This window comes from Cytobacillus firmus, from assembly GCF_023715565.1.
GTDB lineage: Bacteria > Bacillota > Bacilli > Bacillales > Cytobacillaceae > Cytobacillus > Cytobacillus firmus_C.
This window is the reverse complement of sequence record NZ_JAMBOJ010000039.1, coordinates 1-44,396: the sequence shown is the minus strand read 5'-3', so window position 1 is coordinate 44,396 and position 44,396 is coordinate 1. Positions and strand designations below refer to the sequence as shown.

The window sequence follows — 44,396 nt, the reverse complement described above, 5'->3', positions numbered from 1 at the left end:
TTTAAGGAAATTCACTGCCAAAAAATAAGAATTTAAAGAATTAATACCCTGAAATAAGAGAAAGGTGAATTTGAGCGCACTCAAATTCACCTTTCTTACTATCTGAAGCTAGTTTTGTCCCAGCCCCATTTATTATTTATGAAAACTAGGTTTATAGAATGAACGGTTCTCCAGAGCAAACACCCGCTCCGAGAATTCTCCTGGTTTTACCCTCTCAAGAGCTCTATCCAGCATATTCATTTTTGCATCAATATTATCAATATAATGAAGAATTTCTGCTTCCTTGATTAATGGCGGCTTCGGACTGCCCCATTCTGCTTTGCCGTGATGGGACAAGACCAGGTGCTGAAGGACCATAATCTCTTCACCGCTGATTCCAAGTTCCTCAGCAGCTTTTCCTATTTCGGTGATCATAATGGTTATATGACCTAGCAGGTTCCCTTCTATTGTGTAGGATGTTGAAATCGGTCCGGACAGCTCTGTAATTTTCCCTAAATCGTGCAGGATGACTCCTGCATACAATAAGTCCTTATCGAGGCTTGGGTACAAACCGGAAATTGCTTTAGCCAAATCCAGCATGGAAACAACATGATAGGCAAGACCGGAAACGAACTCATGATGATTCTTGGTAGCAGCCGGGTATTCAAGAAAATCCGTTTGATGCTTCTTCAGTAAATGGCGGGTAATCCGCTGGATGTTCGGATTTTTCATTTCAAATATATATTGAGTAATTTTACTCATCATTTCATCAGTACTTAAGGGTGCTGTTTCGAGAAAGTCGGCCAGCTTCACCGGATCAGTTGGAGAGGCCGGCCGTATTTGGCGGATTCTTAACTGATTGCGTCCACGGTAATTTAAAATATCCCCCGCCACTTTTACAATGGTTTCTGGGCTGTAGTTTTTGGCATCATCATCAGACACATCCCAAAGCTTTGCTTCAATTTCCCCGCTTTGGTCCTGGAAAATAAGGGTCAAGAACGGCTTTCCATTGCTCGCAATTCCCTTAGTTGCATTTTTGATGAGCAGAAAAAGCTCGATTTGTTCTCCTACTTCGTAATAAACAATTCCTTTTGACATACGCGCGCCGACGCTCCCTTCACGAGGTTGTTTAAAAATGGCAAGCAGCAATAGACAAATCTTTTGCAGCCTCTTTAAACATGCAATTCTATTAACCTAGTATACCATACAGATACGGGACTCTCCTAAATATATCATGCCATTCGCCTGCCGCAAAAACCCATTCACGATTTCGTGAATGGGTTGGGTTCTATCAGATAAAGCATCAAGCTCTATTTTGAGATCATTAAGAATAGTAACCTGTAATAATTAGACTGACAGCTTTTCCTTTGTAACAGACTGTATCTGTTCTTCCTGAAAATACGGCAGAAGATGCTTATGACAAGTAAAAAATAAAACTTGCCGATTTGTCAGGCTCTTTAACAGGTTAATCATTCTTTCCGTGCGGACATGATCAAAATTCACGAAGCTGTCATCAATAATAATCGGAAATGGGTATTTACCATAAATCGTCATGGCGAGTGCAAGTCTAAACGATACGTATATCTGTTCCGCAGTCGCCTGGCTCAGCTCCTTTGCTTCAAAAACTGCTCCTGTCCTGCTTTCTATAAGAAAACCGCTCCCTTCCTCTTTAGGAAAAATCCGTACATAGCGCCCATTGGTTAAGTAAGAAAGATAATGCTCTGCTTTATCCAGCATTTTTGGCAAGCGCTCATTTTTAAAGCTTCTTATCGTCCGATCTAATATATCCTTGGCAGCAGCATATTTTGCCCACTCCCTTGCTTCTGCTTCAAACTCAGATTTCAGCATCGCGAATTTATGAAGAAGTTCCGCATATGTTCCGCCCTCTTCAAGAATTCCAATTTCATGCTTTACTTCCGCAAGCTTGCTCTGCAGACCGGGAATACTTTCCTTGAGCCGAGCAGCTTTTTCGCTAACGGCTTGGATCTCCGCTTCCGGTTTTGTCATATTGATATATTTGCCGATTTCCTCCTGTGAAAAAGAGTTAAGCCTCATTTGCTTGCGGACCTGTTTTATCTGTTCTTCAAGTTCTGCTAATCTCTGTGCTTCGGCTGCTTTTTCCCGGTATTCATCTGAATTATCAGTGCCTGCGCTTCGGAAAAGGTTCCTGCACTCATTTTGGAAGTGGCTAAGTTCGGCAAGCACTGTGCTGAGTTCCAGCTTTAACTCTTGAAGCTTGGCTTCTCTTTCACCCTGCTTGATCTGTTTTTCCGTTTCTTCCTTCAGCCTTTTTTTCAGTTGATAGCCGATTTCCTGAATACTTCCCGGCTCATTATTTAATAGAGTCTTTAGCTTTTGAAAAGTTTGGAGCTTCTCATTGATTCCCTTTTCTGCTGATGCCTTTCTTTCAAGGGTGTATTTTTTTTCTCTGGTAAGAACTTTAAGCTTCTCAATCAGACTAAAAGCCTCGCTTAAGTAGTTTTTTGCAATTTCAGAAGGAAGAAGCAGCTGTTTCCCTAGCTGCAGGAGTTCAGATTCAAGTTCCGCAGATTCCTTTTCCCATTTTTCAAAGGAGTTAATGACCTTTTCATATTTTTCATTTGATTGTTCAAGCTGAAATTGTAATTGGATAAGCTGGTTTTGCCTTTCGCTGTCTTTCTTCAGCTGCGCCTCCAGGCTCGCAGCTTGCTGAATGTCAGGATGCTGCGATTTCTTCAGCAGTGATTGTTCTTTTTCACTCAGGGCTTTTATCTCATCTTTAATAAAGCTATCCTCTTCCTTAGGCTCCTTTTTGTTTGCACTGGTAAAACAAAAGGCTGCGCCTAACAAACCTGCACCTGCAATCACCCATAATTGACTAAAGGTTCCCCAGCCTGCAAAAGCTGCAAACAGAACCCCCAAATACAAAAGCTGCCTTTTTTCCCGGTATGCTTTTTGCTGTCTTTTTTCCTGTTCTTTTTTTTCTGTTTTATGAAGGAACTGAAGCCTTTCCTGTGTATCCTGCAGCTCTTTTTCGATATTGTGCTTATTCGAGGTGAAGCTCAGCGTTTCTTTTATGGCAGCCCGTTCGTCCTCCGTAAGAAGCAGTCCTGTCAATTCGCCAAGTTTCTGTTCCGCATTCTCAAGCGCCGACCTTTCATCGTTAAACCGCCCGTCCAGCTCCAGTTTCATTGCTTGCAGATGATTCCGGCGGGAATTAACTGCATTAATCTTTTCCTTCATAAAAACACTCGTATCAGCCTGTTCAAGCTGCTGTTCGTCAATTTGAAGATGAAGTCTTTCCTGAAGATTTATAATTTCATCTGAGATATTTCCCAGTTTTATTGATAACTCTTTTTCCTCTTGAATTAATCTATCCAGCAACGGCAGCCCCTCAACTGCCGCATTGATTTGCGGCTCATGATTTAAGAGCAAAAGATCAGGCTGACTGCTTTCCAGCTCTTGTTCCAAAATGTTTATTCTGGATTCCAGACTGGCCCTTCGTCCTTCCAGCGGCTTTATCAAGCTTTCAAGCTTCTCCAATAAAGAAAGCCCATCTGCCGGAAAAGACACAGCTCCAAATCTTCCCCTTTCTTTAATCAGCTCCTGCTCCTTTGCTAATAAAGGATAGAATTCCTTCCACTCTTTTAGACGAGATAGCTTCTGCCTGTATTGCTCCAACTCATGCTGTTTTCTCTGTAAATCGTTTACGATATTATCTTTTTCCTGCAGCAATATCCAATAATGTTCATTATTCTGCTCTGCTTTTTTCAAATCCCGATGCAGCTGCTTCATCTCTTTCAGCTTTACATTAAGGGTTGGCTTTTTTCCGTTTGGCTTAAAGCGACTTTCCAATTCCTTTTGCAGTATATTTTCAGCAGTAACAAGATGATCCGTACCAAGTGAACCTGCTGAAAACAAATACCTGCCTAAATCCTCTCCCTTCATTTGGTTCACATTTTGCAGTCCATGAATATTAAAAGAGAAAATAGACTGATATAAGTTTTTATCAGTATGGTGAAGGAGTTCGCTTAAAAGGCCTTCTCCTCCACTGGTGCCATCCTCAAGAAGGACGCTGACATCACCTGACGCTTTGCCTTTAACCCGCTCTATGACCGCTTTGCCTCTATCAGGAAAAACAGCGGTAATTCTGCCGCCATATTTCGCTCCTTCCTTAGGCTCATACCTTAATTCCGATTGCGTCTTTGCCGGAAATCCAAAAAGTACGCTATGAATAAAAGACATGATGGTTGATTTGCCCGCCTCATTTTCTCCGTAAATAACCTGCAGGGATTGAATATCGTCAAGTATAAAGTCATTAAGCTTTCCATATCCGTAAATATGGATGTATGTAATTATCAAGGGGCCACCTCCATTCATTGTCCTCAATCTTTGTATAATAGGCCCAACAGAAGTGTTTCGGCTTCCTCCGCGAGTCTCTGTTTTTCATCCTTAGTGAGTTCGTTCAAAAATCTTCTTGCCAGGGGATGTGAATACAAGGGCAAAGAATTTTCACTACACTCGCCAAATTGATCAGCAGTTTTAAAAAGCTCACTGAAAAAATCTGATTCAAGTGCAAGCTTTTCTTTATTCCACATTCTTTTTTCAATTACTTTGATACCGGAAATCCATACAAATGATTCCTCATCCGCCTCTTCCTCCTGCAGTGTTTCGAGGAGCTCGCCATTGATAATGCTCCTTAATTCGTGATAAGGCATGCTTGCATCCGCAAGAGTCAGGTTCAGGACTGTCCCCTTCCTGTTTGTCCGTTTTTCTTCCATCAAATTTAAGCAAGTTTCATAAACAGCCTGATAGTTCTCTAATCCAGAAGCATCTATTTCTGCATTTTCCCAGATAACAGAAGCGGCTTCCAGAAACTCCGTCTTCGCACCAGAGTTATCAAGCTCAACTAAATAACACCCTTTCGGACCGGTTTCTTTGCGATTTCTTCCCTGTATATTACCAGGATAAATGACTGGCGGCTGGGAATTGATGATTTCCCGTTTATGTATATGCCCAAGAGCCCAATAATCAAAGCTCTTTCCCAGCAAATCATTTATTCGAAACGGTGCATATGGATCATGATCATTGTTGCCTTCAGAAGAGCCATGGAGTATTCCAATATGCAGATCAGCTCCATCTACCCTGCTGTATTGATCGATCATTCTTTCCAGCACATGTCTCTTAGGGTAGCTGAAACCGTAGAGATGAACAGATGTACCATTTTCAGCCGTATACTTTACCACTTCAACCTTATGGGAGAAAATATGGACATTTTCCGGCATTGGCAAATGGGTCCATCGGCCATCCATATGGTCATGATTACCATGGACTGCATAAACAGCAATCCCACATTCCTCCAGCCTCTCCATTTCCTTGCGAAAACGGGTTTGTGCCTTTATGCTCCTGTCTTCACCGTCAAATAAATCACCTGCTAAGATGACAAAGTCAACAGCATGGAAAATGGCTAAGTCAATTATTTTAGTAAATGCATCGAAGGTACTTTCCTGAAGTTTTTTAAATATGGCTCCGGGCAAATGCTTCAAACCGGACATTGGACTATCCAAGTGCAAATCAGCAGCGTGAATAAACGTAACCCTTTTCATGGAAACTTCCTTTCATTCCTTTTCTTTCATTTTACCTTATCCAAAAAACGAATGCACGTTCCTATTCCAAATGATTTATATCTTTCCTAATTTTATTTGTTTGTTTTAGACAGGGAAGCTTGTGCATAAAAATGTACAAGACTCATTCTTGAGGACTTTATAAAACTTCAAGGAGAACTTTAGGGGCGGAGTGGTATATTGGGAATTGGAATTTATATAAGTTATGTACTTCTCGGACTGTCTCTGGCAGCTCCAATTGGGCCGGTTAATGCCGTCAGGCTTGAAAAAGGGATCAAAAATGGATTTTGGCATGCTTGGATTGTTGGACTGGGTTCGATGTTTGCTGATGGGTTTTATATGCTGGTTGTATACCTTGGACTCGTCCACTTTTTGGACACCCCTGTTGTGCAAATCTTCCTGTGGCTTTTCGGAGGATTTATTCTTTTATATACGGGGATCGAGAGTATTGTAAATGCCAATAAGATTTCCATAAGCTATGTGCGCAGCCAGGATTCATTATTTAAGTGCTTTTTCTCCGGATTTATTATGTCCATTTCCAGTCCACTTTCCATTCTGTTTTGGCTGGGCATTTACGGATCCGTCCTTGCAAAAACAGCTGCATCCTATGGAAAAACAGAGCTCTTTTTATACAGTACCATGATTTTTCTTGGACTTATGCTATGGGATATATTTGTCGCAGGATTGACCACTGGATTTCGCCGATTCCTGACCAGCAAAGGAATAATCATTATATCGATTCTATCATGTTTATCATTAATCGGATTTGGAGCATATTTTGCATTTGAAGGATTGAAGGCATTGTTTGCATAGACTTTTTTCGTATATTGTTTATCGCTAATAAGGTTGTCCGTTGATTTCAGCGAAGGGACGCTCCCTTTCCGCAGGGCTGGCGCCTTAGCCACCTATTCTTTCAGAATCAGCCTCCGCTATTGGTATTTATCTTAATTTGGCGGACACTGGATATAAAAAAAAGCCTGCGGGCTGCTAAAAGCTCTCACAGGCGATGATGTTTATTTATTTATCTGGCCAGATTTTAGCGTCTGATTCGAGCAGCCATTTGTGTTCTTCTTCCATGATGCGATCAGTCCATGGGTTGTTATTTAGGTGGCGAATCATCCAGCAGAAATACATGGCATAGCCAGGCGCGGTAGCTTGAGGATGGTCAAGGTCCCCGGGAATAGTAATAAAGCTATTGTGCTCAACCCGGTAGGAATCTGGTCCAACCATTGCGCATCCGAAACCTTGAGGTTTATCAAAGCGGTAATAGTATACCTCAGGCTGATCATGATAGTGCGGGGGATAGCTCGACCAGCGGCCAGGATATGAAATGACTTCACCAATAACCAAGTTTGAATAAGGAGCATTGTTATAATCAAAAATGGTCCTGATTACACGTTCCGCTGTGCCGTTCCACACGCCTTCTCCCGCAACAGTACTGCTGCAATCTTCCGGTGTGTATAATTTTGCATCGAAGCTTTTATCATTATCGGTTTTTTGCACAAGCACTTCACAGTCTGTAAGGGCAGTAATCCTTACTTCAATTCCCCTTGGCACATGCAAACACCAAGGGTCCTCATCAAATACGCTATCCCTCCTAATTTCCCGGGAAGTTCCATCCCATTCCAGGCGCACCACACCTTCAAGCAGAAGAATAGCACTCTCCTGAGCACTGTCCTTTAAGTTTTCCTCCATACCCGCCTGAAGCTTGTAAATACCGATATCCTGCTTCATATCACTATGTTTATTGTCTACATTCGTTATTTCTGTATATCCATTCGTTAATTCACCCAATTTTTCATACATATGTAATTCCCCCTTTGACCCGGCTATTGCTTTGGAACATGAGCATATGTCGCTTCACATTTTCCGCAGCTGCTTCAATTACATTCTCATGATAAGAAAAATAATCCTGAAAAGGAGCACGTTCATTCACTTTAGAGACAACAGAGTTAAAGGTCGAAGTGGCAACATTTATTTTCCGAATCCCATGCCTGATGCAAGTCCGGAAATCTTCCTGCGAAATCCCTGAGCCACCGTGAAGGACGAGCGGGATATCGACTTCCTTATTGATTTCTTGTAATCGGTCGATTCGCAGGCTGGGTTCTCCCTTATACATGCCATGTGCATTCCCGATTGCGATGGCCAAAGCATCAACACCTGTTTCATGTTCAAAGCGTCTCGCCTCCTCCGTTGACGTTATTAATATCTCTAAATCCACTGAACCGTCTTCACTTCCGCCTACCTGTCCAATCTCAGCCTCAACCGACGCCCCATATCCGCGTGCAATGGCAGCCATTTTTTTCGTATTAAATATATTCTCTTTTAAAGAATGATGAGAGCCATCATACATAATAGAAGTAAAACCGATTTCAAGAGCTTCACGAATTGTGTTCTCCGTCAGCCCATGATCAAGGTGGACAGCCACAGGCACTTCAGCTTTTTCTGCCGCTGCCACCATCGCAGGACCGATGATATGAAGGAGGGAGTGTTTAAGACGGACTTCCGCTATCTGCAAAATCAACGGGGAACACAATTTTTCAGCAGCTTTTATTGCCGCCATTACCATTTCCATATTGGCTACACTAAAAGCTCCGACACCGTACTGGTTCTTTTCAGCATCGCCAAGTATTTCTTTCATCTTTACTAGAGTCATAATGTCCACCTCTTTTTGCAAATTTTTTCAGCTTGCATACTTGAGAGTATAAAGAAAGCACTGCCTTGTGAGATTCTAATTACAGTCCACTCGTTTCTCTTATATAATTCCGCGCCTTCAATGCACATTCCAATGGATTGGCTTTCTCAGGATCCTGTTCAGCTTCAACTACTAACCATCCCTTGTAGCCAGCTTCACTCAATGCTTTAAAAACCGGTTTAAAGTCAATGTGACCATCACCCGGCACTGTAAAAACCCCATCCTTAACAGCCTGCAAAAAGCTGACTTTCTCTTCCCGGACTTTCGCCGCTACATTTGCCCTGACATCCTTTAAATGAACATGATGGATACGATCCATATATTTATTTAATACTTTAAGATGGTCCTCTCCGGAAAACACTAGATGTCCTGTATCATACAGAAGGGATACTTTCTCAGGATCTGTTTCATCCATCAATCGGGCAATCTCTTCTGTTGTTTGTACGCCAGTACCCATATGATGGTGATAAACGATTTTCATGCCTTTTTCAGCCGCAAGCTCTCCCAGCCTCTGGATTCCTTCTAAGAATAGAACCCATTCTTCCTCTGAAAAGACTGGCTTATTTTCAAATAAGGGAGTCTCCATCTGTCCTTGTATACTATTGCCTTGTTCAGACACTACAATGACCTTCGCACCAATTTCATGCAGGAAATCTCTATGTTTTTTAAAGGCTTCAGCTGTTTCATCAAATTGCTTAGATGTTAAAAATGCACTAAACCAGGCGCTGGCTATTTCTAACCCGCGCAGAGATAATGCCTTTTTTAATACATCTATATCCCTAGGGTATTTATTCCCTATCTCACTTCCAGAAAATCCTGCAAGTGCCATTTCGCTTATACACTGTTCAAACGTCACTTCCGCGCCAAGCTCCGGCATATCATCATTTGTCCAGCCAATCGGTGCGATTGCTAATTTAACTTGAGTGCTATCAAACATGGTTGTTCCCTCCATCAATACGCGCGCGCTTTTTCCAAGTTTGTTTCTTTATCTTCATATGCCTTCTTAATGCTTTCCTTTTCAGATACTTCCGCTACTCCAACATGCCACCAGGAATCATAACCATGTGTCATAGTTTTTGGAAGCACTTTTATATCAATCAGGGTTGAGACTGTTTGCTGTTTCGCATCAGTGACAGCTGCAATTAATTCCTCTTTCGTTCTGACAGAATAGGTCTTTGCACCATAGCCTTCTGCCGCTTTTGCAAAATCTATTGCCATTAGATCTCCATCCAACTTGCCGGTATGCGGGTTTCGCTTACGGAATTCAGTACCAAAGCTTCCCATTCCATTTTCCATTTGAAGATTATTAATGCATCCAAATCCTGAATTATCAAAGAGCACCACATTAATCTTCCTGCCTTCCTGCAGAGAAGTAATCAGCTCGGAATGCAGCATTAAGTAACTTCCATCACCTGTCATGGCATAAACTTCCCGATTTGGCTCAGCCATTTTCACACCTAGGGCACCGGCTATTTCATACCCCATGCAAGAATATCCATATTCCATATGGTAGGAATTTCGTGATTTGCTTTTCCACATTCTCTGCAGGTCACCTGGCAGGCTTCCAGCTGCTCCGACAATGACGGATTCATGGTCAACAATCTCATTCAATATCCCAATTACACTTGTCTGGGTTAACTCTGTTCCGAGCGTTTCTTTATATTCAATTAATTGATCATCCAGGTGGCCAGCTATCTCAGGTGTGAAGTTTCCTCCAAAGGCAACATTGCTTAAACGATCTAATTCCATTTTCCAGCCTTCCTGAGCCTTCTCAATTTCGTCTTCATAACTTGATCGGTAGCTCTCTAGACCGTCAGCAATTGCTTCAAGTCCTAATTTTGCATCAGATACTACCTTTACCGCATCCAGCTTGGAGGCATGGAACTCTGAAATATTGATGGTCAGAATATCAGCACTTCCAAATAGCTGTTTGGATGCCGTTGTAAAATCTGTAAACCGTGTACCTACACCAATAACCAGGTCTGATTCTTTAGCAATGGAGTTTGCTGCAGAGTTCCCCGTAACCCCCAGTCCGCCCAAATTTAGAGGATGATTGCTTTCCAAACCGCTCTTTCCAGCCTGAGTTTCTCCAATTGGAATATAAAACTTTTCAGCAAATTTAATAAATGTGTCTGCTGCTTCTGAATATCGGACACCGCCTCCAAAGATGAGAAGCGGCTTTTTCTTTGACTGAATCAGCCTTACCGCATCCATGATACTTTCAGGAGAAGGAGGTCGGCGTTCAATGCGATGAATCCTTTTTTCAAAAAAGCTTTCAGGATAATCCCATGCTTCCCCTTGCACATCCTGCGGCAGAGCAATTGTAACTGCACCTGTATCAGCAGGATTGGTCAAAACTCTCATTGCATTTAGCATGGCAGACATTAACTGCTCAGGACGGCTGACTCGGTCCCAATATTTACTCACCGGGCGAAAGGCATCATTTGTTGAAATGGATAAATCATGCGTCTGTTCAATTTGCTGAAGAACCGGATCAGGCTGGCGTGTTGCAAACACATCCCCCGGCAGTAAAAGTAATGGAATGTTATTTGCTGTTGCAGTTGCTGCAGAAGTAACCATGTTTGCTGACCCAGGCCCTACTGAAGAGGTACATGCCATAATCTGCTTCCTGTGCTTCTGCTTGGCAAAGGCCATAGCAGCATTGGCCATCCCCTGTTCATTCCGGCTCTGATAAACTTCCAATTCTCCCGCATTATCTTCCAGTGCCTGACCAAGACCTAAAACATTCCCATGGCCAAATATAGTGAAGATGCCTTTAATGAACCGCTGTTGTTGTCCATCGAATTCTACATATTGGGCATTTAAAAACTTAACAAGCGCCTGTGCCATAGTTAATCGAATTAAACTCAATGTTCAATCTCCTCTCCGATAAAAAACGCGATAGTGTGTAAACAAGACAAAAAATCCTCACTGCTTTGCATTTATTTAAGAATCGTCATTTTCCCTGTACTCAGACAAGCTTTATACCAATCTATCAAATAGAAAAGGGAAGCGGCACAGACCTTCTCCGTCCCGCCACTTCCCCTTTTATAATTTATAGCAGGAAACGAGCTGTAACCATTTTCTTTCTTGTATAGAACTCCACTCCATCCGTGCCGTTTGCATGCAGATCACCATAGAAAGAATCTTTATATCCTGAGAATGGGAAGAAGGCCATAGGAGCCGGAACCCCCACATTAATGCCAAGCATGCCTGCATCAATCGTTTCACGGAACTGGCGAATCGCATATGCACTGTCAGTATATAAGCAAGCGCCATTTGCAAATGGTGATGAATTTGCTACTTCAATGGCTTCAGTTAAATCTTTTACACACACGATGGATAAAACAGGTGCAAAGACTTCATCCTGCCAGATTTTCATCTCCTGAGTAACATGATCGAAGATAGTAGGTCCGAGAAAGTATCCTTTTCCGTTTACTGCTGCATCCGAGCGGCCATCACGAATAAGTGCTGCACCCTGCTCCACCCCAGATTCAATGTATCCCAGTGTACGCTCTTTATGAGACTCACGGATAACTGGGCCTAAAAACACACCGTCTTCAAGTCCATTTCCAATTGTGACTTCATCTGCTGCTTTTTTAAGCTTGGCAATTAATTTATCAGCAACTGATTCTTCTACTGTTACAACAGCAGCTGCCATACAGCGTTCCCCTGCAGATCCGAAAGCAGCACTTGTAATTTGTGCAGCCGCTGCTTCAAGGTTTGCATCCTTTAATACAATAGAATGGTTTTTCGCGCCAGCCAGTGCCTGAACACGCTTTAAATTAGCAGTACCAGTCTTGTAAACGTATTCTGCTACGGGCTGAGAGCCTACAAAGGAAATGGCCTTAACCAATTTATGTTCAAGAATGCCATTTACAACATCGTGTGCACCATTAACAATATTTAAAACACCTTTCGGAAGCCCTGCTTCTTCAAACAGTTCCGCAAGTCGGGCTGCAAGAAGCGGAGTACGTTCTGATGGTTTTAAAACAAATGTATTGCCGCAGGCAATTGCTAGAGGGAACATCCAGCATGGAACCATCATCGGAAAGTTAAAAGGGGTAATTCCTCCAACGACGCCAATCGGATATCTGTACATGCCGGATTCAATATTTGTCGCAATGTCAGGAAGCTGTTTACCCATCATTAATGTGGGTGCGCCTGCAGCAAACTCAACGCACTCAATCCCGCGAAGCACTTCGCCGTGAGCTTCTGTGTAGCTTTTTCCATTTTCAATTGTCACAAGCCTTGCAAGTTCCTCCCATTTTTCTACAAGCAGCTGCTGATACTTGAAAAGTATTCGTGCACGCTTTGGAACTGAAGTCTTGGACCATGTTTGAAACGCTTTATGTGCAGCCTGGACAGCATGATCTACTTCTTCTTTTGTAGATAATGGAACAACAGCCAGCTCCTCCCCTGTAGCCGGATTATACACAACCTCTGATTTTTCTGACGCAGATTCAATCCATTGGCCGCCAATATAATTTCTCAATGTTTTTACTGTTGTTTGTGTCATTTTGCATTCTCCCTTTCCCTATTAAACTGGTTCGTAAATGGCTGTTTCCAAGTGATTATTGAGTTCTGCAGCTGTTGGCATTGCATCAGAACAGCTATGACGCGAAATGACTATTGAAGCCGATGCACTGCCCATCTTCATAGCTTCTGAAATATCCTTGCCATTCATTAATCCGTAAATGAACGCGGATGCATATGAATCACCGGCTCCGAAAGTTTTTAGTACATTTGTCCTGAAAATACCGCTTCTATGAGACTCTCCATCTTTTGTATAAGCAATCGAGCCTGCACCGCCATGTTTAATAACTACTAGTTCCGAACGGTAAGAGAACCAGCGTGAAGCGGTATAATGATCATCAGAGTTATCAATATTTAATAGCTTTTCCATCATATCGAATTCTTCACGGGTACCTATTATGACATCGCATTTTTCCGCTGCCAGATTATAATAAACAGCCGTCTCAGCTTCATCCGTCCATGTATATGGACGGTAATCAAGGTCAAAGAAAACCGTTACCTTATGCTTTACTGCATATTCAAGGGCCAGAAATACTGCTTCTCTCGATGGGCTCTTGGCGAGGGATGTGCCAGAAATTAATAAAGATTTTGATTGTTTAATATATTCTTCATCTATTTCTGAAGGATGCAGCTTTAAATCTGCAGCATTATCCCTATACATAAGGATGCTGCATTCTGCCGGACTCTTAATCTCTGTAAAAGCAAGACCGGTCACGGCACCTGTCTGATCTATTCTCACACCCTGGGTATTAATATTGTTCTTTTCTAAGTAACTGGTGATAAAGCGTCCCATTTGGTCATCAGAAACTTTGCCGATAAAACCCGTTTTTTGACCAAGACGGGCGGACCCGATAGCGATATTTGCTGGTGAACCTCCAACGTATTTTGTAAATGTGCTGGTTTCCTCCATTGGGCGATTTGTTTCATTTGCATTTAAGTCTATACACAGCCTGCCAACAGCAATAATGTCCAGCGGCCGGTCTTTTTCAAAGTGAAGCGGATTCATATTAAACTTCCTTTCGTTCAGTTTAATTTGCAGCAGCCGGGGAAGCTTGGTTTAATTTAACAGGCAAACCCGTTTCCAATGATTGTTTGGCTGCTCGTGCAATACGCTCAGCTTGCAAACCATCAAATCCCGTACAGCTTACATCCTGGTTATTCATGATAAAGCTCACAAATTCAGTAACTTCGTCAATATATGCCTGCGTGTAGCGTTCAAGGAAGAAATAGAGGGGCTTTTCCTTTGCTACATGATTCACTGTAGAAACTTCTACATTCGTCGCACGGTTGTTATCTACGTTTGCCGCTCCCCTATCACCGAAAACTTCAAGGCGCTGATCATATCCGTATGCAGCCCGGCGGCTATTTTCAATAACTCCCAATGCTCCATTGGCAAACTTTAGTGAAATGACTGCCGTATCAATGTCACCCGCTTCTCCTATAACAGGGTCTACCAGTACAGTGCCGTAAGCAGAAACCTCAGTAACCTCACTTCCCATCACGTATCTTGCCATATCAAAGTCATGTATGGTCATATCCATGAATAGGCCGCCTGATGACTTTATATATTCAACACCTGGGGGCTGTGGATCACGTGATGTAATGCGCAGCATGTGAGGAGTTCCTATTTCCCCGTCCTGGACCAGTTGGCGCACTTTCCGAAAGTTAGGGTCAAAACGGCGGTTAAATCCAACCTGTAGCTTTACGCCGGCTTTTTCGACTGCTGCCAGCGCTTCTTCCGTCTCTTCGACTGTAAAGCTGACCGGCTTTTCACAAAAGATATGTTTTTTTGCAGCTGCTGCCTCTTTAATAATTGCTGCGTGAGTATTGGTTGGCGAACAAATAAAAACAGCTTCAATTTCAGGATCGTTTAGTATTTCTTGATACTCCGTGGTTAATACTTCTATTTGCTTCTCAATTGCCCATGCTTTAAGGTGATCTGTTGCAATATCTGACACACTTTTTATGCGGATTTGGGGTATTAATCGTAAATTATCTGCATGTAATTTCCCAATTCGGCCCGCTCCAATAATTCCAATAGTCAATGCCATTTTTCTTTACCTCCTGATTCCCTATTCAGGTTAAGCGCTTTCTTAATCTCATTATACAGACACCATAAACATCTTCAAGTTATTTTTTGAACATTTATAATTATTTTTATTTTAAATTGATTAAGCGCTTAACTTAATGTTTGAAAAAACACCGGCTAGCTGCCGGCATATAAATGATTAGATTTTTAAGCTCAGTTTAAATTTTTAACTGAATCACGTTCAATTAATTCGGGTGCAAGCATAATTCTGTGTCCAGGAAGACTGTTTGGTTTTTCTATTGATTCAAGTAATTGATGAATGGCATAGCGAGCTAATTCATCTGTAGGCTGTGCGATTGTAGTTAATCCCGGATCTGCTATTTCAGCATGAATCGTATTATCAAACCCAATAACCGAAATATCCTCTGGTATAGAAATATTTGCCTTTCTTGCCTCATTCATAAAAACAGCTGCGATAAGATCTGTCGCAGCAAAGACAGAAGTAGGGCGGTTGTTTAATGCCAAGATCTGCTTGGCAGCTTTTTTTGCTTCCTCGACTCTTGATTTCGAAAAGACAACAAAACTATCACTAAGTTCTATGCCTGCATCCATAAGAGACTGTTTAAACCCCTCTAAGCGCAATCGACCACTTTCACGGTTCTCTTCAACGATCACAGCAAAATTTCGATGGCCATTATCTAATAAATATCGGCCTGCCAGATACCCTCCTCTAATGTCATCAGTGGTAACAACATGCGAGGAGAAAGATGGATGATCAATTGAAAACATTAATAGAGGAATGTTCTTATCCAGCAGTTTTTTAAATACCTTCCAATCTCTTGCTTCTGTTGCAATGATAATACCATCAACTTGTTTTTTTAAGAGAAGTTCCAGATAATCTTGTTCACGTTCTCTCTGGTAATCTGTACTGCATAAAATGATGGCATACCCTGTCATCCGGGCGTGGTTTTCCAGCGCCCGAGCGACTTCAGCAAAGAATGGGTTTGCAATATCAGGAACAAGCACTCCAATGGTAAAGGTTCTTTTACCGGTTAGAGCCGCGGCCACACTGCTTGGAGAATAATCAATTTCTTTCATGACTTCTTTAACTCGGCTTCTCGTTTTTTCACTAATTCTGCCTGTATTATTTACTACCTTGGACACAGTGGCTATTGAGACACCCGCCTTTTTTGCTACATCATATATGGTAGGCTTCATGTGGTCTTAACTCCTCTAGATTTCCTTTTCTATATTTTAACATGAAGCAATTTACGGGTACTATTGATTAACTTAAGATTACTCTGAGATACTTTCCAGGAACTCAAGCTTTTCTGTGGCATTTTCACTTATAATAATGTCTATGCCACTGTCGATCCGCTTTTCAATTTTTTCTCCTTTTATGGTTTTTATGGCATTTTCTACTCCCTGGTATCCCATATTATAAGGACTTTGAGCAATGGTTCCGGCCAGTTTCCCATCCAGGATGGATTGAACAGCTTCTTTTGTTCCATCAGTGCCAATAACCTTAACATCTAGTCCTTTAGCTTCAACTGCACGCAATACTCCGAGAGCCATATCATCATTTGCAGCAAACACACCTTTTACATCCCCGTTTTTTTGAAGGATATTTTCCATAACGGACATAGCTTTTGTCTTGTCGCTATCAGCAGGCTGCTTTGCCACAACTTCCAGCCCTGCCGCCTCAAGTGAATCTTTTGCTCCTTTGATTCTGTCGTCTGTTGCAGGATTTCCAAGAGCCCCTTCAATCAGAACAACCTTATCCCCTCTTTGCAGCATGGATGCCAGGAGCTTTCCGCCTTCCTGTCCAGCAGTATAGTTATCCGTTCCAATAAAGGTGGTTTTCCCCTCAAAGCCAGCATCTGAATCAATAAGCAGGACCGGCAATTTTGACTTTGCCGCACCTTCTAATACAGGAACTACAGTATCAGGCTGAGATGGAGCCACAACTATAGCCCCTGGACTTTGGCTGATTTGATCTTCAAGCAAATTCACTTGTTCAAGTACTTGAGATTCAGCAGATGGACCCACTACGGTAACATCCACACCCAGTTTTTCACCAGCATCCTTTGCACCTGCTTCAACATATTTCCAATATGGGCTGGATAGTGTCTTTAAAACTACTGCAACACTCTCACCGCCACCGCCGCTGGCTTCTTTCTCTCCTCCACAGCCTGCCAATAATGCCATACAGGAAACTGCCAAAGCAGCTCCAGCCAATTTAAATTTCTTCATCTCAATTCCTCCAATTTTATTATCTTATTGAACTACCCTTTTTTGCTTTTACGCTGGCGGAGTACATCGATGTAGACAGCTGCGATGATGACTGCACCGATAACTGTCATTTGGAAATCTGAAGATACGTTCAAAAGGTTAAGTCCATTTCGGAGTACGGCAATGATCATGGCTCCAATTAACGTTCCCCATACTGTTCCTACCCCTCCAAAAAAGCTGGCGCCGCCAATAATTACTGCAGCAATGGCATCAAGTTCATAAGATAAACCCGCAAGCGGAAAGGCTGAATTTACCCGCCCCACCATAACAAGTCCCGCAAGCCCTGCCATCAAACCACTTATTGTGTATACAATAGCTAATACTCGGTCGACATTAATACCGGATAATCTGGCAGCTTCTTTATTACCGCCAATCGCATAAATATAACGGCCAGTTTGCGTTCTGGTTAAAAAAATATGGAAAATGATATAAACAGCAATTACAAGAATAAAACTGACTGGAATTGGCCCTGCAAATTCACGGCCTAAAAATTGAATTAAATACGGGAACCCGGCAATAGGAGCTGCAGCAGTAACAATTAAAGCAATCCCCCGCGCAATGTTCATGGTACCAAGAGTGGAGATGAACGGATGAGGCAGGCGCAATTTCGTTAGCAGTAATCCATTCAGAAGCCCGAATCCGGCACCAACCGCAAGACAAACGATAATACCAAGGATTGGACTCATCCCCATATTCACGGATACAATCCCCATAATCATGATTGATACTGCCAGAATTGAACCAACTGATAGGTCAATTCCCGCTGTTAAAATAGGCAAAAGCATCCCGATTCCCAGCAGTGCATTGATTGATGACTGTCTGGCAATATTCATCAAATTGTTCATTGTTAGGAACTTATCTGATAAAAAGGTAAGTATAGTGGTCAAGATAACCAAACCAATTAGCGGTCCGAATTTACTCAGGTAATTTTTAATACCCTTTTTTTGTTTAGGCGCCTCAGTTTCTGACTTTTGTATTACTACTTGACTCATCTTCTCATCCTCCTGTAGCCGCTTTCATAATTCGTTCTTGTGAAGCTTCTTCTATTCCCATGTCAGCGGTTATTTTCCCTTCACTCATTACAAGAACCCGATCACACATCCCCAATATTTCCGGAAGATCCGAAGAAATCATCAGTACAATGGCACCGCTTTCAACAAGCTGATTCATTAACCGGTATACTTCTACCTTTGCACCAACATCAATTCCACGAGTAGGCTCATCGAAAATAAAGACTTTTGCTTTGGTGCACAGCCACTTTGCAATGACCACCTTTTGCTGGTTGCCCCCACTGAGGTTACGTGCATTTAAGTCAATATTTCCTGGCCTTACCTTCAATTCCTTTATATACTCTTTTGCCGTTACCCGAATGGCATTTAGGTCAATTAACTTGGATTTACTTTTAAATTTCTTCATATTAGCCATCGCAATATTAAAATCCAGTGGCTGATCCAGCAATAGACCTTCGCTTTTTCTGTCTTCTGTGATAAAAGCAATGCCCGATTTTATTGCATCACAAGGACTAGTAATCTTTACCTCTTGATTATCTATGAAGATCTTACCGCCACCATTGGAATCCGCACCGAAGATAGCTCTTGCCAGTTCTGTCCGTCCTGCACCAACCAGCCCTGAAATACCCACTATTTCTCCATATCTAGCAGAAAAACTGACAGGTTCTGATGCTCGGTCCACTTTAAGATCTTCAACCCTGAAGCCCTCATCCCCCAGAATAAAGGATTGTTTAGGAAACTTTTCTTCAAGAGATCGGCCAACCATCAGCTCGATCCAATAATCTGTTTCTGTTGTCTTAACTGGAAGCGTATCAATTTTAAATCCATCCCGGAGAATGGTTATCCTGTCTCCAAGACGCCTAATCTCCTCTAATCTGTGTGAAATGAATACAATGGCGATTCCCTTTTCTCTTAACTGCTCCACACAGCTGTATAGCTGCTCAACTTCCTTGGTACTCAGACTTGATGTAGGTTCGTCCATGATAATCAACTTCGCATCAAGAGTAAGCGCTTTCGCAATCTCCACAAGCTGCTGCTGCCCAACCCCCAGCTTCCCCAGCTGCTGATCAGCAAGAGCGGGACTTTGTCCAAGCATCTCTAGGCAGCGCTGTGCTTCTTCCTTCATAGCATTATGATTTAGCAGAGACATCTTTCCACTGCGCTTTAATTCCCGTCCAAGGAAAATATTCTCATACACCTTCAGTTCCGGGATCACGTTCAGTTCTTGATAAATAGTCGCTATCCCAAGCTGCATTGCGTCCACTGGTGTGTTAAGCTCAACCCTTTGGCCTTCCCAGAAAATTTCCCCTGCATCCATCTGATAAGCTCCTGTTAATATCTTTATAAGAGTAGATTTACCAGCACCATTTTCACCTAATAAAACATGGATTTCTCCGGCCCTTACTTCCAAATCAATACCTTTTAGAACATGGTTTTCTCCAAAGCTTTTTGTGATGCCTTTCATTTCCAGGAGGCTTCCTGCATGTTTGAACATGAATAAACCCCTTCCAATTATCCAATTTTGTTAGGAAAGCGTTTTCCTTAAATCGAATTATAATTAATCCATTTAAATATTTCAATAGTTTTAAATTCTTTATTTTTTCGAAATATTTTATTTAGATTTACTAAAATTTAGATGACAGTTACTTTTGATAGATTAATTGTTTGTCCTTTTTCATAGGATTCCCGGGCAGCATAAGCGATTTCCAAAGCCTTAACACCATCGTCCACTGTAACACGAGGTGTACCGCATTCAGCTTTAACTCTAAAAAAGCCTTCCAGCTCCAATGTGTACGCATCCGCAAAGCGTGTTGGAAAATCAGGGAGAATATCATGAGTGTTTCCAGCCTTTGTTAACACTTGGATATCATGCTGACGCAGGTTGCCAAGAAAAATAGACCCCTCTGTCCCAATTATTTCAGCCCGAATATCATAGCCATAATAAGCGTTGCGGCTAGCCTCTACGTCTCCCGCCGCGCCAGAAGCAAATTCAATATATGCAAGTGATTGATCCACGTCTCCATATTTCTTCATGAATGGATATTTAAGCACCTTTCCGTGAGCGCTTACAGAAGTTACCTCAGAATTAATTAAATAACGGGCAATGTCAAAATCATGAATGGAAACATCAATAAACATCCCCCCGCTATGCCGTACAAACTCCTCGTGCGGAGCATGGGGATCGCGGGAAACTCCACGGAAATAAATTGGGGCCCCAATATCACCTGCAGCAATTCTCTTTTTTGCAGCATCATAAGCAGGGTCAAATCGGCGCATAAAGCCAACCTGGCAAATTGTTTTATTTTGCTCAATCGTCTGTTTTATTTTCTGAGCCTCTACTATATCAATAGTTAACGGCTTCTCTACAAAAATCGATTTTCCTGTTTCAGATGCTCTTTTTAATAATTCAAAATGAGTACTCGTTGGAGAGGCAATAATCACAGCCTGAATGGAATCGTCTTGAAAAATTTCTTCAGGATTGGCTGTATAGTGGGGGACACCTAGTTCTGCTGCAACACGACTAGCATTTTCGATATTCATATCACATAGGGATACTAGATCTGCATCCCGAATTTTTGCGACATTGACTGCATGCCAGTAGCCAAGCCTTCCAAGGCCGAAAACAGCTGTGCGAATTTTTTTTGTCATAGGTTTACTCTCCCTTTTCAATAATAGTCAGCACTGAATTTTTGTTCAAAGATTCATAGCATTTCTCAAGATAACGAGCCATCTCCAATGAGTGGGCTGCATTATAAGCCGGAGTATCCCCTTTATAAACACAATCATGGAAATGCTCAACCTGATTTAAATACTGATCATCCTTATACCGCTCAAAAAGCACTGTATTCCCATTTTGATCTCTAACTGTAACCTTACCGGATTCATCATCAGATACATCCGGCCTGAAAGAAGAATCGACTGCGATTGAGCCCTTGGTGCCGATAATTTCATAACGATCGATAAATGGGAGCTCCATGGAAGCAGATACTTCAGCCATACGATTTTCCTGATCGAACAATATACAGGAAGAAGTGGTATCGACCCCCTTCTCCGGATGGACCTTGCCTGTCATAGAGAGCCGTACAGGTTTAAACCCTATCATCTGTGTAACTGCATGCACCCCATAACAGCCCACATCTCTCATGGCCCCACCACCGAGTTCCCGATTTAACCTGATATCCTCTTCGTCTTCAAGCATCCAGGAAAAATGAGCCTTGATATGACGATATTCCCCTATCATACCTGACTCCAGCAATTCTTTTACCCGCTTATGCTGGCTATGAAATTGATACATAAAAGCTTCCATAAAGATGACTTCATTTTCTTCAGCCGCCATTTTAATTTCTCGCATTTCCGCCTCATTTAAAGCAGCCGGCTTTTCAAGAAGAACATGCTTTCCCTTTTTCAATGCCTTTACTGCCCACTCAGAGTGCAGGGAATTTGGGAGCGGGATATAAACAGCATCTATTGATGAGTCATCCAAAAGCTGTTCATATTCTTCATATACAATGGGTGTATTAAAACGCTCCGCTTTATTCCTGCTCTTAGAAGCAACAGCTGCGACATTTGCCCGATTTGAACGGCGCAAGGCAGGAACTAATTCATCATAGGCAATGTTGGCAGCGCTAATAATTCCCCAACGGATTTTATCCAACAGCTTCACCTCTTTTTTTAAATTTAGGTTAAGCGCTTTCCTTGAGAGTTATTCTAACTCAAAGCATTTTTTTAATCAATATTTTTTTAGAAAAATAAAATAATTTAAAAAACGGATAAATGTTCATTTTTCTATGTCATTTACACATATAGACACTTCCTTATCCATTTGTTTAGATAAAGTCAAAAAAGCTCCGATTCTTGTGAACGGAGCTTTTTTCAATATGGCATTTATAAAAATATTAGATTTTTAATCAAACTCTATCCTTCGATTGCCGCTTCAGGCATCAGCTTTGTACGGAACAATAGAGGTGCCCCTCAACACAATTCACTTAGCAGAACTTATTCTTTCTCAGTTAGTAAACCTTATTGCCTGGATAAAATTATTCGTTGTTAGTAAGCTGTAGTGCTTTTTTAATATCTTTAAATGAATTGGATTTACCATACATCAATACTCCGCCCCTGTAGACTCTCGCTCCAAAGACAGCGAGCAGTATAATGGAAACGAGAAGGATCGCAATTCCGAGAATCGGCTCCCATACCGGCAGTGATAGCATCCCCACCCTCATGAACATGAGCATCGGCGTAAAGAATGGAATATAAGACGTGATCGTTACAAAGGAAGCTTCCGGCTGTCCTAAGCCAAACATAGCAATCATAAAGCCTGCTACAACCATCATGGTCATTGGAGTAATCATCTGCTGGATATCTTCAATCCTGCTTACAAGCGAACCAAGAAACGCAGCCAGTGTGGCGTATAGGAAATATCCAAGAATGAAAAAGATGAGTGCATAAGCGATAGTCGAAGCCGGAATGTTTCCAAATCCGAAGAATTCAAAAAAGCCGCCTTCCATCGTATCAAGATTCTGTTTGACTGAAAAATAACCGACTAATAGAATGAGTGCCATCTGTGTCAGGCTAAGCAGCCCGATTCCCAATATTTTTGCGAACATTTGCTTGATGGGCGAGACACTGGATATCAAAATTTCCATAACGCGGGAAGACTTTTCTGTCGCTACCTCCATGGCAATCATATTAGCGTATAAGATGACCGCAAAATAAATAATGAATAACAGAACATATACAAGACCTCTTGCCTGATTCAGTTCTTCTTCTGTTTTAGCATTTTCTTCAAGAGCGGTCTTATCAAAAGGCACCGGCTCATACAACTTGCTTAATTGTTCCGGGCTAAGGTTTATTTGAGTGGCAGCCATTTGCGTTTTCAGCTGCTGCAGCCCGCCCTGTAATTCGGATGGGATGGCTGAGTCGGCTATACTTCTTGCTTTATAGGATGCTTCCGGCAGCTCTTCTTCAGTAAATGTTAACAATAAGAGTCCCTTATACTCTTCATCCTTAACAGCACTTTCCCCTTCTGCCTCTGACCCTTTGTAGGCAATTAATGATATATTGCTATTCAGGGCATCCAGTTGTTCCTGAAGAGGAGCTAACAGGACACCTGTCTCATCGATTACTGCAATTCGCTCTTGATCATCCTTATTAAAATACTCAATAATACCTGATAAATTGGCAAGCCCTGCAACTATCGCCACAGTAATGAGGGTCGTAACAATAAATGATTTGGTCTTCAGCTTGCTCAAATAAGTATGAAGTAGAATCGTCATAAAATTATTCATAGGAAGCACCAGCCTTTTCTATAAAGATATCATTGAGCGACGGCTCTTCTAAGACAAATTTACGGACAAATCCCTTCTCTGCAACCTCTCTGAAAATGGATTCAGCGGCATCTTCACCGGAAATTTGCAGCTGAATCCCCTCAGCTGTCTGTCTGGCTTTCACCACTCCCCTGCTATCCTTCAAAAAGCTTAAATCATAATCTGCATGGATAATAAGGTTTTTTCTTCCAAAGGAACGTTTAATTTCTTTTAAAGACCCGTGCACTACCGGCCGGCCTTTTTGCATAATGCATAAATGTTCACAAAGCTCTTCTACATGCTCCATCCTATGTGATGAAAAGACGATTGTGGTACCACTATCCTTTAGATCCAATACAGCATCCTTCAGCAGTTCTACATTAACCGGATCCAAACCGCTGAAAGGTTCATCCAGAATTAAAAGCTTTGGCTTATGTATAACTGCAGTAATAAACTGGATTTTCTGCTGGTTTCCCTTTGAAAGCTCTTCAATTTTTTTATTGGCGTATTCAGGAACTTTGAATCTCTCGAGCCAATAAGTTAATTCCTTTAAACAGTTCTGCTTTGCCATCCCTCTCAGCTTAGCTAAATAGATAACCTGATCTTTGACCTTCAATTTTGGATATAAGCCTCTTTCTTCAGGAAGGTAGCCAATTAGCGGGCTGGTAGAATAATCAATGGGATTTCCATTCCACGTAATCTTTCCCCCGCTAGGATCCAATAGTCCGAGTATCATTCGGAAGGTAGTCGTTTTACCGGCTCCATTCGCCCCCAGGAATCCAAACATCTCACTTTCTGGAATAGAAAGTGACAAATCATCCACTGCCGTAAACTTTCCAAAGCGCTTTGTTACATGCTCAAGCTCTAAAGCCATTTCGAATTCCTCCTTTTCCTATTTAGCAATACGTACTGAACAGGAAAAAAGTTCCCAGATAAAACATTTTTTCTGAATAAATTTTGCACATTCCAAGAAATTATGCAAGAATAATAGTAACTATCTGAATTTTAAAATAAGAGGGGTGTCCCAATATGAAGACATACAAACTTACTGCATTTGAACAGGACGGGGAAAAGATACTGGATGAAGCATTCCAGGCAGCTTCTGATGACGAAGCTAAGAGTGTTGGAGAGAAACTTCTTAAAGAAAAAGGGCTGGATGAAAAAACTCACCGCTGCACCTCTCCTGCGGGCAAGCTGATTTTGTTTCATAGATAGGAAGAAAAGCAAAGCTCAGCTCTTTGCTTTTCTTCTATCAATCTTTATTTCCCCTTAAACACAGGCTTTCTCTTCTCAATAAAGGCCTGGATTCCTTCTTTATGATCCTCTGTATGCCGCATTTTATGCTGGCCAAGCTTTTCGAGCTCCAGCACTTTCAGCAACAGCGGCCTGTTCTTATCAGCAAGAATTTTCTTTGTCTTAATCATTGCTTCTGTCGGTCTGTTCAGCCATTGGCTTAATTTTGCATCAACTGCTGTGCTTAAATCAGCTTCTGCTATTTCGTGAATCAGCCCCATTTTTAGTGCTTCATCTGCAGTAAGAACATTTCCTTCCCAGATTAAATGCTTCGCTTTATCTTCGCCAATGCGCTGCTGCAGGAAGAAGTGAGCCCCACCGTCAGGAATTAAGCCGATTCCAATAAAATTCATGGCAAGCTTGCTGTTCCTGTCTGCCAGTATGTAATCAGTGGCAAGTGCCAGGCTGAGTCCCAAACCGGCAGCTGCCCCAGTTACAGCACTGATGGTCAGCTTCGGCATGCTATAAAGAGTTACAGCCAGCTCACTGATGCAATCCATGACCTCCGGGAAATCGTTTTCATTTGTTTCCAAAAGCATTGTTTTTATATCCCCGCCTGAGGAAAATGCGCGGCCCCTTCCTTTCAATACAACAATATCAATCTCATCTCTTTGACTAATATCTTTTATGGCAGCCAAAAGCCCTTTCAGCATTTCCACATTCAATGCGTTCAATGAATCTGGCCTGTTCATTTCAATCGTTGCCACACGACCATCAAACTGCACGCTGACAGTTTCAGTTACAAAATCTGTTGTCAAAACCTTTCCCCTCCTTTAAATGCTTCTTTTATTATAAAGAGTAGAATTATATTTAAAAAGCTTTTTGTCTAAAAATTTTAAATTTTGTCACTTATTAGCCATTTCCTTTGATACGTTCTCTCTATTAAGGCCGTTTAGCTAGTTAATACTAGTAATCTAAAAAACAGCATCCCTAAAAAGGATGCTGTATATGACCCGCAATTACTTTACATGGCCTGTATATTCTTTTTGGACCTGCTCTCTTAAAGCCATTTTGAGGAACTTTCCTACTGAGGTTTTTGGTATTTCCTCAAAGAAAAGTATTTCATCTGGAAGCCACCATTTTGCAAATTGCGGCTTCAGGAAATTATAAAGCTCCTCTTTTGTGGTCTGCCCTTTAAATGGCTCTTTTAAAACAACGCATGCCACCGGCCTCTCCTGCCATTGCTCATGCGGGACAGCAACAACCGCTGCTTCAAATACCGATTCATGAGCCATTAAGGCATTTTCGATATCTACAGAAGAAATCCACTCCCCTCCGCTTTTAATTAAATCTTTTGTTCTGTCAACGATTTTCATAAATCCTTCTTCATCAATGGTTACGACATCTCCTGTGTAAAGCCAGCCATCACGGAATGCCTCATTGGTCCGTTCATCCTTATAATATTCAGAGGCAATCCACGGCCCTCTTATCGCGAGTTCCCCCATTTCCTTTCCGTCCCATGCTGCTTCTCCATCCTTGCCGGCAATCTTCATTTCCAGCCCAGGTACAAGAATTCCCTGTTTGGCTTTTATATCCAGCTTCTCTTCTGCTGAAAGCTCTTCCTGATAGCTTTTTAAAGTCGAAATAACAACAAGCGGGCTTGTTTCAGTCATTCCGTAGGCATGCATGAATGGAATTTTATGCTTTTGCTCGAAGGCTTTAATCATGCCTTTTGGCGCTGCCGAACCTCCACATAGCACCGATCGGAGTGAGCTCATATCATATTTATTTTCATCAAGTTCTTTCAATAACCCGAGCCAGATTGTCGGCACTCCGGCTGTTATGGTAACTTTCTCAGATTGAATAAGCTCTGCCAGAAGTTTAGGTGTAAAATATGGCCCCGGCAATACAAGAGTGGTTCCAAACCAGACAGCAGCAAACGGCAGCCCCCATGCATTTACATGGAACATCGGCACTACGGGAAGAGCGATATCTTTCTCACTTACCGCTGCACTGTCTGCCATCCCAAGCGCCATGCTGTGGAGAACTATGCCTCTATGGGAATAGACGACCCCTTTAGGGTTACCTGTAGTTGCTGAGGTATAGCACATTCCCGCTGCCGAATTTTCATCCAGATCATCAGGATATTCATAGTCACCACTGGCTTCATTGATAAGCTTTTCATAGTGGTATACCGGAGAAAGAGAAGTCTCCGGCAATTCTTCTTCATCTGTCATAATGATGAATGCCTTGACCGTCTTTAATTTATCCTTAACCTTCTCAATTAGCGGTACAATGTCAGGATCGATCAGCAGCACTTTATCTTCTGCATGGTTAATAATATATATTATATGCTGAGGTGAGAGACGGATATTAATCGTGTGAAGAACGGCTCCGCTGCATGGGATGGCGAAATAAGCCTCCAAGTGGCGATGATGGTTCCAGGCCAGGGTTCCGACCTTATCCCCTCTTTCCACTCCCATCTTTTGCAGGCTCTCTGCCAGCTTCCTGGTCCTTTCTGCAATCTCCTTATATGATAATCTCTGAATTCCGCCAGCCGTTCGGGATACGACCATTTTCTTTGGAAAATACTTTTCTGCCCGCCTGATCATTTGCGTCATAGTCAAAGGTGTCTGCATCATCATTACAATTCCCCCTTTTTAGAAAACGCTTACATTTAGAATCATAGAAATCTATGATCTTTTACCTATTCATTCTCTTTAATTTCAAGAATTCCTTTAATATTTTTCTTAATTTTCCAAAATATTTTCATTAAAAAAATCCCCGCCTATTTAGCAAGGGATTCATGTTTTTTAAATAGCTCTTTTAATATTTTTAATTTCTCATCTGTATAATGTTCAAAACTGTCATTATACGATTTTGGATCCTTTGGGTTTGCAAAATGAGTAATTTTTCCTGTCTCTGGGTCAATGAACTTACTTGAAGCCCCGCATCCCAGACCGATGATTGTCTGCTGTTCTTCCATAATCATAATATTATAAATGCTTTCCTGATTGGGAAGGGCATAGCCGACATTTTCAAGATTGCCGAGAATATTTTTCTGGCGGTAGAGATAATACGGATGATAATTATGCACTTTCGTCCAATCCTCAGCCATGTCCATCATTTTCTCAATTTCTTCACGATCGGCAACTTTATATTTTTGCTTATTCTTGGTCATTTCCGAAGCTCGTTTAAAGGATAAAGTATGAACAGTCAGGGATTCCGGCATTAATTTCTCTGTTTCACCCAGAGTATGCGCAAATTCCTGAACACCTTCTCCAGGCAATCCAATAATCAGATCCATATTAATATTGATCATGCCCATATTACGAGCCAAATGGAATTTTTCCACGGTTTCTTCTACTGAGTGGTGACGGCCAATAGCTTTCAAGGTCTCCTGAATATAGGACTGAGGATTGATGCTGATACGGTCAATACTCCATTTTTTAAGCACTTCAAGCTTTTCAGGTGTAATCGTGTCCGGACGGCCTGCTTCCACAGTGACCTCCCGAATGCTTTCTACATCTGGGAAAGATTCATACATTTCCTCATAAAGCATATCCATCTCTTCTGCCGTAATGCTTGTCGGGGTTCCTCCGCCATAATAGACAGTTGTGATTTTCACATTATTTTCTTTCAGCCATTCACCAATTTTGAGCATTTCAAAATGAAGACCGCCAAGAAATGAGTTAACAGATCCCTGCCTGCCATTAATCGCATAGGCAGGAAAAGTACAATACGCGCACTTTGTCGGGCAGAACGGAATGCCAATGTATATGCTTACTTCTTTTTTCAAGTCATAAAGATCCGGTACAACAGCAAGCTGCCGGTCTACAATATTCTGCATAAGCTGAATTTTTTCATCTGTAATCAAGTACTCTTCCTTCAGCTGATGATGAGCTTCCTGGAGAGGTGTCTGATTCTGCATGGCACGGTGAAGCAATTTTGTAGGACGTACTCCGGTCAGAATCCCCCACTTCTGGGTAATGCCCGTCCAATCCTGCAAAACAGTCAGGTATACATGTGATACTGCATTCTTCACTTGTCTGAAAGTCTCTTTTTCTGACTCAGCCGGAATAAATTCTTTTTCAAAAGTGGCAGTAAGGTTTCTGCTGTCTTTATCAGTAAGCTCTGCAACGGCTTTAATACGGTCACCCTGCTCAAGCTGAAAAGAAATTGTTAAATCTGCTGCAGGATTCTCACCCAGCAACACTTCACATTCTTCAAAAAAGAGGTTCCCGATCAGCCGGAGCGGACGATGGAACCGTTCATCCTTTATGCCTAAAATTGATATATTCAAATCTATCACCTTTTTTTAGAAAATATAATAAACCTGCCGATGCTCAATCTCACGGGCAGCTGCATAGTCTTTATTATTCAAGTTGACAAACTCCTTTTAGTGTACAGAACTGGGGAAATAAGGTCAATATACTATTGAACCGCTTTATCCAATGCCTTAAATCTAAAGGCTCTTTTCGTATAAATGTTGTTTTTCGCTTATTAATGTTGTCCGTTGATTGCAGCGAGAGGATGCTCAGCGAACTACGGGGCGGGGGATGAGCCTCCTCGACGCTGCGCCTCTGTGGCGTCTTCCCCTATCCCGCTACTCCCGTAGGACGTTGAATAGGCTACCTTGAGTAAACACCGCACGAAGAAAATGCGAATGCATTTTAGAGGATCTCGCGCCTTCCGCTCCAATCAACTCAGTAAATATAATATAAATAGCAACAAACTTTGCGAAGACAGCCAATCAAAAAGAGAGCCGATCTGCCTTGACCGGACTCTCTTTCATACATTTATTTCAGCAGATTCATTTTCTTCAGAAAGTCGATTGGATGCTGTTTGCGGAAATGCTCTTTAACCATGTAGCTTACGCCGCTCTGGTCATTGGATCGTGTCAGCCAGTCTGCTGCTTTTTTTACTTCTGCCGGAGCATTACCCATTGCCACCCCCAGACCGGCGGCTTCAATCATTTCCAGATCATCTTCAGAATCTCCAATTACGACCATTTGGTTTCTGGAAATTCCAAGGTGTTCACATAAATAGAGCAGCCCATTCAGCTTTGAAACTCCTGAAGGAACAATGTCCATCCTCAGATCATTCAGTTTAATGACTTCTACATTTTCAAACATGCCCCAGATGGCCGTCTTAGCATCCTCAAGGTCTTCTTTATCTTCAAAGTAAACTTCAATCTTTGGCGGTGTAACCGGCTCGTCTAAGATGGTGTCACTTAATGAATCTACAAATTGCTGGGAGTAAAAAATGGGATCGCCGGTTGTAAAAACAGTTTTAGCAAGCATATTGGTATTGAGCTTCGTTTTGTTGGCAAGGGAATATTTTTCGTGCACCAGCCTGATTTGACAGGTAAAGCCCTCAAGCAAGCGTACAATTTCAAACGTATCATCTTCCTGAATTCTTTTTACAAAGATCGGCTTTTCCTGGGAAGCTGCAATATATGCTCCCCTGTGAGTGACCAGCAATGAATTGATTTTCAATGCTTTGGCCACCTTTTTCGCAGATGGAAAGCTTCTGGACGTAACAAGTGTTACATAAATTCCCTTTTGCTGCACATATTCTATCGCTTCTTTTGTTGATTTATGAAGTCTTCCATTTGTTTGGAGTAGTGTTCCGTCTATGTTTAAAGCAAGCATTCTGTATATCATCCAATTTGCCCCCTATTCTCGGTGTAAAATTGTCCTATTACACTTTTATGAAGGGAAGGACTTGAATAGAACATAACATGGACAATGGAGAAATTTTTTCATAGTTTAACGGCTGCTGTCTGATTTAACAGATCATTTGATTAAAAAAGATAAAATTATTCATTTACATTTTGGTTGCTCCATATTAAGATGGAGTCATTAAAAACTGCATATCCAAGTTTTGCACTAGGGGAGCTTTTTGGCTGAGAAGAACAATACGTTCTGACTCTTATCACCCGATCTGGATAATACCAGCGTGGGGAAGTGCAGGTGAACGGCTATCATTTATTTTGTATTGATAACATTCAACTGCATTTCCTTATGGGAATGCAGTTTTTTATATTTTCAAAAGGCTCTTTTCGTATAAATTGTTGTTTTTCGCTTATCAATGGTGTCCGTTGATTGCAGTGAGAGGATGCTCAGCGAACCACGGGGCGGGCGGTGAGCCTCATCGACGCTACGCGTCTGTAGGGTTTCACCTGTCCCGCTACTCCCGTAGGACGTTGAATGGGCTACCTTGAGTAAACACCGCACGAAGAGGATGCGAATGCATTTTCGAGGATCTCGCACCTTCCACTACAATCAACTCACTAAATATAATATAAATAGCAACAAACTTTGCGAAAACAGCCTTTCAAAAATACCAGGAGGATGGAAAAATGCAGGAAAATTTTTTATGTGGGACTAGTGAAATTACAGGGTGCAGGTTTTCAATTTACCCAATGACTGACAGGTTTGCGGAGGTTATTTTTTCAGCTCTAAAAGAAGTGGATACGAGCAAGGTATGGATGGAAACAGATGATGTGAGCACTTGTGTGCGTGGCAGGTCCATTCATGTTTTCGATGTGGTCAAAGCTATTTATCTTGAAACTGTTAAGCATGGAGACCATGTAGTATTTAACGGGACTTTTTCTAATGGATGTCCCGGTGATACTGCAGGCGATGCTTATCTTGCTGAAAATGAGGAACGGACAAATGAAGAATCAGCAGCAGGAATAAGCCAGGAAGTCGCTGTCCAGTTCGCCCTTTATCCGATGGGGATTCCTGATTACATGAACGTCATTATGGACCAGGTCGGGTTCGCTGCGAATCGGGGAACTTTTACTAAAGGAGTTCATTATGCTTCAAGACTGGATGGAGATGCACACGCTGTTTTTAAAACACTTGAGGATGCCTTTGAAAACTGTAAGAAAAGCGATTCTACGCATATTGTGATGACGGTGAATATGTCTGCCAACAGTCCTTCCAAAAAGGAGGCTGAGTAATATGCTCGAAAAATGGAAGCTTCGTGAAGTCATTGTCCTGTCTGTACTCGCTGTAGTGTTTGCAGTTGTATATCTGGCGTTCCTGCAATTTGGCAACGTGCTATATGGAATGTTCGGCTTAATTGGCTATGATTTGATTTTTGGCATTTGGTTTATTGTTTCAATCATCGCAGCGTACATAATCAGAAAGCCCGGAGCTGCCTTTTTATCGGAAACCATCGCCGCAGCCATTGAAGTCATGATCGGCAACGCAGTTGGTCCCCGCCTAATTCTGTCAGGCATGATTCAGGGGATCGGAGCGGAAGCTGTTTTTGCGGCCACAAAATGGAACAATTACAGGACATGGGTGTTAATTGCTGCCGGCATGGGCTCTTCTGTTACTAGTTTTATTTGGGGCTATTACATTTCCGGCTATGCTGCCCTCTCACCCGGTTATGTAACAGCTATGTTTTTTGTGAGGCTGATCAGCGGTGCTTTACTGGCTGGATTGCTGGGCAAGTGGATGAGTGAGAGCCTTGCGAAAACTGGTGCATTAAACAGCTTTCCAATTGGAAAAGAGCTGAAAAGGGGAAAACCGGAAAATGGAATTACAGCATAACCGGCATATATTAAAAACTGAACAGCTTTCCTTCAGGTATGAAGATGTGAAAAAACCTATTTTAAAAGATGTGCAATTCAGCCTTTATCCTGGGGAAGCAGTTCTATTATTGGGCCCAAGCGGCTCAGGAAAAAGCACACTTGCTTTCTGTTTAAATAAATTATATCCGGAGGCCGTGGATGGCGAATTGAAAGGGACAATTTCATTCAAGGGAAGGAGGCTTGCGGAATTCGGTCCTGGAGAAATTAATGAGTACATTGGCATTGTATTTCAGGACCCTGAAAGCCAATTTTGCATGACCACAGTCGAGGATGAGCTGGCCTTTGGGCTTGAGAATATGAAAACACCTCCCGAAGAAATCGAGAGAAAGATTGATGAAGCATTAGAGCTTGTTCATCTTTTGCCGTATAAACATTCCTTAATCCACACACTCTCCGGTGGCCAAAAGCAAAAGCTGGCACTGGCCTGTGTATTGTCATTAAAACCGGATATCTTGATTTTGGACGAGCCGACAGCAAACCTGGACCCGGCTTCAAGCTATGAACTCACACGCATCCTCAAAGAGATTAAAAAAAACCAGACAATTTCCCTTCTAATCATTGAACACAAGCTGGATGATTGGGTTAATTTGACCGACCGGTGCGTGGTCCTAAACAAGGAAGGAGAAATTTTATTTATTGGAAGCACGGCAGAATGTTTTAATCAATATGCAGAAGAACTTCTGCATGAGGGCATCTGGCTGCCAAGCGCGGTTAGAGCCGGCCTATCAGGAAAAAAAGCTGGGATTTACCACGGGGAAACGCTTCCGTTAACTGATCGGGAGCTCATTACTGGGTTTGCAAATCCTTCTGCTGCACTTCAGATTTTAGATAACAGGAAGAACAAACACCAAGGTCCTGAAGAGCAGATTATCCTCTCAGCAGAGAAGCTATCCTATAATAAAGCTGGTAAGGACTTGATAAGAAATATCAGTTTTTCTGTTAAAACGGGTGAATTTGTGGCAATTGCCGGTTCAAATGGATCAGGAAAAACAACGCTTTCCAGACTGCTTGCTGGATTATCTGCTCCATCCAAAGGCAATATTCTCTTTAATGATCGCCCTCTTTCCCAGTGGAAGGAGCAAGAGTTAAGACAGAAATCAGGTTACGTTTTTCAAAATCCCGAACACCAATTTATTGCAGATTCTGTCTATGCTGAAATTGCCTTTAGCCTAAAAATACAACAGATTCCTGAAGCCGATATTCAAAAAAAAGTTCAGGCTGCTCTGCTTCAAGTGGACTTGCTCAAATGTGCTGACATGAATCCTTTTTCCTTAAGCCAGGGGCAAAAGCGACGGCTAAGTGTTGCATCAATGCTTGTGAATGATCTGGACCTTCTCATCCTTGATGAGCCAACATTTGGCCAGGATGCCAGGACCTCCGGGCAGCTTATGAAGCTTTTGGAAACAAAGATACACAGTGGAGGCTCCGTGTTGATGATCACGCATGATATGGAAATCATCCATTCCTATGCGGACAAAGTGCTTGTTCTTTCAGAAGGAGAGAAAATTTACGATGGTTTGCCTGATGCATTATGGAAGAAAGATGAGATTATGGAGATTGCTTCCCTAAAGGTTCCTTACATTGAAAAGCTCAGGAACGATATCGGGTCCATTGCAGGGAGGGAGAAGCTTGCTCTTACATGAATTCAACCCAAGCATTAAAGCATTCACTGTGATAGTCTGTGTGTTAATTCTATCGGTTTTCTTTGATCCCGTTACACCTTTTCTGACCTTAGTGATGACAGCAGCAGCCACCTTTATTTTTGGAAGAGTTTCATTTAAAAGATGGATTCTGCTTTTCTCGCCATTTATCTTCATGGCTGCAATATATATTTGGTCAGCTTTAGTTTTTTCTAAAACGATTGAAGGTGAAACCCTAATATGGACATGGGGGATCTTCACATTGACTGAGGAGAGCTTTTTGCGGGCACTCTCCCTTGGAATGAGGGTTTTAAGCTTTACCTCTCTGTCTCTTCTGTTTATTTTAACTACTAAGCCGACAGACTTTCTTCTGAGCTTAATGCAGCAATGCCGGCTACCTCCAAAGCTTGCATATGGAATCATGGCAGGCTACCGGTTTCTTCCATTAATGAAAGAAGAATTTGAGATTATCAAAAGCGCCCACCGGATCAGGGGAGTACCAAAAGCAAGGACTTTCCATGATAAAGCGGCTGAGCTTAAGAGATATACAGTTCCTCTCCTTGCCGGAGCGATCCGTAAAGCAGAGAGGACAGCCATGGCAATGGAATCAAAAGGATTTACCGGAGATAAAAACAGGGATTTTTATCATAAAATCTCAGTTTCCTGGAAAGATTGGGCCTGTTTTGCCTTTTTTATAGGAGTAATCCTGATTAGTGCCTATATATCATGGCTTTTCGGGTTTCTACAGTTTTATAATGGCGAACTATAGCTGGCAATTTTGATTTCTGTGCGGATGGCATCTTTTTGTGTGCGGAAGAAGCCATTTTATGTGCGCATAAAATTTTTTCTGTGCGTAAAGATCCTATTTATGTGCGCAAAGCACTGCGCTCATTTTTAAATGTGAAAAATTCCATAAAATACCGTAAATAACTATGAATAAATCTTATTTGCTCTCCTAAAACTATAATTGTAACAAACAAGAAAACTACACCAAGGAGATGATTTACATGGCAAGAAACAGCAATTCTAATCAGCTTTTAGTATCAGGAGTCAGCCAGGCAATTGATCAAATGAAGTATGAAATCGCAACAGAATTCGGTGTGAACCTTGGCCCGGAAACATCTTCAAGAGCTAATGGATCAGTAGGCGGAGAAATTACGAAGCGCCTTGTTCAAATGGCTGAACAGCAACTTGGCGGAGCACGCTAGTCCTGCAAAAAAATATAGTAAATTAAAATGCCGCTTCCTGTCGTTTCTGGAAGCGGTTTTTCACCCTATTTAAGCATATCCAATATATCTTCCACTGCCTCAAGAAGAGATGAAGCTTGGATATCTGCACATGTTGGTTCAGAGCCGATAAAAACAGTTTTACAGCCGGCCTTCTTACCCGCCTCAATGTCGCGCTCGTGATCGCCTACCATAATGCTGTTAGTCAGATCCAGCTGGTGCCTTTCTGCCAAACCCACCAGCATGCCTGCATTCGGTTTCCGGCATTCACAGCCTGCTTTCGGCTTATGAGGGCAATAGGCGACCTCTTTAATATGTCCGCCTCTTTCCGCAACAAGCTCCTGCAGTCTTTCATGAATTCTCCTTAGCTCCCTTTCTTTCAAATAACCGAGTCCCACGCCGCCCTGATTGGTCACAACGAAAATTTCATAACCGGCTTTGGTCAGTTCTGCCACAGCTTCTGCGGCCCCTTCCAGTAAATATAACTGCTCAGGGTTGTTAACGAATTTTACCCTGTCTGATAGAACCTCATTCAAAACGCCGTCCCGGTCCAAAAAAATGGCTTTTTTCAATGTGCTGCCCCTTTCATTAAATGGATATCTATCATAAAGGTACCCAAACCTTGTTCAATTTAATATCGGAAGGTGCTTTTTTCGTATAAAAAACTCCCGGACCAATGTCCAGGAGTTTTCTCATCGTATTATTCAGCTGCACCATAAAGGTCTTCAAGAGGCTTCATGATGATTTTGTTCATTTCTGCAATCATCATGCTCATGCGCTGTTCTGCTTCCATAAGCTTTGAAATTTGGGCGTGCTGCTGTACAAGCGCGACTGTCTTTTGAGCCTGTTCTACTTCTTCCTGTGTAATATCCTGGCCCATCATTTGTTTTTGCTGAAGTTCCATCTGGATTTTGCGGAAGTTATCAAACATTGCTTTTGCAGACGGATCTGCATTCACGTCATCATATGCTTGCTTTAGATCCTTATATTCATCGCTTTCCCGCACTGCTTTTTCTAATTCATAGGCTGAGTCATATAAATTTACTGCCATTAAAAACACTCCTTCCGATTCTTGTTCAAAATGGACCATTCATCTTCCGTTTCGAACATCCACTACACTATAACAAACTATGAGAGTAAACGCGAGGCGATACCCTTTAGTTAATCAATATAGCAATGATTCCCTGTACGAGACCAATAATACCCCCAAGCAGGAAACCTAAATTTGTAATCATGGCTAACTCGCTTTTGATGATGGAAAAGACCATATCTTCTAATCTTTCAACAGAAAAATTACTGACCTGTTCCCGGACAATTTCTGCCAGACGAAGCCGTTCCATAACCATTTCAGTCTTTCCTGAGAGCCAATCAGTAAGCATCTGAACACTTTTAGGAGCCAGATCTTCTATCAGTACCGTCCTATAAGGGTCCATAAAAGATGAGACAGGCTTTTTAAATACATTCTCCAAATTAATGACTCTGTGTACAATATTCTTTAATACTGAAAGAATCTGTTCCTTTTCAAGCTGCTCTTCAATAACTGCAGCTTCCATCTCAAGAATTTTGTGCCACTCTTTTTGCAAAAGGGTTGTAATCAGGTCGGCCGTACCCTCATTACTTAAAAACCTAATGATTTCCGGCTGAATTTTATCCGCAAGGTTGATGTTCCCCATGAACATTTGCAGCATATTGCTGAGCACACCGCTGCGTTCACGAACAAAATCATCAGCCATTCTTTGGATCCTCATTTTGCCTTCAATGCTGGAGAAATAATCAACCCCCTTTTGAAGGATCTTTGAACTGATAGCCGGAATTTTTTCATCCACTTTATCCAAAAGGCCCTGAGGAATAACATCTTTAAGAGGCAAGCCTCGATATTCGCTTATAATTTTTTCATATTTCTTCTCAATTAATAAATCTATGCCGTTCTCCGTTTTCGATTGGCCATCCGTGATTTCAAACGCTGCAAGAATGTCCTCTGCTGATTTTTCTGATTGCAGGATAGTTTCCATCTCTTTCTGAACAATCCCGGTCATATCACGCTGAAATTTATCATTTATGAACTTTTTCTTGATGCTTTCCGGTGTCAGAAGATGATTAACAACCAGCTTTCCCATCTGATCTGCCATTTCATCTCTTCGTTTAGGAATCAGCCCAGGGGTAAATGGAAGCTTCCATTTACCTATGTACACGGCATTATAAGGTTTAAAGAGCATTTTAATAGCCAGGTAGTTAGTAAACCCGCCAATGAGAGCCCCAATTATCATCATTAAAATTATTGTCATTGCAATTTCCATAAATATCTCTACCTTCCTTAAGTTACAGGCGCCTCTCTTGACGCACCATTTAATTGCCCAGAACATACGATATGGTATCAGCTTTTGCCTATTTTTTTATTATACAGTGAAAACTTCACCAATGGGAGTTTCGCACATTCTGCGGAATAAATTCTGCATTCAACTTGCAAACTGTATGAGGTTGTTCAGAGTAGGCTCAAATAAAGATAAGCAAATGAGGAATGATCATGACAGTTTCTTTATTGCCTATTACGATTGTTCCGGTAAAAATGTTTCAGGAAAATCATTTTCGCATACAACTTAGCCATTCTCTCGTACATTACTGGAATATTGATCTGCATAAGCCCCATTTGTTGCGGATTGGCAAGCATTCCATTCAGGTAACCATTGAAGTAGCAAACATTACGAAAGATGAAATTATGTTCTGTGAACGGCTTTTTCAGGTATGCTGCCTGCCAATGGAACACCTCCATTTTGCCGCCAGCTACTCCAGAAAGGACTTAACTATTACTGCAGGGCCGGTTATTGGACTGATGACGGATTTTAATGAAAGTGGCGAAGAGCCTGACTTCCGCTCTATTCATTCTTTTTGTGAAGAATTGCATGAGGTTGTTTCCGGCCAGCACGGATACTTTTATGTATTTCATTTTCGCGACTATATTGAAGGAAAGCTGCAGGGATACTGCCTGCGTGAGGGAAAATGGATAAAACGCCCCGTTCCTTTGCCAAGTGTAATTTATAACCGGATTCACTCCCGGATGCTTGAAGCAAGTACTGCTTTTCAATCCTTTAAAAATAGCATGATAAACTATAACATTCCAATTTTTAATGACCGTTTTTTATCGAAGAAGGAAGTTCATAACCTCCTTTTTTCTGAAGACCATATGCATCCCTATCTCCCTGATACAGTCATTGCAGATGAGCAAACCATCAGGGAAATGCTGGTCAGACACAGAGTAATATTCCTTAAGCCCATACATGGCAGCCAGGGACGAAATATTATCAGGTTGGGTATACAAGGCGAAGAAATCATGACAGAAGTATCGACTGGAAACGGCAGGGAAAATAAGCTCACTTTCAAAAATTATGACCGTTTTGCACAATGGTTTAAGCAGTACCAAAAGAAAACAATTTTTTTGGCACAGCAGGCCGTATCTCTGCAAACTTATAAGAACAGGCAGCTTGATTTCCGCGTGCTCTGCCATAAAAACTTTCAGGATATATGGAGGGCCACTTCTGCAGTGGCAAGAATTTCTGCTGAGCAGCAATTTGTTTCCAATATTGCAAGAGGCGGGGAAATTATGAAGCCTCTAAGAATTTTCACGATGCATTCTGATCAGAAGACAGCGGTTCAGCAGCTGGCATTACTGAAGGAGCTTGCAGTTGAAACAGCATCAATCATCAGCCAGAAATGCGAAGGCCTTGTTGGAGAACTAGGGATTGATATTGGTCTGGACACTAATGGGAAGCTATGGATCATTGAAGTGAATTCTAAACCCTCAAAAAACTTCGAAGACAAAGAAAAAAGAGTCAGACCCTCTGCCAAGGCACTGATCGAATATGCTACGGCTTTATCATTTATCCAAAAAGGAGGACTACAACATGCTTTCATTCGGAATCATGACATTAAACAAACGGAGTGAACAGCCATACTTTACGGAATTGGCGAAGAGAGCTAATGATTATAACATTAACTGTTTCAGGTTTGTGCCTACAGATATCAATCCTGTTTCAGAGACGATTGCAGGTGATTCCTATAACCCCTCTTCAGGTGAATGGGAGCCGGCAGAATTTCCAGTGCCGGAGATTCTTTATGATCGCTGTTTTTACAGAAGTGACTCCAACTCGAAACAATGTATAAGCATCGTAAATTGGCTAAAGGCAAGAAAGGACATCCAATTCCTTGGCTACGGATTGCCTAATAAGCTTGAATTATATAAAATTCTCTCCTGCTCAAACATATCACCTTATTTGCTGAAAACGACTCAATTTACCGGTTCTGAAAGTTTCATAAACAGCCTCATTCCTGATGAGCCCTGTATTTTAAAACCGGCAAGCGGGTCACAGGGACATGGAATCTATTACTTTAAGAAAACGGGCAAAGAAATTCTTGTTAAAACAGATAAAAGGAATGCCCAAGTTTCACGCAGCTTTGAAACTGAAGAAAAGGCAGCCCAATGGCTGAATAACTTGACAGCGAAACAGCAATACCTCATCCAGCCATATGTAAATCTTTCAAACAAGGACGGTCAGCCCTTTGATATAAGAATATTGCTTCAAAAGGACAGAAATGGTGCCTGGAAGGAGTTGGGCCGGGGCATTCGCACAGGCAGAGAAGGAGGCATCGTCTCCAACTTAAGCGCTGGCGGCAGCATGGTTTCTTTTGAGGAGTGGGTCACTCAATACCCGCCTTCATTAAGAAGTTTTCTTTCCGATGAGCTTAATGACATTATCGATACACTTCCTGCTGCCCTTGAACGACAGCTACCTCCGCTGTTTGAGATAGGAATCGATATCGGAGTGGAAACTAACGGCTCTATTTGGATATTGGATATTAACTCAAAGCCAGGAAGGAAAACCATCCTATACAATCATCCTGAGAAGGAGGAAGAGTTATATACCACTCCCCTTCTCTATGCCAAATACCTGACAGCTAATAAGGAATTGGAAAGGAGAACGAATCATGAGAAAACAATATCAAATTGAAATTTCCGATTCCGCCTCCAAAACAGTTTATATTCCAAATGAGCTGAACCTTCATACGCATTTGACAAAACTCGCATTTGGCACTCATTCGGCAGATTCATCTTTCTTACTCCAAAAATCAAAGAAGAACTCCATCATCATAAGTAAAGATGTTGCCGAAGCACTTCATTTCCCTGATCTCAAGGTTCCTCTGCATGCATTTGCCAATAAGGGTACTCTGTACCTCGGCCCGCTCGTAGGTATCTTCACATCAGGATTCACCTCTTTTCCATTAAGGCCGGTTGGGGATCGGACCCTATTTTTTGCCAAACTACTTTCGGTCAAAAAAACGGTTGGTGCCATTCCATTTTTATTCGGTGACCAGCAAATCAACTGGGAAAAAGAAACCATTCAGGGTCTTTTTTATCATGAGGAAGGCTGGGAAACCTTTGAAGTCCCTTTTCCGAATGTTGTTTATGACCGGCTCCCCAACCGAAGAAGCGAAAGAAGGAATGAACTGAAGGATGTTCGCACTCGCCTTCAGAAAGACTATTCGATACCCTGGTATAATCCTGGTTTCTTTAATAAATTAGATGTTTATGAAAGATTGCAAAACGATGATGATATTAGTCATTACCTGCCTGAAACCCACCCTTTTTCTTCTTTTTCAGTAATTGAAAGGATGCTTGCTGATTATGGTCATGTTTTTCTGAAACCCATTAATGGAAGCCTTGGGCTTGGGATTCACCAAATTATTTATGATAAAAGGGATGGGTATTATTATTGCCGATATAGAGTACGTGACGAAAATCGGCTTAGAAGGTTTAACACTTTGGAAAATTTAATGCGGAATGTTTTTGCAGGACGAAATTTAAGCCGGATGCTTGTTCAGCAGGGAATTCATTTGCTCCGTCATGAACAGAGAGCAATTGATTTCAGGGTTCATACCAATAAAGATGAGAACGGGGAATGGAAAGTAACCGCTGCAGCTGCCAAAATGGCAGGACCCGGCAGTGTTACAACTCATGTGAAAAGTGGAGGCGAGATAAAAATCCTTGAAGAAGTATTTGCATCAGACGCTGAAAAAACAGAGGCAATGGCTAAGTTAAGTGAGGCGGCACTTCATATAAGCAAGGCACTGGAAAGGAACTTGGAAGGTATTATCGGTGAAATCGGCTTTGACTTCGGATTGGACCGAAATGGCCATGTGTGGCTGTTTGAAGCAAATTCAAAGCCAGGAAGATCCATATTCAAACACCCGCAGCTCAGGGAGTTCGACTTTCTTACCCGCAAGCTATCACTTTCATTCGCCGTTTTCCTAGCCGAAGCCTCTATTATGAAATCTCAGGAAATTATAAGATGAAGGTTTATTATGACCGGGCAAGCAGGACCTGGTTCGGCAGCACCAGTGGTACCTTTGGAAGCAGCCAACACCCTTTAAGCATTATTAACCCGGAGGCGGCACAAGATTTGCTTTCCTTTTCATTATCCTTGCGGAACGGTAATGCGGGACCGGTGATTGGGATTCTTACCGGGAAAGGAAAAGATCAGTCTATTGCCGGCAATGGTCCTTTATTTAAGAAACTCCAGAATAGCATACTGCAAAAGAACGGTGTTTCCTATGTATTTACACCTGATGACCTGAAGGGTCATTCCGTGAACGGCTATATTTATATCCCCCGGCAGGATAAGTGGATTGAAGCCAGATGCCCTCTACCGCATCTTGTCTATAACAGGGTGCCATTCAGGAAAACAGAAAAAACAGAAGCGTTTCATAAAGCAAGCCGTTTTTTCAATGAGCAGGCTATTCCATTTTTCAATCCGGGTTTTCTGGATAAATTCGACGTTTATCAGCTGTTAAAAGACCATCCGCCCCTGCAGGATTATATTCCTGAAACCATTCTTATCACAGGGCCAAAGTCTCTGAAGGATTTTATCCACAAATATAATAAAACCTACTTAAAGCCGGCAAGCGGGTCCAAAGGCAAAGGAATATACCAATTAATCCGGCTGGAAAAAAGCATCACATTGAACGGTCTGCACGATTCATTCAGTTACGCTGATTTTGAACACTTCTGGCGCCAATGGGACACTCACCTGATGGATAAACCTTATTTAGCACAGAAAGCGATCAGCCCTGCCAAAATCCAAGGCAAGCGATTTGATTTTAGAATCTTGGCCCATTTCAGCGGGGGCAGCTATTTGGTTACAGGAGTTGGCATCCGGCAGTCTCAGGAACAGGACATTACAACCCATATCCCCAATGGAGGGGTAATGATTCCATATGAAAGTGTCCGCACAAAAGAACATGATACGTTTATTCATACTGCAGCATCGGAGGCAGGAAAACTTCTTGAGAAAACGAAAGGTTTTCATGGTGAATACTCTATTGATGCCGGAGTAACTGATCAGGGCGACTATGTGATTTATGAAATAAATTCAAAGCCGATGAGTTTTGATGAAATCAGGATAGAAGGAAAAAGAATTGAAGAACTGACACGCTTATTTATCTCGTTGTCCGGGTTCTAGCATCGCATAAAAATAGCCGTACACCCTGTGGATGGACGGCTATTTTTATGCAATTCTTACAAGTGTCCCTGACACAAGATTAATAAGTCGTTACTGGGCTTTTCTCTGTCTTAACCCTATTTTTTTTAGAGGCACTTCCGGCGAAAGATTTAAACTGGTCTTTAAGCTTTTCACGTGACTCCGGGTTTCTCATTAAATATGCTGCTCCAAGGGCCATGGCAGACATCATAAATTTGTTATTTCTTTTCATCCTTTTTGCCTCCTTTTAATGTTAAAATGTTTCTACATCTGTTCCATTCCCTTTTTCAGGAACGTTAAACGGAATGTTACAACATCTGGAGGAATCCTAATGCTGACACACTTTCAATTCAAACCTTTATATGAAAACAAACAATTGCCGGGATGGATATTTTCTTTTTACTTCAAAAAGCAAAAAGTGACAGGTATCTATCATCCTGACGGAAAAATTGAATGGACTTCCGGAGCGCCTTCCGGACAAGAGGAGGACCTGAAATCTCAGATTCATGAATTAATGTTATTTCATGTGTATGAATAAAAAATAAGAGAATTTATGCATGACGAAAAAGTTCTTTTGGAAGAATAATCTCGCCAGGATATATATTTAAAAGGAGCGATTGTCACATGGATAAAAAACAGAAGGTTTCAGAGGACGTCCAGTATGAAGGCAGGGACAAAGCTTATATGGATATAGACAGAATCATAAACGAGGGTCTTTCCGGGGGCTCCGTCCACGGGCGCGGCGATGATGTTAATATCGAACAAGCCAGGGAACTGAATGAGGAAGAACCTCCAAGCGAGGCTGAGTAAAAACAAAGAGGCTGGGACAAAACCCTCCTCTAAATTGAAAAAGCCGGTGAAATTTTACAATGAGTAAAATTTCACCGGCTTTGTTTATTTTGGGATTAAAATAAGAACCACTTCTGATAAAATAAAGTTACCACACAAAATTCTATCGGAAAGAAGGGTCCTTATGTTTAAGAATTATATCATGAATCAAATAGTTTTGCCTTTAGATTTAGAAGTGAAATTACAAAAAAATGATATTGCCTTCCATGTCCATCACTTAGTTGAAAGTATTCCTCATGAAATGTTCGAACCATTTCTTCGAAATGAAGGCTGCCCAGCTTATCATCCACGTATGATGCTTAAAATTATTTTATGCGCCTACACACAATCCGTTTTTTCAGGACGTAAAATTGAAGCTTTATTAAAAGACAGTATTCGTATGATGTGGCTAGCTCAAGGATATGAACCAAGCTATCGCACCATTAATCGATTCCGTGTGAAACCAGAAGCGAAAGAATTAATTCGCGAGTGTTTTGTTCAATTTCGTAGCCAACTGGTTGAAGAAAAACTTATTGATCAAGAAGCCATTTTTATTGATGGTACCAAGATTGAAGCAAATGCCAATAAATTTACTTTTGTATGGAGGAAATCCATCGAGAAATATCATAAAGGTTTAATGGAAAAGTCCAACCAGTTATATAATGAACTCCTTAAGAATGAAATCATCCCAGAAATGGAACGGGAAACCGACGAACAATTATCAGTGGAAGAACTCGCTCAATTATTTCAAAAAGTAGACGAAGTTGTCACCGAGTATGATAAAAAAATTGAAGCTACTTCAGACATTCCTGAACGAAAAGCCTTAAGAAGTGAGCGCAAATATCCGAAACAAGTTCGTAAACAATTGATTGATTTTGTCG

General features: G+C 41.7%; 40 protein-coding genes and 1 riboswitch. Of the genes, 14 read left to right on the top strand and 26 right to left on the bottom strand.

Annotated elements, in window-relative coordinates; all coding sequences use genetic code 11:
- Positions 1 to 132 precede the first annotated feature (132 nt).
- The 3 genes from yhaM to M3205_RS16070 all read right to left on the bottom strand — a co-directional run bounded on the left by yhaM (position 133) and on the right by M3205_RS16070 (position 5,564).
- Entirely contained in the window at positions 133 to 1,077 is a 945-nt protein-coding gene (yhaM, locus tag M3205_RS16080; RefSeq protein ID WP_251170852.1) for a 3'-5' exoribonuclease YhaM, read from the bottom strand.
- Between the two features lie 249 nt (positions 1,078 to 1,326).
- Positions 1,327 to 4,320 (bottom strand): ATP-binding protein, encoded by a 2,994-nt coding sequence (locus M3205_RS16075; RefSeq protein ID WP_251170851.1) that lies wholly within the window; start codon positions 4,318 to 4,320, stop codon positions 1,327 to 1,329.
- 23 nt (positions 4,321 to 4,343) lie between these two features.
- Positions 4,344 to 5,564, bottom strand: a complete 1,221-nt coding sequence (locus M3205_RS16070; RefSeq protein WP_251170850.1) for a metallophosphoesterase family protein — start codon at positions 5,562 to 5,564, stop codon at positions 4,344 to 4,346.
- A 198-nt stretch (positions 5,565 to 5,762) separates the two neighbouring features.
- Here M3205_RS16070 and M3205_RS16065 point away from each other — a divergent pair, with 198 nt between their 5' ends.
- Positions 5,763 to 6,395, top strand: a complete 633-nt coding sequence (locus M3205_RS16065; RefSeq protein ID WP_251170849.1) for a LysE family transporter — start codon at positions 5,763 to 5,765, stop codon at positions 6,393 to 6,395.
- Positions 6,396 to 6,599: 204 nt separating this feature from the next.
- Here M3205_RS16065 and M3205_RS16060 read toward each other — a convergent pair whose 3' ends face one another.
- From M3205_RS16060 to M3205_RS15990, 15 genes are all read right to left on the bottom strand, one after another.
- Entirely contained in the window at positions 6,600 to 7,388 is a 789-nt protein-coding gene (locus tag M3205_RS16060) for a 5-deoxy-glucuronate isomerase (RefSeq protein WP_251170848.1), read from the bottom strand.
- On the bottom strand, positions 7,381 to 8,238 hold the full coding sequence (locus M3205_RS16055) for a class II fructose-bisphosphate aldolase (protein WP_251170847.1): 858 nt from the start codon (positions 8,236 to 8,238) through the stop codon (positions 7,381 to 7,383). The genes M3205_RS16060 and M3205_RS16055 overlap by 8 nt, the downstream gene beginning before the upstream one ends.
- Before the next feature lie 79 nt (positions 8,239 to 8,317).
- On the bottom strand, positions 8,318 to 9,214 hold the full coding sequence (gene iolE / locus M3205_RS16050; protein WP_251170846.1) for a myo-inosose-2 dehydratase: 897 nt from the start codon (positions 9,212 to 9,214) through the stop codon (positions 8,318 to 8,320).
- Between the two features lie 14 nt (positions 9,215 to 9,228).
- On the bottom strand, positions 9,229 to 11,148 hold the full coding sequence (iolD, locus tag M3205_RS16045; RefSeq protein WP_251170845.1) for a 3D-(3,5/4)-trihydroxycyclohexane-1,2-dione acylhydrolase (decyclizing): 1,920 nt from the start codon (positions 11,146 to 11,148) through the stop codon (positions 9,229 to 9,231).
- A gap of 184 nt (positions 11,149 to 11,332) precedes the next feature.
- On the bottom strand, positions 11,333 to 12,796 hold the full coding sequence (locus M3205_RS16040; protein ID WP_251170844.1) for a CoA-acylating methylmalonate-semialdehyde dehydrogenase: 1,464 nt from the start codon (positions 12,794 to 12,796) through the stop codon (positions 11,333 to 11,335).
- Positions 12,797 to 12,817: 21 nt separating this feature from the next.
- Positions 12,818 to 13,819, bottom strand: a complete 1,002-nt coding sequence (iolC, locus tag M3205_RS16035; RefSeq protein ID WP_251170843.1) for a 5-dehydro-2-deoxygluconokinase — start codon at positions 13,817 to 13,819, stop codon at positions 12,818 to 12,820.
- A 22-nt stretch (positions 13,820 to 13,841) separates the two neighbouring features.
- Positions 13,842 to 14,864, bottom strand: coding sequence for an inositol 2-dehydrogenase (iolG, locus tag M3205_RS16030; protein WP_251170842.1), 1,023 nt, complete (start codon positions 14,862 to 14,864; stop codon positions 13,842 to 13,844).
- 191 nt (positions 14,865 to 15,055) lie between these two features.
- Entirely contained in the window at positions 15,056 to 16,060 is a 1,005-nt protein-coding gene (locus M3205_RS16025) for a LacI family DNA-binding transcriptional regulator (RefSeq protein WP_251170841.1), read from the bottom strand.
- Between the two features lie 78 nt (positions 16,061 to 16,138).
- Positions 16,139 to 17,095, bottom strand: coding sequence for a sugar ABC transporter substrate-binding protein (locus tag M3205_RS16020; protein ID WP_251170840.1), 957 nt, complete (start codon positions 17,093 to 17,095; stop codon positions 16,139 to 16,141).
- 32 nt (positions 17,096 to 17,127) lie between these two features.
- The gene (locus tag M3205_RS16015; protein ID WP_251170839.1) at positions 17,128 to 18,126 is read right to left on the bottom strand and encodes an ABC transporter permease; all 999 of its coding nucleotides are present in this window, start codon (positions 18,124 to 18,126) and stop codon (positions 17,128 to 17,130) included.
- A gap of 4 nt (positions 18,127 to 18,130) precedes the next feature.
- On the bottom strand, positions 18,131 to 19,639 hold the full coding sequence (locus M3205_RS16010; protein ID WP_251170838.1) for a sugar ABC transporter ATP-binding protein: 1,509 nt from the start codon (positions 19,637 to 19,639) through the stop codon (positions 18,131 to 18,133).
- A 137-nt stretch (positions 19,640 to 19,776) separates the two neighbouring features.
- Positions 19,777 to 20,793, bottom strand: a complete 1,017-nt coding sequence (locus tag M3205_RS16005) for a Gfo/Idh/MocA family oxidoreductase (protein ID WP_251170837.1) — start codon at positions 20,791 to 20,793, stop codon at positions 19,777 to 19,779.
- Between the two features lie 4 nt (positions 20,794 to 20,797).
- Entirely contained in the window at positions 20,798 to 21,799 is a 1,002-nt protein-coding gene (locus M3205_RS16000) for a Gfo/Idh/MocA family protein (RefSeq protein ID WP_251170836.1), read from the bottom strand.
- A gap of 382 nt (positions 21,800 to 22,181) precedes the next feature.
- A complete protein-coding gene (locus tag M3205_RS15995; RefSeq protein ID WP_251170835.1) occupies positions 22,182 to 23,432 on the bottom strand; it encodes an ABC transporter permease in 1,251 nt (416 codons plus the stop codon).
- The gene (locus M3205_RS15990) at positions 23,425 to 24,324 is read right to left on the bottom strand and encodes an ABC transporter ATP-binding protein (protein ID WP_251170834.1); all 900 of its coding nucleotides are present in this window, start codon (positions 24,322 to 24,324) and stop codon (positions 23,425 to 23,427) included. The genes M3205_RS15995 and M3205_RS15990 overlap by 8 nt, the downstream gene beginning before the upstream one ends.
- Before the next feature lie 155 nt (positions 24,325 to 24,479).
- Between M3205_RS15990 and M3205_RS15985 the strand changes: the two genes are divergently transcribed.
- Complete coding sequence (locus M3205_RS15985) at positions 24,480 to 24,665, top strand: YhzD family protein (protein WP_035326897.1); 186 nt, start codon at positions 24,480 to 24,482, stop codon at positions 24,663 to 24,665.
- 44 nt (positions 24,666 to 24,709) lie between these two features.
- Here the strand turns inward: M3205_RS15985 and M3205_RS15980 are convergent, their stop codons facing one another.
- From M3205_RS15980 to M3205_RS15965, 4 genes are all read right to left on the bottom strand, one after another.
- On the bottom strand, positions 24,710 to 25,501 hold the full coding sequence (locus M3205_RS15980; protein WP_251170833.1) for an enoyl-CoA hydratase: 792 nt from the start codon (positions 25,499 to 25,501) through the stop codon (positions 24,710 to 24,712).
- A gap of 201 nt (positions 25,502 to 25,702) precedes the next feature.
- Entirely contained in the window at positions 25,703 to 27,328 is a 1,626-nt protein-coding gene (locus M3205_RS15975; RefSeq protein WP_251170832.1) for a long-chain fatty acid--CoA ligase, read from the bottom strand.
- A gap of 143 nt (positions 27,329 to 27,471) precedes the next feature.
- Positions 27,472 to 28,986, bottom strand: a complete 1,515-nt coding sequence (locus M3205_RS15970; protein WP_251170831.1) for a coproporphyrinogen III oxidase — start codon at positions 28,984 to 28,986, stop codon at positions 27,472 to 27,474.
- Between the two features lie 496 nt (positions 28,987 to 29,482).
- Entirely contained in the window at positions 29,483 to 30,349 is an 867-nt protein-coding gene (locus tag M3205_RS15965) for a Cof-type HAD-IIB family hydrolase (protein ID WP_251170830.1), read from the bottom strand.
- 217 nt (positions 30,350 to 30,566) lie between these two features.
- Positions 30,567 to 30,668: riboswitch (TPP riboswitch) on the top strand.
- 379 nt (positions 30,669 to 31,047) lie between these two features.
- Between M3205_RS15965 and M3205_RS15960 the strand changes: the two genes are divergently transcribed.
- From M3205_RS15960 to M3205_RS15940, 5 genes are all read left to right on the top strand, one after another.
- On the top strand, positions 31,048 to 31,653 hold the full coding sequence (locus tag M3205_RS15960) for a Ykof family thiamine-binding protein (RefSeq protein ID WP_251170829.1): 606 nt from the start codon (positions 31,048 to 31,050) through the stop codon (positions 31,651 to 31,653).
- Position 31,654: 1 nt separating this feature from the next.
- Positions 31,655 to 32,251, top strand: coding sequence for an ECF transporter S component (locus M3205_RS15955; RefSeq protein ID WP_251170828.1), 597 nt, complete (start codon positions 31,655 to 31,657; stop codon positions 32,249 to 32,251).
- Complete coding sequence (locus tag M3205_RS15950; RefSeq protein ID WP_251170827.1) at positions 32,235 to 33,935, top strand: ABC transporter ATP-binding protein; 1,701 nt, start codon at positions 32,235 to 32,237, stop codon at positions 33,933 to 33,935. The genes M3205_RS15955 and M3205_RS15950 overlap by 17 nt, the downstream gene beginning before the upstream one ends.
- Positions 33,922 to 34,701 carry an energy-coupling factor transporter transmembrane component T family protein gene (locus tag M3205_RS15945; protein ID WP_251170826.1) on the top strand — a complete coding sequence of 260 codons (780 nt, stop codon included), beginning with the start codon at positions 33,922 to 33,924 and terminating at the stop codon, positions 34,699 to 34,701. Before M3205_RS15950 ends, M3205_RS15945 begins: the two co-directional genes overlap by 14 nt.
- Positions 34,702 to 34,939: 238 nt before the next feature.
- Positions 34,940 to 35,140 carry an alpha/beta-type small acid-soluble spore protein gene (locus tag M3205_RS15940; RefSeq protein ID WP_009331452.1) on the top strand — a complete coding sequence of 67 codons (201 nt, stop codon included), beginning with the start codon at positions 34,940 to 34,942 and terminating at the stop codon, positions 35,138 to 35,140.
- Positions 35,141 to 35,205: 65 nt separating this feature from the next.
- Here the strand turns inward: M3205_RS15940 and M3205_RS15935 are convergent, their stop codons facing one another.
- The 3 genes from M3205_RS15935 to M3205_RS15925 form a co-directional block, all read right to left on the bottom strand.
- Positions 35,206 to 35,730 carry a D-glycero-alpha-D-manno-heptose-1,7-bisphosphate 7-phosphatase gene (locus M3205_RS15935; protein WP_251170825.1) on the bottom strand — a complete coding sequence of 175 codons (525 nt, stop codon included), beginning with the start codon at positions 35,728 to 35,730 and terminating at the stop codon, positions 35,206 to 35,208.
- A 128-nt stretch (positions 35,731 to 35,858) separates the two neighbouring features.
- Positions 35,859 to 36,209, bottom strand: coding sequence for a YlbF/YmcA family competence regulator (locus tag M3205_RS15930; protein WP_251170824.1), 351 nt, complete (start codon positions 36,207 to 36,209; stop codon positions 35,859 to 35,861).
- A 106-nt stretch (positions 36,210 to 36,315) separates the two neighbouring features.
- A complete protein-coding gene (locus tag M3205_RS15925; protein ID WP_251170823.1) occupies positions 36,316 to 37,455 on the bottom strand; it encodes a DUF445 domain-containing protein in 1,140 nt (379 codons plus the stop codon).
- Between the two features lie 227 nt (positions 37,456 to 37,682).
- On the opposite strand from M3205_RS15925, the gene M3205_RS15920 reads away from it, so the two are divergent.
- The 4 genes from M3205_RS15920 to M3205_RS15905 are packed head-to-tail and all read left to right on the top strand — an operon-like array spanning position 37,683 to position 42,669.
- Positions 37,683 to 39,098 carry a YheC/YheD family endospore coat-associated protein gene (locus tag M3205_RS15920; protein WP_251170822.1) on the top strand — a complete coding sequence of 472 codons (1,416 nt, stop codon included), beginning with the start codon at positions 37,683 to 37,685 and terminating at the stop codon, positions 39,096 to 39,098.
- On the top strand, positions 39,058 to 40,161 hold the full coding sequence (locus tag M3205_RS15915) for a YheC/YheD family endospore coat-associated protein (RefSeq protein WP_251170821.1): 1,104 nt from the start codon (positions 39,058 to 39,060) through the stop codon (positions 40,159 to 40,161). Before M3205_RS15920 ends, M3205_RS15915 begins: the two co-directional genes overlap by 41 nt.
- On the top strand, positions 40,139 to 41,503 hold the full coding sequence (locus M3205_RS15910; RefSeq protein ID WP_251170820.1) for a YheC/YheD family endospore coat-associated protein: 1,365 nt from the start codon (positions 40,139 to 40,141) through the stop codon (positions 41,501 to 41,503). The genes M3205_RS15915 and M3205_RS15910 overlap by 23 nt, the downstream gene beginning before the upstream one ends.
- Positions 41,500 to 42,669 (top strand): YheC/YheD family endospore coat-associated protein, encoded by a 1,170-nt coding sequence (locus M3205_RS15905; RefSeq protein WP_251170819.1) that lies wholly within the window; start codon positions 41,500 to 41,502, stop codon positions 42,667 to 42,669. The genes M3205_RS15910 and M3205_RS15905 overlap by 4 nt, the downstream gene beginning before the upstream one ends.
- Before the next feature lie 79 nt (positions 42,670 to 42,748).
- Here M3205_RS15905 and M3205_RS15900 read toward each other — a convergent pair whose 3' ends face one another.
- Positions 42,749 to 42,919, bottom strand: coding sequence for a hypothetical protein (locus M3205_RS15900; protein WP_251170818.1), 171 nt, complete (start codon positions 42,917 to 42,919; stop codon positions 42,749 to 42,751).
- A gap of 99 nt (positions 42,920 to 43,018) precedes the next feature.
- Here M3205_RS15900 and M3205_RS15895 point away from each other — a divergent pair, with 99 nt between their 5' ends.
- From M3205_RS15895 to M3205_RS15885, 3 genes are all read left to right on the top strand, one after another.
- Positions 43,019 to 43,225: a YheE family protein gene (locus tag M3205_RS15895; RefSeq protein ID WP_251170817.1), complete on the top strand. Its 207-nt coding sequence runs from the start codon at positions 43,019 to 43,021 to the stop codon at positions 43,223 to 43,225.
- Between the two features lie 86 nt (positions 43,226 to 43,311).
- Positions 43,312 to 43,497, top strand: coding sequence for a hypothetical protein (locus M3205_RS15890; RefSeq protein ID WP_251170816.1), 186 nt, complete (start codon positions 43,312 to 43,314; stop codon positions 43,495 to 43,497).
- Between the two features lie 163 nt (positions 43,498 to 43,660).
- A partial coding sequence (locus M3205_RS15885; RefSeq protein ID WP_251170815.1) for a transposase occupies positions 43,661 to 44,396 on the top strand: 736 nt, incomplete at its 3' end.

Bases quoted from the DNA above. Each gene is read 5' to 3' on its own strand.
- M3205_RS15895 (WP_251170817.1), top strand. From the start codon at position 43,019: ATGCTGACACACTTTCAATTCAAACCTTTATATGAAAACAAACAATTG.
- M3205_RS16055 (WP_251170847.1), bottom strand. From the start codon at position 8,238: ATGACTCTAGTAAAGATGAAAGAAATACTTGGCGATGCTGAAAAGAAC.
- M3205_RS16040 (WP_251170844.1), bottom strand. From the start codon at position 12,796: ATGACACAAACAACAGTAAAAACATTGAGAAATTATATTGGCGGCCAA.
- M3205_RS15995 (WP_251170835.1), bottom strand. From the start codon at position 23,432: ATGAATAATTTTATGACGATTCTACTTCATACTTATTTGAGCAAGCTG.
- M3205_RS15920 (WP_251170822.1), top strand. From the start codon at position 37,683: ATGACAGTTTCTTTATTGCCTATTACGATTGTTCCGGTAAAAATGTTT.
- M3205_RS15975 (WP_251170832.1), bottom strand. From the start codon at position 27,328: ATGATGATGCAGACACCTTTGACTATGACGCAAATGATCAGGCGGGCA.
- M3205_RS15905 (WP_251170819.1), top strand. From the start codon at position 41,500: ATGAAGGTTTATTATGACCGGGCAAGCAGGACCTGGTTCGGCAGCACC.
- M3205_RS15915 (WP_251170821.1), top strand. From the start codon at position 39,058: ATGCTTTCATTCGGAATCATGACATTAAACAAACGGAGTGAACAGCCA.
- iolE (WP_251170846.1), bottom strand. From the start codon at position 9,214: ATGTTTGATAGCACTCAAGTTAAATTAGCAATCGCACCGATTGGCTGG.
- M3205_RS15990 (WP_251170834.1), bottom strand. From the start codon at position 24,324: ATGGCTTTAGAGCTTGAGCATGTAACAAAGCGCTTTGGAAAGTTTACG.
- M3205_RS16060 (WP_251170848.1), bottom strand. From the start codon at position 7,388: ATGTATGAAAAATTGGGTGAATTAACGAATGGATATACAGAAATAACG.
- M3205_RS16070 (WP_251170850.1), bottom strand. From the start codon at position 5,564: ATGAAAAGGGTTACGTTTATTCACGCTGCTGATTTGCACTTGGATAGT.
- iolG (WP_251170842.1), bottom strand. From the start codon at position 14,864: ATGGCATTGACTATTGGAATTATTGGAGCGGGCCGAATTGGGAAATTA.
- M3205_RS15890 (WP_251170816.1), top strand. From the start codon at position 43,312: ATGGATAAAAAACAGAAGGTTTCAGAGGACGTCCAGTATGAAGGCAGG.
- M3205_RS15925 (WP_251170823.1), bottom strand. From the start codon at position 37,455: ATGGAAATTGCAATGACAATAATTTTAATGATGATAATTGGGGCTCTC.
- M3205_RS16005 (WP_251170837.1), bottom strand. From the start codon at position 20,793: ATGACAAAAAAAATTCGCACAGCTGTTTTCGGCCTTGGAAGGCTTGGC.
- M3205_RS15930 (WP_251170824.1), bottom strand. From the start codon at position 36,209: ATGGCAGTAAATTTATATGACTCAGCCTATGAATTAGAAAAAGCAGTG.
- M3205_RS15950 (WP_251170827.1), top strand. From the start codon at position 32,235: ATGGAATTACAGCATAACCGGCATATATTAAAAACTGAACAGCTTTCC.
- M3205_RS15965 (WP_251170830.1), bottom strand. From the start codon at position 30,349: ATGATATACAGAATGCTTGCTTTAAACATAGACGGAACACTACTCCAA.
- M3205_RS16015 (WP_251170839.1), bottom strand. From the start codon at position 18,126: ATGAGTCAAGTAGTAATACAAAAGTCAGAAACTGAGGCGCCTAAACAA.
- M3205_RS16010 (WP_251170838.1), bottom strand. From the start codon at position 19,639: ATGTTCAAACATGCAGGAAGCCTCCTGGAAATGAAAGGCATCACAAAA.
- iolC (WP_251170843.1), bottom strand. From the start codon at position 13,819: ATGAATCCGCTTCACTTTGAAAAAGACCGGCCGCTGGACATTATTGCT.
- M3205_RS15960 (WP_251170829.1), top strand. From the start codon at position 31,048: ATGCAGGAAAATTTTTTATGTGGGACTAGTGAAATTACAGGGTGCAGG.
- M3205_RS16025 (WP_251170841.1), bottom strand. From the start codon at position 16,060: ATGAAGCCTACCATATATGATGTAGCAAAAAAGGCGGGTGTCTCAATA.
- yhaM (WP_251170852.1), bottom strand. From the start codon at position 1,077: ATGTCAAAAGGAATTGTTTATTACGAAGTAGGAGAACAAATCGAGCTT.
- M3205_RS15900 (WP_251170818.1), bottom strand. From the start codon at position 42,919: ATGAAAAGAAATAACAAATTTATGATGTCTGCCATGGCCCTTGGAGCA.
- M3205_RS15955 (WP_251170828.1), top strand. From the start codon at position 31,655: ATGCTCGAAAAATGGAAGCTTCGTGAAGTCATTGTCCTGTCTGTACTC.
- M3205_RS15940 (WP_009331452.1), top strand. From the start codon at position 34,940: ATGGCAAGAAACAGCAATTCTAATCAGCTTTTAGTATCAGGAGTCAGC.
- M3205_RS15910 (WP_251170820.1), top strand. From the start codon at position 40,139: ATGAGAAAACAATATCAAATTGAAATTTCCGATTCCGCCTCCAAAACA.
- M3205_RS16020 (WP_251170840.1), bottom strand. From the start codon at position 17,095: ATGAAGAAATTTAAATTGGCTGGAGCTGCTTTGGCAGTTTCCTGTATG.
- M3205_RS15985 (WP_035326897.1), top strand. From the start codon at position 24,480: ATGAAGACATACAAACTTACTGCATTTGAACAGGACGGGGAAAAGATA.